The 43,944-nt window shown below is 70.4% G+C and carries 39 protein-coding genes and 1 pseudogene; 28 read left to right on the top strand and 12 right to left on the bottom strand.

Features of this window, described 5'->3' with window-relative positions:
- The 4 genes from qcrB to ctaE all read right to left on the bottom strand — a co-directional run.
- The coding region (gene qcrB / locus LI92_RS04795) for a cytochrome bc1 complex cytochrome b subunit (RefSeq protein ID WP_046316506.1) at nucleotides 1-1,493 on the bottom strand (1,493 nt) is incomplete at its 3' end.
- On the bottom strand, nucleotides 1,490-2,659 hold the full coding sequence (gene qcrA / locus LI92_RS04790) for a cytochrome bc1 complex Rieske iron-sulfur subunit (protein ID WP_046316528.1): 1,170 nt from the start codon (nucleotides 2,657-2,659) through the stop codon (nucleotides 1,490-1,492). The genes qcrB and qcrA, both read right to left, overlap by 4 nt.
- Nucleotides 2,656-3,531 carry a cytochrome bc1 complex diheme cytochrome c subunit gene (qcrC, locus tag LI92_RS04785; RefSeq protein WP_286134858.1) on the bottom strand — a complete coding sequence of 292 codons (876 nt, stop codon included), beginning with the start codon at nucleotides 3,529-3,531 and terminating at the stop codon, nucleotides 2,656-2,658. The genes qcrA and qcrC overlap by 4 nt, the downstream gene beginning before the upstream one ends.
- Nucleotides 3,528-4,139: an aa3-type cytochrome oxidase subunit III gene (gene ctaE / locus LI92_RS04780; RefSeq protein WP_046316503.1), complete on the bottom strand. Its 612-nt coding sequence runs from the start codon at nucleotides 4,137-4,139 to the stop codon at nucleotides 3,528-3,530. The genes qcrC and ctaE overlap by 4 nt, the downstream gene beginning before the upstream one ends.
- Before the next feature lie 139 nt (nucleotides 4,140-4,278).
- On the opposite strand from ctaE, the gene trpD reads away from it, so the two are divergent.
- Nucleotides 4,279-5,361, top strand: coding sequence for an anthranilate phosphoribosyltransferase (trpD, locus tag LI92_RS04775; RefSeq protein ID WP_046316501.1), 1,083 nt, complete (start codon nucleotides 4,279-4,281; stop codon nucleotides 5,359-5,361).
- Nucleotides 5,362-5,400: 39 nt separating this feature from the next.
- Here the strand turns inward: trpD and LI92_RS22175 are convergent.
- A pseudogene (locus LI92_RS22175) lies at nucleotides 5,401-7,116 on the bottom strand (DEDD exonuclease domain-containing protein); the annotation flags it as partial.
- 86 nt (nucleotides 7,117-7,202) lie between these two features.
- Here LI92_RS22175 and LI92_RS04765 point away from each other — a divergent pair.
- The 4 genes from LI92_RS04765 to LI92_RS04750 all read left to right on the top strand — a co-directional run bounded on the left by LI92_RS04765 (nucleotide 7,203) and on the right by LI92_RS04750 (nucleotide 10,764).
- Entirely contained in the window at nucleotides 7,203-7,466 is a 264-nt protein-coding gene (locus tag LI92_RS04765; RefSeq protein WP_046316500.1) for a hypothetical protein, read from the top strand.
- A 172-nt stretch (nucleotides 7,467-7,638) separates the two neighbouring features.
- On the top strand, nucleotides 7,639-8,781 hold the full coding sequence (ripC, locus tag LI92_RS04760; protein WP_046316498.1) for a peptidoglycan hydrolase RipC: 1,143 nt from the start codon (nucleotides 7,639-7,641) through the stop codon (nucleotides 8,779-8,781).
- A 22-nt stretch (nucleotides 8,782-8,803) separates the two neighbouring features.
- On the top strand, nucleotides 8,804-9,601 hold the full coding sequence (locus LI92_RS04755) for a DUF4157 domain-containing protein (protein WP_046316496.1): 798 nt from the start codon (nucleotides 8,804-8,806) through the stop codon (nucleotides 9,599-9,601).
- A gap of 20 nt (nucleotides 9,602-9,621) precedes the next feature.
- Nucleotides 9,622-10,764: a glycosyltransferase family 4 protein gene (locus LI92_RS04750; RefSeq protein WP_046316494.1), complete on the top strand. Its 1,143-nt coding sequence runs from the start codon at nucleotides 9,622-9,624 to the stop codon at nucleotides 10,762-10,764.
- Between the two features lie 30 nt (nucleotides 10,765-10,794).
- Here the strand turns inward: LI92_RS04750 and LI92_RS04745 are convergent, their stop codons facing one another.
- Nucleotides 10,795-12,597 carry an AMP-dependent synthetase/ligase gene (locus LI92_RS04745; RefSeq protein ID WP_046316492.1) on the bottom strand — a complete coding sequence of 601 codons (1,803 nt, stop codon included), beginning with the start codon at nucleotides 12,595-12,597 and terminating at the stop codon, nucleotides 10,795-10,797.
- Between the two features lie 176 nt (nucleotides 12,598-12,773).
- Between LI92_RS04745 and LI92_RS04740 the strand changes: the two genes are divergently transcribed.
- From LI92_RS04740 to LI92_RS04720, 5 genes are all read left to right on the top strand, one after another.
- The gene (locus LI92_RS04740; protein ID WP_046316491.1) at nucleotides 12,774-13,169 is read left to right on the top strand and encodes a hypothetical protein; all 396 of its coding nucleotides are present in this window, start codon (nucleotides 12,774-12,776) and stop codon (nucleotides 13,167-13,169) included.
- Between the two features lie 79 nt (nucleotides 13,170-13,248).
- Nucleotides 13,249-13,686 (top strand): SRPBCC family protein, encoded by a 438-nt coding sequence (locus LI92_RS04735; protein WP_046316489.1) that lies wholly within the window; start codon nucleotides 13,249-13,251, stop codon nucleotides 13,684-13,686.
- A complete protein-coding gene (locus LI92_RS04730; protein WP_082109556.1) occupies nucleotides 13,683-14,966 on the top strand; it encodes an ArsA family ATPase in 1,284 nt (427 codons plus the stop codon). Before LI92_RS04735 ends, LI92_RS04730 begins: the two co-directional genes overlap by 4 nt.
- The gene (locus tag LI92_RS04725; protein WP_046316484.1) at nucleotides 14,963-15,370 is read left to right on the top strand and encodes a hypothetical protein; all 408 of its coding nucleotides are present in this window, start codon (nucleotides 14,963-14,965) and stop codon (nucleotides 15,368-15,370) included. Before LI92_RS04730 ends, LI92_RS04725 begins: the two co-directional genes overlap by 4 nt.
- A 97-nt stretch (nucleotides 15,371-15,467) precedes the next feature.
- On the top strand, nucleotides 15,468-16,202 hold the full coding sequence (locus LI92_RS04720) for a lysophospholipid acyltransferase family protein (RefSeq protein ID WP_046316482.1): 735 nt from the start codon (nucleotides 15,468-15,470) through the stop codon (nucleotides 16,200-16,202).
- On the opposite strand, the gene LI92_RS04715 is transcribed toward LI92_RS04720, so the two are convergent.
- A complete protein-coding gene (locus LI92_RS04715; RefSeq protein ID WP_046316479.1) occupies nucleotides 16,163-17,458 on the bottom strand; it encodes a glycosyltransferase 87 family protein in 1,296 nt (431 codons plus the stop codon). The genes LI92_RS04720 and LI92_RS04715 overlap by 40 nt on opposite strands.
- A gap of 93 nt (nucleotides 17,459-17,551) precedes the next feature.
- Here LI92_RS04715 and LI92_RS04710 point away from each other — a divergent pair, with 93 nt between their 5' ends.
- From LI92_RS04710 to LI92_RS04700, 3 genes are all read left to right on the top strand, one after another.
- Nucleotides 17,552-18,568: a hypothetical protein gene (locus LI92_RS04710; RefSeq protein ID WP_046316478.1), complete on the top strand. Its 1,017-nt coding sequence runs from the start codon at nucleotides 17,552-17,554 to the stop codon at nucleotides 18,566-18,568.
- Nucleotides 18,565-19,077: a polyadenylate-specific 3'-exoribonuclease AS gene (locus tag LI92_RS04705; protein WP_046316522.1), complete on the top strand. Its 513-nt coding sequence runs from the start codon at nucleotides 18,565-18,567 to the stop codon at nucleotides 19,075-19,077. Before LI92_RS04710 ends, LI92_RS04705 begins: the two co-directional genes overlap by 4 nt.
- Before the next feature lie 72 nt (nucleotides 19,078-19,149).
- Nucleotides 19,150-20,547: a class II 3-deoxy-7-phosphoheptulonate synthase gene (locus tag LI92_RS04700; RefSeq protein WP_046316476.1), complete on the top strand. Its 1,398-nt coding sequence runs from the start codon at nucleotides 19,150-19,152 to the stop codon at nucleotides 20,545-20,547.
- A 19-nt stretch (nucleotides 20,548-20,566) separates the two neighbouring features.
- Here the strand turns inward: LI92_RS04700 and LI92_RS04695 are convergent, their stop codons facing one another.
- Nucleotides 20,567-21,739, bottom strand: coding sequence for a protein kinase domain-containing protein (locus LI92_RS04695; RefSeq protein ID WP_502691396.1), 1,173 nt, complete (start codon nucleotides 21,737-21,739; stop codon nucleotides 20,567-20,569).
- A 54-nt stretch (nucleotides 21,740-21,793) separates the two neighbouring features.
- Here LI92_RS04695 and LI92_RS04690 point away from each other — a divergent pair, with 54 nt between their 5' ends.
- Nucleotides 21,794-22,198, top strand: coding sequence for an Rv2175c family DNA-binding protein (locus LI92_RS04690; RefSeq protein WP_046316474.1), 405 nt, complete (start codon nucleotides 21,794-21,796; stop codon nucleotides 22,196-22,198).
- Between the two features lie 12 nt (nucleotides 22,199-22,210).
- On the opposite strand, the gene LI92_RS04685 is transcribed toward LI92_RS04690, so the two are convergent.
- Nucleotides 22,211-23,734, bottom strand: a complete 1,524-nt coding sequence (locus tag LI92_RS04685; RefSeq protein ID WP_046316472.1) for an alpha-(1->6)-mannopyranosyltransferase A — start codon at nucleotides 23,732-23,734, stop codon at nucleotides 22,211-22,213.
- Between the two features lie 16 nt (nucleotides 23,735-23,750).
- Nucleotides 23,751-24,800: a bifunctional (2E,6E)-farnesyl/geranyl diphosphate synthase gene (idsA2, locus tag LI92_RS04680; RefSeq protein WP_192829978.1), complete on the bottom strand. Its 1,050-nt coding sequence runs from the start codon at nucleotides 24,798-24,800 to the stop codon at nucleotides 23,751-23,753.
- Nucleotides 24,801-25,018: 218 nt separating this feature from the next.
- On the opposite strand from idsA2, the gene LI92_RS04675 reads away from it, so the two are divergent.
- On the top strand, nucleotides 25,019-25,912 hold the full coding sequence (locus tag LI92_RS04675; RefSeq protein WP_046316467.1) for a mycobacterial-type methylenetetrahydrofolate reductase: 894 nt from the start codon (nucleotides 25,019-25,021) through the stop codon (nucleotides 25,910-25,912).
- Nucleotides 25,913-25,923: 11 nt separating this feature from the next.
- Here LI92_RS04675 and LI92_RS04670 read toward each other — a convergent pair whose 3' ends face one another.
- Both LI92_RS04670 and LI92_RS04665 read right to left on the bottom strand, forming a co-directional pair.
- Nucleotides 25,924-26,580: an LppM family (lipo)protein gene (locus tag LI92_RS04670; protein ID WP_163787298.1), complete on the bottom strand. Its 657-nt coding sequence runs from the start codon at nucleotides 26,578-26,580 to the stop codon at nucleotides 25,924-25,926.
- 129 nt (nucleotides 26,581-26,709) lie between these two features.
- Nucleotides 26,710-27,273, bottom strand: coding sequence for a GNAT family N-acetyltransferase (locus tag LI92_RS04665; protein WP_046316465.1), 564 nt, complete (start codon nucleotides 27,271-27,273; stop codon nucleotides 26,710-26,712).
- 212 nt (nucleotides 27,274-27,485) lie between these two features.
- On the opposite strand from LI92_RS04665, the gene LI92_RS04660 reads away from it, so the two are divergent.
- The 13 genes from LI92_RS04660 (at nucleotide 27,486) to LI92_RS04600 (ending at nucleotide 43,863) form a co-directional block, all read left to right on the top strand.
- The gene (locus tag LI92_RS04660; protein ID WP_046316463.1) at nucleotides 27,486-27,887 is read left to right on the top strand and encodes an SCO2097 family morphological protein; all 402 of its coding nucleotides are present in this window, start codon (nucleotides 27,486-27,488) and stop codon (nucleotides 27,885-27,887) included.
- Between the two features lie 308 nt (nucleotides 27,888-28,195).
- Complete coding sequence (gene mraZ / locus LI92_RS04655) at nucleotides 28,196-28,627, top strand: division/cell wall cluster transcriptional repressor MraZ (RefSeq protein WP_046316461.1); 432 nt, start codon at nucleotides 28,196-28,198, stop codon at nucleotides 28,625-28,627.
- On the top strand, nucleotides 28,602-29,777 hold the full coding sequence (rsmH, locus tag LI92_RS04650) for a 16S rRNA (cytosine(1402)-N(4))-methyltransferase RsmH (protein ID WP_082109554.1): 1,176 nt from the start codon (nucleotides 28,602-28,604) through the stop codon (nucleotides 29,775-29,777). The genes mraZ and rsmH overlap by 26 nt, the downstream gene beginning before the upstream one ends.
- Complete coding sequence (gene ftsL, locus LI92_RS22905; RefSeq protein WP_046316459.1) at nucleotides 29,777-30,889, top strand: cell division protein FtsL; 1,113 nt, start codon at nucleotides 29,777-29,779, stop codon at nucleotides 30,887-30,889. Before rsmH ends, ftsL begins: the two co-directional genes overlap by 1 nt.
- Nucleotides 30,886-32,886, top strand: a complete 2,001-nt coding sequence (locus LI92_RS04640) for a peptidoglycan D,D-transpeptidase FtsI family protein (protein WP_082109553.1) — start codon at nucleotides 30,886-30,888, stop codon at nucleotides 32,884-32,886. The genes ftsL and LI92_RS04640 overlap by 4 nt, the downstream gene beginning before the upstream one ends.
- A 128-nt stretch (nucleotides 32,887-33,014) precedes the next feature.
- Nucleotides 33,015-34,562 (top strand): UDP-N-acetylmuramoyl-L-alanyl-D-glutamate--2,6-diaminopimelate ligase, encoded by a 1,548-nt coding sequence (locus LI92_RS04635; protein ID WP_152665333.1) that lies wholly within the window; start codon nucleotides 33,015-33,017, stop codon nucleotides 34,560-34,562.
- Complete coding sequence (locus LI92_RS04630) at nucleotides 34,559-36,091, top strand: UDP-N-acetylmuramoyl-tripeptide--D-alanyl-D-alanine ligase (RefSeq protein ID WP_046316453.1); 1,533 nt, start codon at nucleotides 34,559-34,561, stop codon at nucleotides 36,089-36,091. Before LI92_RS04635 ends, LI92_RS04630 begins: the two co-directional genes overlap by 4 nt.
- Entirely contained in the window at nucleotides 36,088-37,167 is a 1,080-nt protein-coding gene (gene mraY, locus LI92_RS04625; RefSeq protein WP_046316451.1) for a phospho-N-acetylmuramoyl-pentapeptide-transferase, read from the top strand. Before LI92_RS04630 ends, mraY begins: the two co-directional genes overlap by 4 nt.
- 1 nt (nucleotide 37,168) lies before the next feature.
- Nucleotides 37,169-38,659, top strand: coding sequence for a UDP-N-acetylmuramoyl-L-alanine--D-glutamate ligase (murD, locus tag LI92_RS04620; RefSeq protein WP_286134856.1), 1,491 nt, complete (start codon nucleotides 37,169-37,171; stop codon nucleotides 38,657-38,659).
- A 5-nt stretch (nucleotides 38,660-38,664) separates the two neighbouring features.
- Nucleotides 38,665-40,173, top strand: coding sequence for a putative lipid II flippase FtsW (gene ftsW / locus LI92_RS04615; RefSeq protein WP_502691398.1), 1,509 nt, complete (start codon nucleotides 38,665-38,667; stop codon nucleotides 40,171-40,173).
- A 93-nt stretch (nucleotides 40,174-40,266) separates the two neighbouring features.
- Nucleotides 40,267-41,334 carry an undecaprenyldiphospho-muramoylpentapeptide beta-N-acetylglucosaminyltransferase gene (gene murG, locus LI92_RS04610; RefSeq protein ID WP_502691397.1) on the top strand — a complete coding sequence of 356 codons (1,068 nt, stop codon included), beginning with the start codon at nucleotides 40,267-40,269 and terminating at the stop codon, nucleotides 41,332-41,334.
- Nucleotides 41,324-42,802 (top strand): UDP-N-acetylmuramate--L-alanine ligase, encoded by a 1,479-nt coding sequence (murC, locus tag LI92_RS04605; RefSeq protein WP_082109552.1) that lies wholly within the window; start codon nucleotides 41,324-41,326, stop codon nucleotides 42,800-42,802. The genes murG and murC overlap by 11 nt, the downstream gene beginning before the upstream one ends.
- Before the next feature lie 62 nt (nucleotides 42,803-42,864).
- Nucleotides 42,865-43,863, top strand: a complete 999-nt coding sequence (locus LI92_RS04600) for a cell division protein FtsQ/DivIB (RefSeq protein WP_046316508.1) — start codon at nucleotides 42,865-42,867, stop codon at nucleotides 43,861-43,863.
- The last annotated feature ends 81 nt before the right edge of the window (nucleotides 43,864-43,944 follow it).

Raw genomic sequence — 43,944 nt, 5'->3', positions numbered from 1 at the left:
CCGGTGGCGCCACCGGAACCGAGCTTGTTCATCTTCTTGGGCAGCGGGGCACCGGCGTATTCCAGCGGAATCGGGTGGCCGTGCTCGTCGACCGGGCCCAAGGGCTGGTGCAGCTCGATGTAGGCGCCCTGCGGCAGCCGCTTGATGATGCCGGTCTCGATGCCGTGCTCGAGCACCGCGCGGTCGCTGCGCTGCAGACCGATGCACCACCGGTAGGTGACGAAGAAGATCAGCGGCGGCAGCACCACCATTCCGATGCGGCCGATCCAGGTGGTCGCATTCAGGGAGATGTGGAACTTCCACGCGATGATGTCGTTCATCGCGGCCAGGGTCAGCACCATGTAGAAGGTGATCGCCATGGCGCCGATGGCGGTGCGGACCGGAACGTCCCGGGGCCGCTGGAGAAGGTTGTGGTGCGCGGTGTCACCGGTGAACTTCTTCTCCAGGAAGGGGTAGATGATCAGCAGGATGAACACCGCGCCCATGATCAGCGCCACGCCGACTGCTCCCGGAATGGTGTGGCCGAACGGGTAGAACTCCCACGCCGGCCACAGACGGGCCATGCCTTCGGTCCACATCATGTAGAAGTCCGGCTGGCTACCGGCCGACACCTGAGAAGGCCGGTAGGGGCCCAGGTTCCAGATCGCATTGATCTGCAGCAGCCCGCCCATCAGGCCGAGGATGCCGGTGATCATCGCGAAGAACGCGCCCGACTTGATCGCGAAGACCGGCAGCACCCGCACGCCCACGACGTTGGTCTCGGTGCGGCCCGGGCCGGGGAACTGGGTGTGCTTCTGGAACCACACCAGCGCCATGTGCACGCCGATGAGGGCCAGGATGATGCCCGGGATCAGCAGGATGTGCAGCGCGTAGAGCCGGGGGATCAAGATGGTGCCCGGGAAGTCGCCGCCGAACAGCGCCCAGTGCAGCCAGGTGCCGATCACCGGCATGCCCAGCGTGATCGAGGACAGCGCGGCACGCAGACCGATACCGGAGAGCAGGTCGTCGGGCAGGGAGTAGCCGAAGTAGCCCTCGAACATGGCCAGGATCAGCAGCAGCGACCCGATCACCCAGTTGGCTTCACGCGGTCGGCGGAACGCGCCGGTGAAGAAGATGCGCGCCAGGTGCACCATGATCGACGCCGCGAACATCAGCGCCGCCCAGTGGTGGAGCTGGCGGACGAACAGGCCGCCGCGGACCTCGAAGGAGATGTCAAGCGCCGACTCGTAGGCCCGGGACATCTGCACGCCGTTGAGTGGCTGGTAGACGCCCTGGTAGATGACCTCGGCCATCGACGGGTCGAAGAACAACGTCAGGTAGACGCCGGACAGCAGCAAGATGATGAAGCTGTACAGCGCGATCTCACCGAGCAGGAACGACCAGTGCGTCGGGAAGACCTTGTTGAACTGCCGGCGCAGGGCGGCCGACGGGTGGTAACGGGTGTCGATCTCGTCAGCTTGGCGGGCGAGCAGGTCGCCGATTGCAGGACTCATGAGGTGCGCTCCCAGAAAGCCGGTCCGACAGGTTCGACGAAGTCGCCGTTGGCGACCAGATATCCATTGGTGTCAATGGTGATCGGCAGCTGTGCCAGCGCGCGCGCCGCCGGGCCGAAGACCGGCTTGGCGTAGTGCAGCGCGTCGAACTGCGACTGGTGGCACGGGCACAGGATCCGGTAGGTCTGCTGCTCGAACAGCGATGACGGGCAGCCCAGGTGCGAGCAGATCTTCGTGTAGGCGAAGAAGTCGCCGTAGTTGAAGCTCTCCTGGCCCTGGCGCTTGACCACCTTGTCCCGGTCGTCGGGCCGGATGCGGATCAGCATGACCGGGTTGCGGACGCCCATCATGATGTGGTTGAGCTTCTCCCGCGACTCTTCGGTGGTGCCGTCACCGTCGGACTCCCGCCAGGGGAACACCGTCTCCATACCGCCGGCGTCGAGATCCTCGGGCCGCATCTTGATGAACGGCGAGTTGGTGCTCTGGCCGGTGGAGCGGGCCAGGTAGATGGTTTCGCCGTGGTAGCGCGGCGTCCAGCCGGACGTCCACAGTTCGGCCTTCTTGCCCTCGGCGGTCTCGACGACCGGCTTCCACGGGTTCTTGATCAGCCCGCCGGCGCCGGCGACCACGGTGCCCAGCCCGAACGCTCCGAATCCGACGCCCAGGGAGGCACCGAGCAGCTTGCGCCGCCGGATGGTGGAGCCTTCGAAGGCGTCGGTGAGCTGCGCGCCCACGGTCTTGCGGTCGAGCTCGCTGGAGCTGCCGTCGTGACGCTCCTGGATGGTGATCTCTTCGGGAATGAACTTCTTGACGAACAGCACGGCGCCGATGGCGATGCAGAGCACCGACATCCCGAACGTCAAGCCGTACAACGGCGTTGCCAGCGAGTAGGCCAGGCCGTCGGGGGACTCCAGCGGCGCGTACTCCCAGGGCCAGAACAAGAAGACCAGCAGCAGCGCCAAGCCGAAGCCGCCGCCGGCCAGGAACCAGGCGGCAACCCGGCGCTCGGCGCGCTGCTCCGCCCGGGTGCCCTCGACGGGCCAGCGGGTCTCCTTGAAGACGGTCTCGACTCCGTCGATCTTGCCGCCGAGAGCCAACAGCTCGTCGGTGGTCATCGTCGCCAGTGCGGCGTCGTCGGGGAGTTCGGTCTTGTCGTAGCTGCTCATGAGCGTGCCCCGATCCACATTGCCGCGGCGATGGCGGCGACCATGCCGATAATCCACATCACCATGCCCTCAGGAGCCGGGCCGAACCCGCCGAGCCCGTAGCCGCCCGGATCACGTTCCTCGGTAACGGATTTGACGTAGGCGATGATGTCCTTCTTCTCCTCCATGGAGATCTGCCGGTCGGAGAAGCGCGGCATGTTCTGCGGGCCGGTCAGCATCGCGGTCAGGATCTGCTGCTCGCTGGCCGGTGCCAGGTCGGGCGCGTACTTACCGGAGGACAGTGCGCCGCCGCGGCCGGTGAAGTTGTGGCACGACGCGCAGTTCAGGCGGAACAGGTCGCCGCCGCGGCCGAGGTCGTCGCCGCGCAGCGACGCCTGGGCGATGCTGCCGTCGGCGTTGCGGACCACGGTGGGGCCGCCGCCGTTGGCCTGCACATAGGCACCGATGGCGTCGATCTGGGCGGCGTCGAACATCGGGTACTTGCGGGGCGCCTGGGCCTCACCGCGGGCCGCGGGCATCCGTCCGCTGGAGACCTGGAAGTAGACGGCGGCCTCGCCGACACCGATCAGGCTCGGTCCACGGCCGGGCTCACCTTGCAGGTTCACGCCGTGGCAGCTCACGCACGAGGTGTCGAAGAGTTGCTTACCGGTCCGCAGCAGGGCGGAGGTGGACTCGTCGGCGACCGCGACCTGTGGGGTCGGGGTCAGCAGTGCGGCGGTGCCGCCGGCCAGGGCCAAAGCGACCAGCAGCAGCAGCCCGCCGGAGAGCCGGCGGCGCAGGCGGCGCCGGGCGACGGTGTCGTTGCTGCCAGGCCGGGCCCACTTCTTCAGTGTCTTCAACCGGACACTCCTGTTCATCGGGCGGTTGCTCATCGGATGAAGTAGATCGTGGCGAACAGTGCGATCCACACGATGTCGACGAAGTGCCAGTAGTAGGACACGACAATCGATGCGGTGGCCTGAGCCGGGGTGAACTTGCTCATCGTGGTGCGCAGCATCAGGAAAACGAATGCGACCAATCCGCCGATGACGTGCAGGCCGTGGAACCCGGTGGTCAGGTAGAACACCGTGCCGTAGGCGCTCGAGGGAATGGTGGTGCCGTGCGCGACCAGGTGTGAGTACTCGTAGGCCTGACCGCAGACGAAGAACAGCCCCATGAGGAAGGTCAGCAGGTACCACCGGCGCAGCCCGAACACGTCACCGCGCTCGGCGGCGAACACGCCCATCTGGCAGGTGAACGAGGACGCGATCAGCACCAGCGTCACCGGGACCGCCAGCGCGAGGTTCAACTCGGTTGGTGGCGGCGGCCAGGCGCCTCCGGACTGCGCTCGCGCGGTGAAGTACATCGCGAACAGACCGGCAAAGAACATCAATTCACTGGACAGCCACACGATGGTGCCGACGCTGACCATATTCGGACGGTTCAGCGAATGCACACGCGAAGTAATGGCAGTACCCGAGGACCCCACAGCGCTCGTCACATCCGCAAGTATGACGCTATGTAGTTGTAGAACTCCACCCGGGGCTGGCATTTGGTGTGAACCAGTCTTGTCCTGGTCGTTACCGGCCCGTTTCCCCTTGGCTTTGGCGTCACGAACCCCGCGTGCGACGATCGGGCACGTGGTCGAGCCAGGGAGTGCGGCGCAGCCGAAGGCGCAGATAGGGCAGTGGCGACAGGTACTGGGCGCACTGACGTCCGGTGCGGATCTGCCGCCGGGCGAAGCGGCCTGGGCGATGGAGCAGATCATGGACGGCAGCGCCACCTCCGCGCAGATCGCGGCGTTCGGGGTGGCGATGCAGATGAAGGGCCCGACCGCAGCCGAGGTCGGCGCGCTGGCCGAGGTCATGCTCGCGCACGGCCGCAAGGTGCCCACCGACAAGATCGGCACCGACACCGTCGACGTCGTCGGTACCGGCGGTGACGGCGCCAACACGGTGAACCTGTCCACGATGGCGGCGATCGTGGTGGCCGCCGCGGGGGTGCCGGTGGTCAAGCACGGCAACCGATCCGCGAGCTCGCTGTCCGGCGGCGCCGACACCCTGGAGGCGCTGGGGGTGCGCATCGACATGGGGCCCGACGACGTGGCCCGCAGCGTCGCCGAGGTCGGCATCGGTTTCTGCTTTGCGCCGCAGTTCCAGCCGTCGTATCGCAACGCGTCGGCGGCTCGCCGCGAGATCGGTGTGCCGACGGTGTTCAACCTGCTCGGGCCGCTGACCAACCCGGCACGCCCGCGGGCCGGGCTGATCGGGTGCGCCTTCGGCAATCTGGCCGAGGTGATGGCCGGGGTGTTCGCGGCGCGCAACTCCAGCGTGCTGGTGGTGCACGGCGACGACGGCCTCGATGAGCTGACCACCACCACCACGAGCACGATCTGGCGGGTGCAGGCCGGCACCGTCGATCGGCTGACCTTCGACCCGGCCGCGTTCGGGTTTCCGCGCGCCGAGGTGCACGAACTGCTCGGCGGTGACGCGCAGGCCAACGCCGAGGAGGCGCGCTCGGTGCTCGGCGGAGCCAAAGGCGCGGTGCGCGACGCCGTGGTGCTCAACGCCGCCGGGGCACTGGTCGCCCATGCCGGGCTATCCAGCAGCGCTGAGTGGCTGCCGGCCTGGGAAGACGGGCTGGCGCGTGCCGTCGAGGCGATTGACAGCGGCGCGGCGGAACGGTTGCTCGCCCGCTGGGTCCGCTTCGGCGCCCAGCGCTGACGCCAGCCGCGCCGAGCGGGCCAGAGCCGCCCACGACGCCCACGGCCCGCCTGAGGCCAGCGGCTCGGACCAGCCGTTCGACGCGTCGTCCGCGGATTGCACCCGCACGATGCGCACCCCGGGAGCGGCCAGCCACCGGGCGATCAGGGTGGTCTCCTCGACCAGAGCGCCGGCCAGCGGCGCCGGCTCCGGCAGCACCGCCTCGGCGCCCAGCGTGATCGCATCGACGACGGGCATCGGGGGCACCCCGCGGGCCGCACACCCGGCGGCAGCCAGCCGACCGTGGCGGATCACCGCCAGGTGCCACCCGCCGGTGCCGTCCGGCGAGGCGGCCACCAGCTCGGGCAGCGACGCCAGGGCGCGAGCGCGCTGACTGCGCCACAGCACGTCGATGGCGGCTGCGACCCTGTCCCGCAACCGGGCCGCGCTCTCGTAATGGCCGCGATCGGCCACCGCCCGCACCTGGTCCACCGCCGCGGCCAGGGCGGTGTTGTCGGCGCCGTCGATCAGATCGGCCACCCGGCGGACCGTGTCGGCGTAGTCGCCGGCGGTGATGTTCGCCGCGGCCGGACACGGGCCCACCTGCTGCGGCGGGCAGCCGTGCCGGGCGGTTGCCGAAAGCCGGGTGGTGCAGGTGCGCAGCCCGGAAAAACGCGCCAGCAGAACCGCGGTGTCGACGGCGTCGGCCCGTGACCGGAACGGGCCGACAACCCGGTCGTGCCCGGGGCTGCGCACCACGACTAGACGGGGAAACGGCTCCTTGGACAGCGTGATCCACCACCACCGGCGGGGAAACTTCGACCGACGGTTGTAGGGGGGCGCGTGGGCGGCCAGCAGGCGCAGTTCGCGCACCCCGGCTTCGAGGGCATGCGCGCATTCGACGTGATCGACCCGCGTCGCCAGGGCGACCATCTCGGCGATCCGGCGACGACGCTCCGAGCCGTTGAAGTACTGCGAGACCCGGCGGCGCAGGTCGGTGGAGGTGCCGATGTAGAGCACCTCGTCGGAGGGGCCGCGGAACAGATACACCCCGGGCCGATGCGGCAGGCCCACTGCCAGGCCGCGCTTGCCGCGTTGGGCCGGAGTCGCATGCGAAAGGTAGGCGCGCAGATCCACGAAGGTGTTCACCCGCTGGTTGCCCAGCCGCTCGAGCAGGGCATGCAGGACGTCGACGGTGGCGCGGGCGTCGTCGAGCGCCCGGTGGCTGGGCGTGGTGCTGACCGCGAACAGCCGGGCCAACTCGGCGAGCCGGACGCTGGGCGCCTCTTCGCGGCTGAGCGCCCGGCGGGCCAGCCGCACCGTGCACAGCACCGGCGGACGCGGCCAGGCCAGATCGCAGCGTCGCGCGGCGGCGGTCAGGAACCCGACGTCGAAGCCGGCGTTATGGGCGACCAGCACCGAGCCCCGGTCGAAGCCGGCGAACTCGAGAAACGACGGCAGCACGGAGTCGATGGTGGGCGCCTCGTACACCATGGCGGTGGTGATACCGGTCAGCCGAACGATCTGCGGGGGGATGCCGCGCTGCGGGTTGATCAAGGTGGCGAACTCGCCCTCGACGACGCCACCGCGCACCTTGACCGCGCCGATCTCGGTGATGGCGTCCGGTTCGCCGTCCCCCCGGGGCGCCGCCCGGGCGCCGGTGGTCTCCAGGTCCACCACCACGAACGTGGTCTCGCGCAGGGTGGCCGGGGAGGCGCCGAGTTCGGCTTCGAGATCTGCCAAGCTCAGCTGGCCTGCGTCCGTACCGGAGATCATGGACCGCACCCTAGGCGGCCGCACCGACACCCGCCCTTGTCGGTGGCCGGCGTTAGCGTGCGGGCAACCGATCGAGAGGAAGCCTCATGGGACAGATCGAACCCTCGGATGACGGCGGCACGCGCCGGCCGGAAGCCGATCCGATGGTGATCGACTGCGACGCCTGCGCCGTGCGCGGACCGGCCTGCCGGGACTGTGTTGTCAGTGTGCTGCTGGGAGTGCCCAACGACCTGCTCGACGACGAGCGGGCGGCACTCGACGTGCTTGCCGAGGCCGGGATGGCTCCCCGGTTGCGGTTGGTCCCGATTCGCGGTGGGCGGGCACCCGCGAGCCGATCCGGCGTGGCCTGAACGGCGGCCGGCCCCCGCGAGTCGCCCGGGTCGGGCCGATGGCGGGGCTGTAGAGTGAGCCACTCGACATAGACAACGCCGTTGCCGTTCCGTAACCTAATCGAGACCTTACGTACTTTCGGCGGAGACACGTCCCCCTCGTGTCTTCCTGGGCAGTGTTAAGGATGCAATCTTGGAGCTCGAACGTGTGCAGGGGAACCTGCGTGCTTTGACGCGCCCCATTCTCGGCGCCGCAGCCGGCCTGGTGGCCGGTGTCATGGTTCTGAGCAGCGTTGTTGCCGGAAATGTGAACGCCGATCCCGCCGACGACGCCCTGGCCAAGCTCAGCGAACTGTCCCGGCAGGCCGAGCAGACCACCGAGGCCATGCACACCGCGCAGCTCAATCTCGACGAGAAGCTCGCCGCGCAGCAGGCCGCAGAGGCCGCGCATGCCGCCGATCAGGCCGCCGTGGATGAGGCCGCCGAGAAGCTCACCACCTACCGGTCGGCCATCAACCGCTTCGCCGCCACCACCTACATGGGTGGCCGGGTCGGCGGCGCGGACGCGATCTTGACCGCCGAGTCTCCGCAGCAACTCATCGACAAGCTCGGTGTGCAGCGGGTGGTGGCCGGCGACATGGCAGTGCAGTTGGACCGTTTCCGGGCCGCCAGCGATCAGGCCGCCCAGGCCGAGGAGGCCTCGGCCAGGTCGGCTGAGGAGGCGCGGACCGCCGCCGAGCAGGCCGCCGCCGTGCGGGCCGACTTGCAGGCGCGCCAGAGTCGGTTGCAGCTGCAGATCTCGTTGGTCAAGTCCCAGTACTACGCGCTCAGTCCCGAGCAGCGCACCGCGATGGCCCAGCCCGGACCGGTGCCCGAGGCCGCCCCCGCGGAGCCGGCCCCCGAGGGAGCGCCGCCGGCGCCCGGCTTCCAGTTGCCCGGCTTCGACGCGCCGTCTCCGCTGGGTGCGGTCCCCGGCGGGGCCGGCAGCGGAGCCGCCGCGACCGCCGTGCAGGCCGCGTTGACACAGGTCGGCACGCCGTATGTCTGGGGTGGCGCCGCACCGGGCGGCTTCGACTGCTCCGGGCTGGTGATGTGGGCCTTCAACCAGGCCGGGATCAACCTGCCGCATTCCAGCCAGGCGCAGGCCAACGGCGGGCAGCCGGTGGCGTTGTCGGATCTGCAGCCCGGTGACGTGCTGACCTTCTATTCCGACGCCTCGCACTCGGGTATCTACGTGGGCGACGGCATGATGGTTCACTCGCCCACTTTCGGTCAGCCGGTACGGGTGGTGCCGATGACGTCGTCGGGCCCGATCCACAACGCCCGCCGTTACTGAGCGTCGCGGAGTCCGCCGCGTCCTGTCGCTGCTGCTGGCCGCCGAGCTGGTCGGCGCGGTAGCGCTCCTGATCGCCGCGCCCCGCGAGTCGGCGGCGGTGCCGCTGATCGTGGGGGACGGCCGGACCGTCGTGCTGGACAATCAGGGCGGCGGCCCGGCCGGCGCGGCGTTGCTGAGCCGGGTGGCCGAGAACATCGCGGACGCGGTCGAGGCGGTCGAGGACTTCTGGGGCACCGACTGGTCCCATCGAATCCCGGTGACCGCCACCGGCTCGGATCGCCAGTTCGCCGAGCTGGCCGGCCACGACAACGCCGATGTGGCGCAATGGGCCGACATCGCCGCGGTCGCGGTCGCCGACCGGGTGGATCCGGAGCGCCGGACAGCGCAGGGGCAGCGGATCGTCTTCGCGCCCGGTGCGGTCGCGATGAGCACCCCCGCGTTGCGAATCGTATTGACCCATGAGCTGTTTCACTTCGCCGCGCGCATCGACACCGCGCTGGACGCGCCGCGCTGGCTCATCGAGGGCGTGGCGGACTTCGTCGCTCGGCCTGCCTGGGATCGATCCGGAGCTTCGCCGGGGCCGGTGACGCTGCCCTCGGACACCGAGCTGGATGCCGGCGGTGCGGGCCGTGCCCAGGCCTACGAGCGGGCGTGGCAGTTCGCGCGGTACGTCGCCGACCGCTTCGGGGCGGCAAAACTGCGCGAGCTCTACCTGTCCGCATGCGGTCCCGGGCATGTCCCATTCGCCGTGGCGGTGCCACTGGTGCTCGGGGTCGACCTGCCCGAACTGCTCGCCGGGTGGCAGCAGTGGCGCGGTTGACCACGCGCTAGCATCCACGGGTGAGCCGGGTCCTGCTGGTAACCAACGATTTTCCGCCGCGTCCCGGCGGCATCCAGTGCTATCTGGAAGAACTGGTGCGCCGCATCGCCGCGGCAGGGCGCCACGAGATCACGGTGTATGCGCCCAAGTGGAAGGGCGCGCAGGCCTTCGATGAATCCGCGAAAGCCGCCGGCTATCAGGTGGTACGGCATCCCGGCACGCTGATGTTGCCGGGCCCGGCGGTCGATGCCCGGATGCGTCGGCTCGTCGCCGACTCGGGCGCCGAGACGGTGTGGTTCGGCGCGGCCGCCCCGCTGGCGCTGCTGGCGCAGCGGGCGCGCGGTGCCGGCGCCGTTCGGGTGCTGGCCAGCACGCACGGCCATGAGGTCGGCTGGTCGATGCTGCCGGGGGCCCGCTCGGTGCTGCGCCGGATCGGCGACACCTGCGACACCGTCACCTTCGTCAGCAACTACACCCGCGGCCGGTTCGCCTCGGCGTTCGGTCCCGACGCCGCACTGGAGCACCTGCCTCCCGGCGTGGACACCGACCGGTTCCGCCCCGACCCCGCGGCCCGCGCCGAGCTGCGCGCCCGGCACGGGCTGGGTGAGCGTCCCACCGTGGTGTGCGTTTCGCGGCTCGTGCCCCGCAAGGGGCAGGACATGCTGATCCGGGCGCTTCCGGCCATCCGGCAACGGGTGGACGGGGCCGCGCTGGTCATCGTCGGCGGGGGACCGTACGCCGAGCGGCTGCACACGTTGGCCCGCGAGTGCGGGGTCGCCGACGCGGTGACATTCACCGGCGGCGTACCGGCCGCCGAGCTGCCGGCCTACTACGTGCTGGGGGACGTGTTCGCGATGCCCTGCCGCACCCGCGGCGCCGGACTGGACGTCGAGGGGCTGGGCATCGTGTTCCTGGAGGCCTCGGCCGCCGGGGTGCCGGTGGTCGCCGGCGACTCCGGCGGTGCCCCCGAGACCGTGGTGCACAACAGAACCGGCCTGGTGGTCGACGGCCGGGCGGTGGACCAGATCACCGACGCGGTCGCCGGCCTGCTCGCCGACCCCGCCCGCGCCGCGGCGATGGGTGCCGCCGGGCGGGAATGGGCCACCGGCCATTGGCGCTGGGACTCCCTGGCCGGGCGCATGGCCGAGCTGTTGCAGGCCTGAGCTGGGCTCAGCCCCGGCCCGGAGGGTGCCTCAGCCCTTGGCGTAGATCGCCTCGATCGCGTGGGCGAACTTCTCCGCGACGATGTTGCGCTTGACCTTCATCGTCGGGGTCAGCTCGCCGGTGGCCTCGGTGAAGTCGACCGGCAGGATGTGGAACTTGCGGATCGACTCGGCGTGGGAGACCGACAGATTGGCCTGTTTGACCGCCCCGTCGACCTCGGCGAGCAGATCCGGGTCGGTCGCAAGGTCGCCGGGCGTGTCGGTGCTGGACTTGCCGTTGCGCTGCTTCCAGCCGTCGAAGGCTTCCGGGTCGATGGTGATCAGCGCGCCGATGAACGGCTTGGCGTCTCCGACGACCATCGCCTGACTGATCAGCGGGTGCGAGCGAAGCTGGTCTTCCAGGACCGCCGGGGCGACATTCTTGCCGCCGGCGGTGACGATGATCTCCTTCTTGCGGCCGGTGATCTTCAGGTAGCCGTCGGCGTCGATGGAGGCCAGGTCCCCGGTGCGGAACCAGCCGTCGACGAACGCGTCGGCGGTGGCCGCCTCATTGCGCCAGTAGCCGTTGAACACCACCCCGCCGCGCACCAGCAGCTCGCCGTCCTCGGCGACCCGCATGCTGTTGCCGGGCACCAGCTTTCCGACGGTCCCCACCTTCATTCCGCCGACCGGGTTGACGGTGATGGCAGCCGTGGTCTCGGTCAGGCCGTAGCCCTCGTAGATGGACAGGCCGACGCCACGGTAGAAGTGGCCCAGCCGTTCGCCCAGCGGGGCCCCGCCGGAGACCGACGCGCGGCAGTTGCCGCCCAGCGCCGCGCGCAGCTTGTGATAGACCAGCTTGTCGAACAGGGCGTGCTTGGCACGCAGCAACAGGCCCGGACCGCCGCGGTCGAGAGACTCGCTCCAGTCCACCGCGGTCTGGGCGGCGATCTCGAAGATGCGGCCCTTGCCGTCGTTGGCGGCGTTCTGCGCCGCGGTGTTGTACACCTTCTCGAAGACCCGCGGCACCGAAACCACCACGGTCGGCTTGAACACCCCGAACATCGGTACCAGGTTCTTGATGTCGCTGGTGAAGCCCACGGTGACCTTGTTGGCGAAACCGGCGATGCTCAGCGCACGGGCCAGCACGTGGGCCAGCGGCAGAAAGACCAGCAGGCGCTGTCCGGCGGTCAGCAGGGTCGGCAGCGCAGCCTGGGTGCCGCGCACCTCGTGGATCAGGTTGGAGTGGGTGAGCTCGCAGCCCTTGGGGCGACCCGTGGTGCCCGAGGTGTAGATCAGCGTCGCCGGGTCGGTGGCCCGCAGCGCACCAAGGCGTGCGGTGAGCTGCGCCGGGTCCTGACCGGCACCGGCTTCGGCGAGCTCGTCTAGCGCGGCCGGGCCGGAACCGTCGATGGTGTGCACCCGCCGCAGTGCGGGCAGGTCGCCGGCGAGTTCCTTGATGATCTGGGCGTGCTCGTCGGTCTCGGCGAACGCCAGCACCGCGCCGGAGTCCTGCATCACCCACCGGACCTGCTCGGCCGAGGAGGTTTCGTAGATCGGCACGGTGACCGCGCCGATGGACAGGATCGCGTAGTCGAGCAGGGCCCACTCGTAACGGGTTGCCGAGAAGATGACCACCCGGTCGCCGGGGGCCACGCCCTGACCGATCAGTCCCAATGCGGCCGACCGGATCTGCGCGGCGGCTTCTGCACACGTGACATCGGTCCAGGCCCCGTCTACCAACCGCTGGTAGATCACGAAATCGGGACTGTTGCGCTCGTGCTCGAAAACGACCGCGGCGACGTTGTCGTGCTCCTCGACGGTGAACGACGCGGGAACACTGAACTCACGCATTGCGATGACCTCTCTTGCCAGCCAGGGTAGACCCGCTCAGCCTAGTCGGCGCCGGTGCGCCAGCGTGACGGTGTTCACTATTGCGGTCGGGAGGGCGCACCGCCGGAGCGTTGGGTGCGCGGCATCGGCGGGCAGGGAGGTTCGCTGCGCAAACGTCTTCGTTACGCTTGCGGGCCATGAACAGTATCCAGGTCGCCGACGAGACTTTCGTCGCCGCATCCGGCGAGCAGGTCGGCGCGGCGGTCGCCGATCGCTCGAGTTGGCAGCGGTGGTGGCCCGACCTGCAACTCCAGGTGGTTGAGGACCGGGCCGACAAGGGCATCCGGTGGACGGTGAGCGGGCCGCTGACCGGCACCATGGAGATCTGGCTGGAGCCGATGCTCGACGGTGTGCTGCTGCACTACTTCCTGCATGCCGAGCCGACCGGGGTGACCGGCCGGCAGTTGGCCAAGCTGAACCTGGCGAAGCTGAACCACCGCCGCCGGGTGGCCGGCAAGCGGATGGCTTTCGAGATCAAGGACCGCCTGGAGAGTTCCCGGCCGGTGGGGGTCTCTCCGAACGCCGTACGTTGAACCGCCCCGGCCCTCGACGGCGGGGTACCGTCTGTGCCGTGGGGTCGTGCCAGGCGCGAGCGAGTTAGGGAAGTAGTACGTGGCCGATAAGACAGCTCAGACGATCTACATCGCGGCGGATCCGGACACGGTGATGAAGGTGATCGCCGACATCGGCTCCTATCCCGACTGGGTCTCGGAGTACACCGAGGCCGAGGTGCTCGAAACCGACGCCGACGGGTACCCGAAGGTGGCCCGGCTGGTGCTCGACGCGGCCGTGCTCAAAGACACCATGGTGCTCGACTACGACTGGTCGCCCGATCGCCGCTCGGTGCGCTGGTCGCTGGCGTCGAGTTCGCTGCTGAAAGCCCTCGACGGCGAATATCGGCTGACGTCCAAGGGATCTGGCACCGAGGTCGTCTACGAGTTGTCGGTGGATCTGATGATCCCGATGATCGGCCTGCTCAAGCGCAAGGCGGAACGGCGACTGACCGACACCGCTCTGAAGGACCTGAAGAAGCGAGCAGAGGCTGAGTGAGGCCGCCGCAGGCAGCGACGCCGGCTGCAGCCCAGCTGAGTCTGTTCGTCGGTAAGGGCGGCGTGGGCAAGTCCACGTGTGCGGCGGCGACCGCTGTCACGCAGGCATGCGCCGGCGACCGGGTGCTGCTGGTCTCCACCGATCAGGCCCATTCGGTGGGCGATGTGCTCGGCGTGCAGCTGGCTCCCAGCGGTGCCCGGGATCCCAGCCCGGTGGCCCTCGACGGCGCCGGCTCGGGCCGGCTGGACGTGCTGGCGCTGGACACCCTGGCCGTACTTGAACGGCACTGGGCCGGCGTGGTCGGGGTGCTCGCTGAGCGGTTCCCGGAATCGGATCTGGGTAGCCTTGCCCCCGAAGAACTTTCGGCTTTCCCGGGGGTTCAGGAGGTGTTGGGCCTGCACGAGGTCGGCGAGCTCGCGGACAGCGGGCAGTGGGACCGCGTCATCGTGGACTGCGCGTCGACCGCCGATGCGATGCGGATGCTGACCCTGCCGGCGACCGTGGCGCTGTATGCCGAAAGGTCCTGGCCGCGGCACCGCCGGCTCAGCGGCACCGAGGACCCGCGGTCGAGTGCACTGGTGGAGGCGATCGAGCGGATCAGCCGCGCCGCCGAGCGGCTTGCCGAGCGCCTCGCAGATGAGACGACGGTGGCCGCCCATCTGGTGTTGACCGCCGAGCGCGTGGTGGCCGCCGAGGCCGTCCGGACCCTGGGGGCGCTGTCGCTGACCGGGGTGCGGGTGGCGGAACTGATCGTCAATCAGATTTTGGTGCAGGACGATTCGTACGTCTACACCGATCTGCCGGCTCATCCGGCGTTCGACTGGTACGCCGAGCGGATCGCTGAACAGCGCACCGTCCTGGCCGAGATCGACCGCGCGATCGGCGACGTGGCGATGGTGCTGGTTCCGCATCTGTCGGGTGAGCCGATCGGCCCCAAGGCTCTGGGCGACCTGCTCGCCGGCAGCCGTCGCCGGGACGGATCGGCACCGCCCGGTCCGGTGCGGCCGGTGGTCGACCGGGAGTCCGGTTCCGGGCTGGGGGCGGTGTATCGCCTGCGGCTAGAGTTACCCCAGGTCGATTCCGGTGTCCTGAGTCTGGGGCGGTCCGGAGACGATCTGATCATCGGTGCAGGCGCCACCAGACGCCGCGTGCGGCTGGCGTCGGTGCTGCGACGGTGCACGGTTGTCGACGCAACGTTGCGTGGCAGTGAACTGACGGTGCGCTTCCGGCCGGACCCGGACGTGTGGCCGACGACTGGCGATGAGGAGGGGCGACGGTGACCGCTGGTGCGCACCCCGACCTCGGTGAGCTCGGACCCGAGCTGCGCAAGCTCGCCCAGGCGATTCTGGATCGGCTGGATCCGGCGGTGCGTGCCGCGGCGCTGCTGGCGGCCGCCGGCGACGGACCGGGCAAGTGTCAACAGGTGTGGTGCCCGGTGTGCGCGCTGGCGGCACTGGTGACCGGCGAAGAGCATCCGCTGCTGACAATGGTGGCCGAGCACAGCGTTGCGCTCTACGAGGTGGTCCGCGCCGTGGTCGGCGAGACCGCCGGCGCCGGCGGGCCGCCGGAGCCGCCCGAACCGGGCCCGGCCGCGCCCGGCGGCGACGGTGACGCGCCGGTCCGGCCCAGTTACCGACACATTCCGGTAAACATCGAAACCGAATCCTCAGACGGTGAAAGCTGAGGAATTCCAGCGAATTCGCGCTGTGACGAATCACCGTGTGGCCCCAGCCACGGCCGCTCGGTAAAGTTAGCGCGAACACGACCAGGAGGGAGGGGCCATGTGGTATTGGCTGGGCAAGTACGTGTTCTTCGGTCCGCTGCTGGCCGTGATCGGCCGGCCGAAAGTTGAGGGACTGGAAAACATCCCCGACGGCGGAGCGGCGATTCTGGCCAGCAATCATTTGGCCGTCATGGACAGTTTTTTCCTGCCCCTGGTGGTGCGCCGTCGGATCACTTTCCTGGCCAAGGCGGAATACTTCACCGGAACCGGCGTCAAAGGCTGGTTGACCCGTTCTTTCTACACCGCCGTCGGGCAGGTCCCCATCGACCGCAACGACGCGGACGCCGCGCAGGCCGCCCTCAACACCGCCCGGCGGATCCTGGATCAGGGCAAGCTGCTCGGGATCTACCCCGAGGGCACCCGCTCACCGGACGGCCGGCTCTACAAGGGCAAGACCGGGCTGGCCCGGCTGGCGCTGCACACCGGTGTCCCGGTGATCCCCGTCGCGATGGTCGGCACCGACGTCGTCAACCCGCCGGGCACCTCGATGCTGCGGTTCGGCCGTGTCCCCGTCCGCTTCGGCAAGCCGATGGACTTCTCGCGCTTCGACGGGATGGCCGACAACCGCTTTATCGAGCGCGCCGTCACCGACGAGGTGATGTATGAGTTGATGCGGCTGTCCGGGCAGGAGTACGTCGACGTCTACGCGGCAAACCTCAAAAACGGTGCGGCGCAGTCGGAAGGGGAAACGGCTCAGCCGGTCGCCCGGTTTCCGGAGACCGCGGCGGGCTGATCCGGATTCTCCCGGGGGGACGGCCGCAGCGTCGCGCCGGCCGTGACGACCATCGCCAGCGCCCACCACACGTAGGACGTGCCGGCCAATTGGCGCCACCACGCTGCGCCGGTCTCATGATGTTCGGGCAGCAACTCGATCGGACTGCGCATCATCAGCGCCACCCCGATCACGCTGAGCGCTCCCAGCATCAGCGCCCGGTGCCGGGAAGCCACCACCGCGGTCACCACCACCGCGGGAAGCATCCACACCCAGTGATGCGACCAGGACACCGGTGACACCACCAGGCCGAACAGTGCCACGCAGACCAGCGCCAAGATCGGTTCACCCGCGCTGAGCACGCGGCGGGCCGCCCACACGGTCACCGCAAGCACCACCAGGCACCCGGCCAGCCACAGCAGCGAGCGCAGTTGTTCGCCCAGCGGCAGCCGCGCCAGCGCCCCGGCCAGGTTCTGGTTGGTGTTCAGCGTCGCTCCGCCGATGCGGTCGGTGTCGGTGACGGTGCGCGTCCAGTACTGCCAGGAGTCGCTCCAGGCCATCGCGAAGCCCAGCAGGGTCGCGGCCAGAAACGACACCACCGTGGTGACCGCGGCGCGCCGGTCGCCGCGCAACAGGAAATAGAGCACGAACACGGCCGGGGTCAGCTTGAGCGCCACCGCCACACCCAGCAGGGTCCCGCGCGGCCAGTAGGTGCGCCGCGGCACACAGTCGGCGATCACCAGGGTCATCAACACCGCATTGACCTGGCCGAAGTCGAAGTTGGCCCAGATGGGTTCGGCCTCCAACCAGATGGCCGCCGCCACGATCGCCGCGGCCACCACAGCGCGGCGCCACCAGGCCGGGCCGCAACCCGGGCTCGTCTCGACACTCACCCCCAGGCCGGTCAGCACGATCGTGATCGACACCACCAGCAGCAATGTCGAGACGATGGTCAACACGACGGTGGCGGTGCCCAGCGAAACCCAGGTGAGCGGGGCGAACAACACCGCGGCGATCGGGGGATAGGTGAAAGGCAGGACGGTGCCGTCGATCTGGGTTTGGAACCAGTTCTGGCCGTAGAGCGGCTGGCCGTCACGCCAGGCCTGAGCCGCCATCCGGTAGACGTCGATGTCGATGTGATACGGCGTGCTGCCCAATGCCCGCCACGTCATGTAGCCCAGGGCTGCCATCGTCAGCGCCGCGAAGATCCACCAAACGGCCCTACCGTTGATGCCCCCGTGCCGACGGCCCGGCTCGGCCGGCCGCGATGTAGTCATGTCGCAGCACAGCCTATCCGGTGGCTACCTCAGACTGCGCCATACCGGTGGCGATCCGGGCGTGGTGTGCGGTGAGGGCGTACGTTTCATTAGATGCTCGAATGGTTCCGCGACGACATTGTGGGGCGTGGCCGACTGCCGCTGCTGTGCTGTCTGCTGGCCTTTTTGGCGACGTTCCTGGTGACTCGTGCCGTGGTGCGCTACATCCGCAGCCAGGCCGACAACCCCCGGCCGCCGCGGTGGTGGCAGCCGCGCAACGTCCACATCGGGACCAAACACATCCACCACGTGGTGTTCGGGGTGGTGCTGGTGATGGTGTCCGGGGTGACGCTGGTGACCGTCGGATCCAGCGGGCATGAGCCGGCGTTCAGCCTGGCCGCGATCGCGTTCGGGATCGGGGCGGCGCTGGTGCTCGACGAGTACGCGCTGATCCTGCACCTGTCCGACGTGTACTGGGAGGAGGACGGCCGCGCGTCGGTCGACGCGGTGTTCGCCGCCACGGCGGTCGCCGGGCTGCTGGTGCTGGGCTTTCACCCGCTGACGTTTCTGGCCGGAACATGGCACGATACGTCGTCGCCGTTGATTCGCACCGGGGTGTTCATCGGTTTGGTGACGGCATTGCCGCTGGGCGTGATGGTGTTGTTGAAGGGCAAGGTGTGGACCGGGTTGATCGGGATGTTTTTCTTTCCCCTGCTGGTGATCGGCGCGGTGCGGCTGTCTCGGCCGCACGCGCCCTGGGCCCGTTGGCGTTATCTGAACAGCCGTGAGCGAATGCACCGCGCGCTGGAGCGCGAGCGCCGGCTGCGCCGTCCGGTGATCGCCGCCAAGCTCTGGTTGCAGGATGCGATCGCCGGCCGGCCCCAGGTGCCCGACGAGCGTGAGGTCGACGCCGAGCTCGACCGCGAGGTGCGCGCCGCGTCGGCGCCGACGGTGAAATTCATGGCTCCCCGGCCGCCGGCTGCCCGGCCGCCGGCCCCCGCCGCCCGCCCGCCCGCCCGCCCGGCTCCGCCCCCGTGGCCGCCGAGCCGGCCCGGTCCGGCGTCGGAGGCGTCGGCGCCCACCCGGCCATTCGTGGTCCCGCGGATGCCCCGGCAGGGCGGACCGTGGTGACGAGGTTTTTCTACGACACTGAGTTCATCGAGGACGGCCGCACCATCGAGTTGATCTCCATCGGCGTGGTCGCCGAGGACGGGCGCGAGTACTACGCGGTGTCCACCGAGTTCGATCCGGAGCGTGCGGGGCCCTGGGTGCGCTCGCACGTGTTGCCGAAGCTGCCGTCGCCGGCCTCGAAGGCGTGGCGCTCGCGCAGCCGGATCCGCGCGGACTTGGAGGAGTTCCTGGGCGTGGAGCGGGGGGACCCGATCGAGTTGTGGGCCTGGGTCGGCGCCTATGACCATGTGGTGCTCTGCCAGTTGTGGGGCACCATGCCTGAGCTGCCGGCGCCGATTCCGCGTTTCACCCACGAGCTGCGCCAGCTGTGGGAGGACCGGGGCCGGCCGCGGCTGCCACCGCGGTCGGCGGGCAGTCACGACGCGCTGGTGGACGCCCGCGATCAGCTGCGCCGCTTCCAGGTGATCATGGCGGCCGACGACGATGCGGGCCGCGCAGCGGACCGTTGAGGAGTTGGCCAGTCAGCACGGCCGACGAACTGGCCTGATCAGGGCGGTTCGGCGCCCCGCTACCATGGTCGGGTGAACTGGACTGTTGACGTACCCATCGACCAGCTGCCGGCGTTGCCGCCGCTGCCCGCGGATCTGCGCGAGCGCCTCGACGCCGCACTGGCCCGGCCGGCCGTCCAACAACCGAGCTGGCCCGCCGACCAGGCCAAGGCCATGCGCACGGTGTTGGAGAGCGTTCCGCCCATCACGGTGGCGTCCGAGATCGAGCGCCTCAAGGCGTTGCTGGCCCAGGTCGCCCGCGGGGAGGCCTTCCTGCTGCAGGGCGGCGACTGCGCCGAGACCTTCACCGACAACACCGAGCCGCACATCAAGGCGAACATCCGCACCCTGCTGCAGATGGCCGTGGTGCTGACCTACGGGGCCAGCATGCCGGTGGTCAAGGTGGCCCGGATCGCCGGTCAGTACGCCAAGCCGCGGTCGGCCGACATCGACGCGCTGGGCCTGAAGTCCTACCGCGGCGACATGGTCAACGGACTGGCCGCCGATGCCGAGGTACGTGAGCACGACCCGTCTCGGCTGGTGCGGGCCTACGCCAATGCCAGCGCCGCGATGAACCTGGTGCGGGCGCTGACGTCGTCGGGCCTGGCGTCGCTGGAGTTGGTGCACGACTGGAACCGCGAGTTCGTCCGCACGTCGCCGGCGGGTGCTCGTTACGAGGCGCTGGCGGGCGAGATCGACCGCGGGCTGAAGTTCATGTCGGCGTGCGGGGTGGCCGACCGGGAGCTGCAGACCGCGGAGATCTACGCCAGCCACGAGGCCCTGGTGCTCGACTACGAGCGGGCCATGCTGCGGATGGGTCCGGGCGGCGCTGACGGCTCCGGTACTCCCAAGCTCTACGACCTGTCGGCGCACTACCTGTGGATCGGGGAGCGGACTCGTCAGCTCGACGGCGCGCACGTCGGTCTGGCCGAGGTGATCGCCAACCCGATCGGCATCAAGCTGGGGCCGACGACATCGCCGGAACTGGCGGTGGAGTACGTCGAGCGGCTCGACCCGCACAACGAGCCGGGCCGCCTGACCCTGGTCAGCCGGATGGGCAACAGCAAGGTGCGTGATCTGCTTCCTGGCATCATCGAAAAGGTCCAGGCCACCGGTCACCAGGTGATCTGGCAGTGCGACCCGATGCACGGCAACACCCATGAGGCGTCGACCGGCCACAAGACCCGCCACTTCGACCGGATCGTCGACGAGGTGCAGGGCTTCTTCGAGGTGCATCATGCGCTGGGCACGCACCCGGGCGGCATCCACCTGGAGTTCACCGGGGAGGACGTCACGGAGTGCCTCGGTGGCGCCCAAGACATTTCGGACTCGGATCTGGGCGGCCGCTACGAGACGGCGTGTGACCCGCGGCTCAACACCCAGCAGTCGCTGGAGTTGTCCTTCCTGGTCGCGGAGATGCTGCGGGGCTGAGCCGTCGGCAGGCCGGGGTTCACAGCAGCGCGCCGACGTTGTTGCCCAGCGTCCACGCCACCGCCGCGACCACGGCGTCCAGCGCGAACACCACGGCCAGCCAGATCAGCACCATCCGGCGTGCGTGCTGGCGCTCCAGCACGAATCGGCTCAGTTCGACGCCACCGAATTGCCCTGTCACGAGCTGAGATTGACCGATTTCCTCCGGCCAGTCCTGCGGACCGCGGGTCATGTGCAGGGTGGCGTGGCGTGGCGGCTGGGGCGGCGTGCGCCCGGGTGCGGCGATGTGCTGGGCGGAGTTGCGGGGGGCGGGCACCCGAAACGCCGGCAGCGCCAGCGCTACGGTGAGCAGATCCACCGCGCGAGCCATCTGCAGACCATCGGGGTAGCGGTCCTCCGGCGCCCGGGCGGTGGCCCGGGCGACCAGGTCGTCGAATTCGCCGGGAACGCCGTCGATGGCCGAACTGGGCAGCGGGACATTGTGATCCAGCCGCTGGTAGGCCACCGTCAACGCGGAGTCGCCGGCGAACGGCGTGTGGCCGGTCAACAGCTCATAGGTGAGTACGCCGGCGCTGTAGACGTCGCTGGCGGGGCCGGCGTTCCCGTCCCGCACCTGCTCGGGGGACAGATAGGCCGCGGTACCCAGAATCACGTTGGTGGAGGTGATTCCCGCCGCTGCGATGGCGCGCACCAGGCCGAAGTCGACGATCTTCACCTCGCCGTCATCGGAGATCAGAATGTTCTCCGGCTTGACGTCACGGTGCACCAGCCCGGCCTGGTGGGCGATCCCCAGTGCCGAAAGCACCGGGCGCAGTACCGCGGCGACGGCGTGCGGCGGCATCGGGCCGCGTTCGTTGAGCAGTTCGCGCAGCGTGCCGCCCTCGACGAGCTCCATCACCAGAAACGGCTGGCCGGGATCGTGAATCGTGCCGAAGCCCTGGTCGTAGACCGCCACCAGCCCCGGATCCTTGAGCCGGGCGACCGCCCGGGCCTCGAGCTGGAACCGGGCCAGGAACTGCTGGTCGCCGGCGTAGCGCAGATCCATCACCTTCACCGCGACCGGGCGGTCGAGGCGTTCGTCCATGCCGCGGTACACCGTGGAGGTGCCGCCGGTGGCGATCCGGGCGCCCACTCGGTACCGCCCGTCGAGCAGGGTGCCCTCCAAGCTGTCGCCGCCCCAGGTGGAAGTCACCCGGCAATGGTATGTGTGCGTCGGCGGCCGGTCCGGCGGTTCTAAACTCGTGTCGTGAGCAGCATTCCGGCCTCCGATGACGTCCTCGATCCCGACGAACCGACTTTCGACCTGCCGACGGTGGCCGAGATGCTCGGGGTGCCGGTCACCAAAGTGCACCAGTACCTGCGCGACAACCATCTGGCCGCGGTGCGGCGAAACGGTGTGCTGCTGGTTCCGCAGGTGTTCTTCACCGCCGACGGCGACGTGGTCAAGAGCCTGCCCGGGCTGCTGGCGCTGCTGCACGACGGCGGCTACCAGCAGACCGAGATCGTGCGGTGGCTGTTCACCCCGGATGCGTCGTTGTCGTTGACCCGCGACGGCGTGCGGGAACCGGTGGCAAACGCCCGCCCCATCGATGCGCTGCACGCCCACCAGGCCCGCGAGGTGATGCGGCGGGCCCAGGCCATGGCGTACTGAGCCCAGCCGCCCTCAGGCGGTTTCGGCCGGCGCTTTGGACAGCCGGTACCAGGCGTAGACGGCGCAGCCCGTCGCGCCGATCACGTGCAGCCAGGTGTACATGCCATGGGAGCCGTCGGGTTTGAAGATCACCATGATCCAGGTCGAGGCCGCCGCGATCGCGGCGATGGCGGTCGGGGAACGCACCAGGGTGGCGGCCACCGCGAGCGGCCAGGTGTAGTACCAGGGCAGAGCGGCCGGCACGAACAACACGACGACCAGCATGGCCCAGGCGATGCCGGCGATCGCGCTGCGATCGTCGCGCCGCGCTCGCCACCACAGCACCGGCAGGACCAGCGCGATCACCACGACCCCGCTGATCCGGGTGATGTGCAGGACGGCGTAGAAGTTGACCGGGGCGACCAGTCCGCCGACGGCGTGGATCAGGTTGGCGGCCGCCGTGGGCACGGTGAGCCAGTTGATGATCTTGACGTTGCCGGCCAGCAGTGCGGTCAGCCAGCCCAAACCGACTCCGGCCAGGGCCGACAGCATGGTGAACACGGCGACAACGCTGACCGTCGAGGCTGCCGCTGCGGCGGCGAATGCGGGGACCGTCGGGTACCCGCGGCGCTCACCGCGGGGCTCGCGCAGGTGGCGCATCCAGACCCACCCCAGAAATGGCAGGGCGATCGCGGCGGTGGCCTTCACCGCCGCGGCCAGCGCCACCACCGTTATCCCGGCCAGGTGTCGGCGTTCCAGTGTCAGCGCGATGCCCGCCATCACCAGGCCGACCATCAGCATCTCGTTGTGCACCCCACCCATCAGGTGGATGATCACCAGCGGGTTGAGCACGGCCAGATACAGCGCCGCGGGGGCGCTGCCGCCGACCCGGGCGGCCACCCGGGGCGCGGCCCAGATCAGCAGCGCCAGCCCGGGCAGCATGCACAGTCGCAGCACCATGGTGCCGGCCACCACGTTGTTGCCCACCAGCATCGTGACGAGCTTCGCGATCAAGATGAACGCGGGCCCATACGGCGCCGTCGTCGCCGCCCAGATCGGGCTGACATCGTCGAGCAGCGGGTTGGGATTTTCCACCGGCCCGACTAGGTACGGGTCGAAGCCATCGCGCAGCAGGGCGCCTTGGGCCAGGTAGGAGTAGGTGTCGCGGCTGAACACCGGCACCGACAGCAGCAGGGGAGCCAGCCAGAAGCCGGTGGTGGCGATCAATGTGTAGGTGCTGACGGCGCCGTCGATCACCCGCCGGCCCAAGCCGAGCCAGGCCGCGAGCATCACCGCGACCCCGGTCCACAACAGCACCGACGACAGCACCAGGCCGTGCCCGAACCGCAGCCACGACAGGTGCAGTGAGTCGAGCAGGGGGTCCTGGATCCGGGTGCTGCCGGCGCCCAGCCCACCCAGGGTGATCAGCAGTGCACCCAGGAATCCGGTCCACGCGGCGCCTGCCTGCCGGCCGGCGGCGAACTGCCGCAGGCCGGCAAGACCGTGCGCGGTGTCGCTGGGCGCGCTGGGGACCGGTGAGGTGGTGGGATTGGGCATCGGTGCTCCGGGATCTTCAGGCGGACCGGTCGGCTACCCGGCGAGCCAGGTCGGTGAGTCCGGCTTTGGCGACCTCGTCGATGGGTGCTGCCGCCAGCGCGGTCAGGGCACGGCGGATCAGCAGGTCGATGCGGTCTTCGACGGCGGCAAGGGCGCCCACCGCCTCGATGGTGTCGCACAGTTCGCGGACCTGCGCCTCGGTCAGTGCGGTGCCGATCGCGCTGCGCAACCGGTTGGCCGCCGCCGGGTCCGACTTGTCGGCCAGTTCCACCGCCTCGGCCAGCAGGACGGTGCGCTTGCCCGAGCGCAGGTCGTCGCCGGAGGGCTTGCCGGTCACCGCCGGATCGCCGAACACCCCCAGCACGTCGTCGCGCAGCTGGAACGCCACGCCCAGGTCGGTGCCGATCTCGCCGAACAGTGCCTGGATTTCGGGCCGGTCGGCTGCCGCGGCGGCGCCCAGTTGCAGGGGGCGCACCACCGTGTAGGAGGCGGTCTTGTACGTGTTGACGCGCATCGCCGAGGCGATCGAGTCCACGCCACTGGATTCGGCGGCGATGTCGAGGTACTGGCCGCCCAGCACCTCGGTGCGGATGTCCGACCAGACCCGCCGCACGCGGCGCCGGGCATCGTCGGGCAGATCGGCGTCGGCGACGATGTCGTCGGCCCACACCAGGGCCAGGTCGCCGAGCAGGATGGCCGCCGATATCCCGAACTGGTCGGCCGAGCCGCGCCAGCCGCGGGCGCGATGCAACTCGGCGAACTTGCGGTGCGTGGTCGGATTGCCCCGGCGGGTAGCTGAGGCGTCGATCACGTCGTCGTGCACCAGCGCGCAGGCGTGCAGCAGTTCCAGTGCCGAGAACAGCAGCAGTTCGCGGTCGCCGGCGTCGTGGCCGGTGATGGCGCGCCAGCCCCAGTAGGCGAAGGCCGGACGCAGCCGTTTGCCACCGTCGAGCACGAAGTCCTCGAGGCCGGTGATCAGATCCTGGTAGTCGTCACCGATATAGGCTGTCTCGGTACGCCGCGTGCGCAGGTGGGAGCGCAGCGCTTCGGTCACGGCGCCGGCCAGCGCTGCGGCCGACGGTGTAGTCGTTGCCTTGGATGTCAGCTCGGCGTCCCTTTCTGCGCTGCCCCGGGCGGGAACCCCCAGCCTGGGTCCAGCGTAGAGTGTGCCACCACGCCCGGGGGGGACTCAGGCCGGTGGCGGCCGACGGCGGCCAGGGCCGTCGGCCCGCGCCCTGTGGCACTGTTGACGTCTGCGGACCGTCTTTCATGAGGAGCTACCACGTGACCTTGAACACCGTCGCACTCGAGCTTGTCCCACCGAACGTGGAACGGGGTCCCGAGCAGACGATCGAGGAGGCGCACAAGGTCGTGCGGTTCGCCGCCGAAACCGGCCTGCAGGGCAAGATCCGCCACATCCTGATGCCGGGGATGATCGCCGAGGAGGACGACCGCCCCATCGAGATGAAGCCCAAGCTCGACGTGCTGGACTTCTGGCAGGCGATCCGCCCCGAGCTGCCGGGCATGGCCGGGTTGTGCACCCAGGTCACCTCGTTTTCCGACGAGGCCGGCCTACGCAGCCGGCTGCGTGAGCTCACCACGGCGGGGATCGAGGGCGTGGTGTTCGTGGGCGTGCCCCGCACCATGGCCGACGGCGAGGGCTCGGGCGTGCCGCCGACCGATGCGCTGGCGATGTTTCGTGACGACGTGTCCAACCGCGGCGCGATCCTGATTCCGACCCGGGCCGAGGAGCTCGGCCGGTTCCGTTTCAAGTGCGAACGCGGGGCGACCTTCGCGCTGACTCAGCTGTTGTACTCCGACGCGATCGTGTCGTTCCTCACCGAGTTCGCCAAGCACAGCGATGCCCGGCCGGAGATCCTGCTGTCGTTCGGCTTTGTCCCCACGGTCGAGAACCGGGTCGGTCTGATCAACTGGCTGATTCAAGATCCGGGCAACCCGGCGGTGGCCGCCGAACAGGCGTTCGTCAAGACGCTGGCCGACAGCGAACCCGAACAGCGGCGCAAGCTGATGCTGGACCTCTACAAGCGGGTGATCGACGGCGTCGCGGATCTGGGCTTCCCGTTGAGCATTCATCTGGAGGCGACGTACGGGGTGTCGGCGGCGGCGTTTCGGACCTTTGCGCAGATGCTCGACTACTGGTCGCCCGGGCCGAGCTGAGCGGCGCGGCCTCAGACGCCGGCGTCGTCGGGCGAACGGAACCGCGGTGAGCGGTCCCGGCCCTGCCACGCCATCAGCGCGACCAGGCCTGCCGCGGCGAACGTCGACAGGGTCAGCCACAGGGCGGCGTGGGCGAACGAGCGCGTGCTGGGGTCGGTGTAGCGGGCCTGGGCGCTCATGGTGCTCACCACACCGGGCTTGAGTTTCCAGCGCACCATGTCGCCGCCGAGGCGGTCGCCGTTGGTGGAGGTCACCTCGCCGGGGAACGCCACGCTCAGCTCGACGTCGGCCTCGGGGTCTTCGAGGGTGGTCAGATCGACGCGGCCCTCGAGGATCACCAGATTGCCGGCGCGCCGCAGCGACAGGTCCACCCCGGCGGCGTCGCGGTGCATACCGGCCAGCTGCGGCAGTTCGGCGAAGGTCAGATCGGAGAACACCGCCTGGGAGCCGACGTAGCCGTCCCGGTTGTAGTTGGAGATCGCGACTTTCTGGGGGAACGGCACGTCGGCGCTGAGCTTGGGACCGGTGTCGTTGTCGTTGCGTGGCTTGGCCGCCACGATCAGCTGGCCGGAGACCTGGTCGTCGGGCGAGACGGTGATGCTGGCGCGGATGCGGACGCATCCGGCCAGTGGGACCGTGATCAGCAGCAGCGCCACCAGGGCTGTCAGCCGGCGGTGGGCGCCGAACCGTCGGGCCCGGCCTGGAACGCGGACCCGCCAAAGCGATCGCCGAAGATGCACGAGGTCATCGTGCCAGACCGGGACCCCGGTGCGGTGATGACGCGGCAGGTGGGGCCGCTATAACGGCAGCGGCCGGCCCAGGATGGCGAAGGGCCGCGGATCGCCGGCGAAGTGGTGCCCGCGCATGATGTCGGTGAAACCCAGCCGGCGGTACAACCGCCAGGCGCGATTGCTCTCACCGCTTGTTTCCGGGGTGGACAGCAGCACGCTGGCCTCGGGACGTCCGGTCAGCAGGCGCCGCAGCAGGGCCTCGCCCAGACCGCCACCCTGCGCCCGCGGCGTCACGTGCAGTTCGGTCAGCTCGAAGTAACTGGTCATCAGGCGGATGATCTCCGACCGGGGCAGGCCGCGGCGCTGCAGACCCAGCACCACCTGCTGCTGCCACCACTGGTCGGGGGCGCCGCAGTAGCCATACGCCACCCCCAGCAGTTCGCCCTGGTCGCCGTCGTCGAAGGCCGCCACCGCACGCCATCCCGTGCGGCGCGTGTGGTCGAGCCACATGGCGGCCCGTTGCCCCTCGGTGCCCGGCGGGTAGCCCATCGCGGTGACATAGACGTGCAGTGCCTCGCCGAGGTGATCTGCCATCTCTCGCGGCGACATGTCGACCAGGAAGGTGACCACAGGGCAGGTTCCTTTCCCGTGTCGGCGAGGTTTCGTCCCTATTATCCGGATTCGTCCTGCGGCGACGGCGGTTGTGGATCGACAACTTCGGACCGGGGCTACAATCGGCTGGTGAAGCCTGTGGTACGGCACAGGCACACCTCGTATCATCAGTGTTATGCCCGCAGCAGGCGTGGGCAGTGATGTGAGCGGCCGTCGGCAAGGAGGGACGAATGCCACTCTCCGACCATGAGCAGCGCATGCTCGATGAGATCGAGAGCGCGCTCTACGCCGAGGACCCCAAATTCGCGTCCAGTGTTCGCGGCGGCGCCCTGCGTACCCCCACCACCCGTCGGCGGGTGCAGGGTATGGCGCTGTTCGTGATCGGTCTGGTGCTGCTGGTCTCCGGCGTTCCGATTTACGCGACCACGGTCAATCCCGGATTCCTGATCCTGAGCGTGCTGGGATTCGTGGTCATGTTCGGCGGGGTGGTGTTCGCCATCACCGGCAACCACGCGGGCCCGGGGCTGGACACCGCCAAGACTGGCGGCGCCGCACAGCGGCGGGTCAAGGGCTCCAGCGGCACGTTCACCAGCCGGATGGAAGACCGTTTCCGTCGCCGGTTCGAACCCTAAGCAGGGTTTTCAGACAGACCGAAGAACTCAAAGGGCAGCCGATCGGCTGCCCTTTCTTCGTTGGGTCGTACGCGCCCTGTCGGCGCCTCGGTGGGGCGCCGTGGGGAGCGCACCCCACCATGCCCCACTTTGTCTCCAGCGCTGTGAGCTGGACTTTTCCTGCCTGTTTGGGTCCTGAGTGGGCCGGTGTGGGCGGTCTGGGGGGTCGACGGTGGGGCAGAGGGGGGAATCCGACCCCTGAAATGGTGCATAGTGGGGGAATGTGGGGTATCGTGGGCTGACGACGACGACCGGGCGGGAGGTAGCCGATGTTCCTCGGCACCTACACGCCCAAGCTCGACGACAAGGGGCGGCTGACACTGCCCGCGAAGTTTCGTGATGCGCTGGCAGGAGGGTTGATGGTCACCAAGAGTCAGGACCACAGCCTGGCCGTGTATCCCCGTGCGGAGTTCGAGCAGTTGGCCCGCCGGGCAGCGAAGGCTTCGCGCAGCAACCCGGACGCGCGGGCCTTCCTGCGCAACCTGGCTGCCGCCACCGACGAGCAGCACCCCGACGCCCAGGGCCGGATCACCTTGTCGCCCGACCACCGCCGCTACGCGAACCTTTCCAAGGAGTGTGTGGTCATCGGCTCGGTCGACTACCTGGAGATCTGGGACGCGCAGGCCTGGAGCGACTACCAGCAGTTGCACGAAGAGAACTTCTCCGCGGCCAGCGATGAAGCACTCAGCGACATCATCTGAGGCGCACGCCCGTGCCTCGTGGCCTCTGTCCGAACCGACCCTGACGTACTTCCCCAACGTCAGGTTCGCACCGTCGGGCAGGGACCTCGAGGCAAGGGCTGCCGACCGCGCATTTCACGGGGCGCAACGGGGAGGTGCTGCTGTGGCCGAGCAGGGCGAATTCGGACACGTGCCGGTTCTGCTGGAGCGCAGCGTGCAGCTGCTGGCGCCGGCCTTGACCAGGCGGTCGGCCGACGGCGACGGCGCCACCCTGGTCGACGCCACGCTGGGAGCCGGCGGCCACACCGAGCGCTTTCTCACCGAGTTCCCCGGCCTGCGCGTCATCGGGCTCGACCGTGACACCACCGCACTGGCAATCGCGGGCGCGCGGCTGGCCAGGTTCTCCGATCGCCTCACCATGGTGCACACCCGCTACGACGGAATCGCCGCCGCGCTGACCGAATCGGGACTGGCCCCCACCGGCTCGGTGGACGCGGTGTTGTTCGACCTCGGGGTGTCCTCGATGCAGCTCGACCGGGCGGAACGCGGATTCTCCTACGCCCAGGACGCGCCGTTGGACATGCGGATGGACCCGGACGGCGAACTGACCGCCGCCGACATCGTGAACACCTACGACGCCGCGGCGCTCACCGACATTCTGCGCCGCTACGGCGAGGAGCGGTTTGCCGCGCGGATCGCCTCCCACATCGTGCGTCGCCGGGCCCACACACCGTTCACCTCGACCGGGCAGCTGACGGAGCTGCTCTACGAGGCGATCCCGGCAGCGGCGCGGCGAACCGGCGGGCATCCGGCCAAGCGCACGTTTCAGGCGTTGCGGATCGCGGTCAACGGCGAGCTGGACTCGCTGCGGGCCGCGCTGCCGGCGGCGCTGGACGCGCTGACGGTGGGGGGACGGGTGGCGGTGATGGCCTACCAGTCGTTGGAGGACCGCATCGTCAAACAGCTGTTCGCCGCGGCGACGGCGTCGCGCACGCCGGTCGGTCTGCCGGTCGAATTGCCGGGTGACGAACCGAAATTCATCAGTCTGACCAGGGGCGCCGAGCGGGCCGAGGCCGATGAGGTCGAGCGCAACCCGCGAGCGGGGTCGGTGCGGCTACGTGCCGTCGAGCGCGTGCAGGCCGGGCCGATCGTGGCATCGAGGGGGAAGTGATGGCGACCAAGCGCACCGCGGGGGCACGGCAGGCCGACCGCGGTCCCGGTCCCGAGGGCATGCCCCGCACCGGCGCACGCCGGGGTGGCGACGCTGCACAGTCCCGGGGCCCGCGCCGGCAGCGCGGGACCGCGCCCGCACCGGGCCGGGAGTCGCGACCGCGCACCGGACCGCAGCGGGCGGCATCGCCTCGCCCCGACGCCCGGCCGGTTCCGCCGAAGAGCACCAAGCAGGCGAAGGCCCGCGCCAAGGCGCGAAAGGCCAAAGCCCCCAAGGTGGTCCGCGTACCGCTGCGGGAACGGCTGATCGCCCGGCTGGCCTCGGTCGACCTGCGGCCACGCACCCTGGCGGCCAAGGTTCCGTTCGTGGTGCTGGTCATCGGTGCGCTGGGCATCGGGCTGGGAATCACGCTGTGGCTCTCGACAGACGCCGCCGAGCGCTCCTACGAGTTGGGTAACATCCGGGAGCGCAACCGGGTGCTGTTGCAGCAGAAGGAAGCACTCGAACGCGACGTCCTCACGGCCGAGTCGGCGCCCGCGCTGGCCGAGGCCGCGCGCGAACTGGGCATGATCCCCAGCCGCGACACCGCGCACCTGGTTCAGGACCCGGTCGGCAACTGGGTGGTCGTCGGCGTGCCGAAACCTGCCGAGGGGGCACCGCCGCCGCCGCTGAACATCAAGTTGCCCGACGACACGGCGCCGCCGGCCGAGGTGCCGGTGCGGCTGCCGTTCACCGAGCCCAAGCCGGACAGTCGCCATCTGCGCGGCGGTTTCCCGCCTGCTGCGGTGACACCCGGTGCGCCGCTGACCATTCCGGGCCTGCCCGGCGCGCCCGGTACGCCGGTCCGCGGACCGTTGCCCGGGCCCAGCGCACAGGAGATTCCGCACCTGTCGACACCGGCCGTCCCGGCCGCCGGTGTCCCGCCTGTGCTGCTGCCCCCTGGCACGGCGGTCCCGCCCGAGACGGTGGTACCGCTGCAGCGCCCGGTTGCGCAGCCAGGCGTACCGCCGGCCGGGGCAGTCCTACCGCCGACCGGGGCGGGGCTGGCGCCGCTGCCCGCGCCGGCGGCGGAACGCGTAACGGCGCCGGTGAGCACCGGAGTCGTGCGATGAGACGGGCCGCGCGGGGGAGCGGCCCGGCACGTCGTGACCATGGTCCGGCCGCGGCCGGCAGGCGAAAGGCCCGCCGCGCGGCCACTGCCAAAACAGGCAAGGCCGCCAAGGCCGCCAAGGAGACGAAAGTGGCTCCGGCGACTGAGCATTCGGCTCGCGAACGCCGGACCCGCCCGGCCGCCGAACTGGGCGTGCGCAGTGCGTCGTTCGTCTTCCGGCACCGCGTCGGCAACGCGGTCATCTTCCTGGTGCTGGCGTTGTCGGCGGCCCAGCTGTTCTCCCTGCAGGTTCCTCGTGCGTCCGGGCTGCGGGCCGAGGCCGCCGGGCAACTCAAGGTCACCGACGTTCAGCAGGCGTTGCGCGGCGACATCATCGACCGCACCGGGGACAAGCTCGCGTTCACCATCGAGGCCCGCGCGTTGTCCTTCCAGCCGGCGAAGATCCGCAAGCAACTCGCCGAAGCCCGGAAGCTGGACCCGTCGGCCCCCGATCCCGAGCTGCGGCTGCAGGAGATCGCCAAAGAGGTCTCGCAGCGACTCGGCAACAAGCCCGACGCCGCCGCGTTGCTCAAGAAGCTGCGCAGCGACGAGACCTTCGTGTACCTGGCTCGGGCCGTCGACCCCGCGGTGGCCGAGGTGATCACCGAGAAATGCCCCGAGGTCGGCAGCGAGCGCCAGGATCTGCGGCAATACCCGGGCGGTTCGCTGGCGGCCAACATCATCGGCGGTATCGACTGGGACGGCCACGGCCTGCTGGGCCTGGAGGACTCGATGGACGCCGTGCTGGCCGGCACCGACGGGTCGATCACCTACGACCGGGGTTCGGACGGTGTGGTGATCCCGGGCAGTTACCGCAACCGCCATAAGGCGGTCAACGGGTCGACGGTCCAGCTCACCATCGACGACGACATCCAGTTCTACGTCCAGCAGCAGGTGCAGCAGGCCAAGAACCTCTCCGGCGCCCACGACGTCACGGCGGTGGTGCTCGACGCGCACTCCGGTGAGGTGCTGGCCATGGCCGGCGACAACACCTTCGACCCGTCCCAAGACATCGGGCGCCAGGAGGACCGCGAACTCGGCAATCGGGCGGTGTCGTCGCCGTTTGAGCCGGGCTCGGTCAACAAGGTCGTCACGGCCGCCTCGGTCATCGAATACGGGCTCGGTCACCCCGACGAGGTGCTGCAGGTGCCCGGCTCGATCAACATCGCCGACGTCACCGTCCGGGATGCCTGGGAACACGGCGTCGTGCCCTACACCATGACCGGAATCTTCGGAAAGTCCTCCAACGTCGGCACTCTGATGCTGGCGCAACGGGTGGGCCCCGAGCGCTGGTTCGACATGGTGGAGAAGTTCGGCCTGGGTCAGCGCACCGGGGTGGCCCTGCCCGGTGAGAGCGCCGGTCTGGTCCCGCCGGTGGACCAATGGTCGGGCAGCTCCTTTGCCAACCTGCCGATCGGCCAGGGTCTGTCGATGACGCTGCTGCAGATGACCGGGATGTACCAGGCGATCGCCAACGACGGCCTGCGCATCCCGCCGCGCATCATCAAGGCCACCATCGGCCCCGACGGCACGCGCGCCGAGGAGCCGCGGCCCGAGGGCATCCGGGTGGTCTCGGAGCAGACCGCGGCGACGGTGCGCAACATGCTGCGCTCGGTGGTGCAGCGCGATCCCACCGGCGTGCAGCAGGGCACCGGTTGGCAGGCCGCGGTCGACGGCTATCAGATCGCCGGAAAGACCGGTACCGCACAGCAGATCAACCCGGCCTGCGGCTGCTACTACGACGACGTCTACTGGATCACCTTTGCCGGGATAGCCCCGGCGGACAACCCGCGCTACGTCATCGGGCTGATGATGAACAACCCCCACCGCGCCGCGGACGGCTCGCCCGGCACCTCGGCGGCGCCGCTGTTCCACAACATCGCCGGCTGGCTGCTGCAGCGCCACAACGTGCCCTTGTCGCCCGACCCCGGTCCGCCGCTGGTCCTGCAGGCGATGTAGTCCACCGGGCTCTGCAAAAGACCGCCCCGAGCGCCCCAAGCCCGATCGCCTGCGCTGCGGACACCGCCCGCCTAGGTAGTCTCAGGGCCGATCCGGACGACCCGGCCGGCAGCACAGGGAGGTGATGGCTGGTGCCTGCTCTGCGCCCCGATGCCGATGCCGGCTCATCGCTGCGCGCACTCGCCGCCCAGATCGGGGCGGTCGCGGTCACCGGCGACGTGGTGCCGGAGCTGCCGATCACCGGGCTGACCCTGCGCGCCCAGGACGTGCGGCCCGGCGACCTGTTCGCCGCGCTTCCGGGCGCGAGCACCCACGGTGCGCGGTTTGCGCCCGACGCGCTCGCGCGGGGTGCGGTGGCGGTGCTCTCCGACGGGGCCGGGGCCGCCATGATCGCCGAGGACGCTGTTGCGTCCGGGGCCCCGGTCCTGGTGCATCCGGCGCCCCGCGCCGTGCTGGGCGAGCTGGCGGCGCAGGTCTACGGGCATCCCTGCGAGCGGGTCACCGTCATCGGCATCACCGGGACATCGGGCAAGACCACCACCACCTATCTGGTGGAAGCCGGACTGCGGGCCGCGGGCCGCATCGCCGGGCTGATCGGCACGGTCGGCGTCCGCATCGACGGCGCCGACCTGCCCAGCGCCCTGACCACCCCCGAGGCGCCCGCGCTGCAGGCCCTGCTGGCCGCGATGGCCCAGCGCGGCGTGGACACCGCCGTCATGGAGGTCTCCAGCCATGCCCTGACGCTGGGCCGGGTCGACGGCACCCGCTTCGCGGTGGGCGCCTTCACCAATCTGTCGCGTGATCATCTGGACTTCCACCCGAGCATGGCGGACTACTTCGAGGCCAAGGCCCGGCTGTTCGACCCGGCGTCGCCCCTGCATGCCGCCCGGTCGGTGGTCTGCGTGGACGACGACGCCGGCGCGGCGATGGCGGCCCGCGCGAACGCGCCGGTCACCGTCAGCACCACGGGCCGCCCGGCGGACTGGAGTGTGGAGCAGGTGCGTTCCGGCGGATCGCGCGGGCGCGAGTTCGTGGCCGTCGATCCCGCCGGGGTGCACCATCGGATCGGCATCGGCTTGCCCGGCGACTACAACATCGCCAACACCCTTGTGGCACTGGCTGTTCTCGACGCGGTGGGGGTGTCGCCGGAACAGGCCGCGCCCGGTCTGCGGGCCGCGCGGGTGCCGGGACGCATGGAGCCCATCGACCGGGGCCAGGACTTTTTGGCGCTGGTCGACTACGCGCACAAGCCCGGGGCGCTGGCGGCGGTGCTGGCGACGCTGCGACACGAGCTGCGCGACACCTCCGGACGGCTGGCCGTGGTGTTCGGCGCGGGCGGTGACCGCGACGCCGGCAAACGAGCGCCGATGGGACGTATCGCCGCAGACACCGCCGATCTGGTGGTCGTCACCGACGACAATCCGCGCGGGGAGGATCCCGGCGAGATCCGGCGCGCGGTTCTGGCCGGGGCCGCGCAGGGCAGCGCCGAGGTGGTCGAGATCGGTGACCGGCGGGCCGCGATCGAGCACGCGGTGGCGTGGGCGCGGCCCGGCGACGTGGTGCTGGTCGCGGGCAAGGGACACGAGACCGGGCAGACCGCCGGCGGGCACACCGCACCGTTCGACGACCGCGTGGAGCTGGCCCACGCGCTGGAAGCCCTGGGGCAGCACCGATGATCGCGCTGACCGTCGCGCAGGTCGCCGAGATCGTCGGCGGCCGGCTGGCCGACATCACCCCCGAGCAGGCGCAGCGCACCGTCGTCACCGGCACGGTGGAGTTCGATTCCCGCCGGATCAGCCCGGGCGCGCTGTTCCTGGCCCTGCCCGGTGCCCGCTCCGACGGTCACGACCACGCGGCGGCGGCGGTCGAGGCCGGCGCGGTGGCGGTGCTGGCGGCGCGCCCGGTCGGCGTGCCGGCGATCGTGGTCAGTCCCGGAGATTCGGCCTCCGACAGCCGATCCGGTGCCCTCGAACACGACGACGCGGCGGGATCCGGCGCCGCGGTGCTGGCCGCGCTGGCCAGACTGGCCGCCGCGGTCTCGGCCACCCTGGTCGCCGGCGGGCTGAAGATCATCGGCGTGACCGGCTCCTCGGGCAAGACCTCCACCAAGGATCTGATCGCCGCGGTGCTCGCGCCGCTGGGCGAGGTGGTCGCGCCGCCCGGGTCGTTCAACAACGAGCTGGGGCATCCCTGGACGGTGCTGCGGGCCGACGAGAACACCGATTTCCTGGTGCTGGAGCTCTCGGCGCGTCATCGCGGCAACATCGCGGCGCTCGCGGCGATCGCCCCGCCGCAGATCGCGGTGGTACTCAACGTCGGGACCGCGCACCTGGGTGAGTTCGGTTCGCGCGAAGCGATAGCCGAGACCAAAGCCGAACTGGTCCAAGCTGTTCCAGAGTCCGGTGTGGCGATCCTCAACGTCGACGACTCCGCGGTGGCGGCGATGGCCGAGTCGACCGTGGCCCGGGTGGTGCGGGTCAGCCGGTCGGCTCCGGCCGACGTCTGGGCCGGACCGGTGGTGCTCGACGAGCTGGCTCGGCCGCGGTTCACCCTGCACTACGGGCCCCAGGGTGTAGGCGGCGTCGAAGTTGCGCTCGGGGTCTCCGGCGATCACCAGGTGAGCAACGCGCTGTGTGCCGCGGCGGTCGCGCGCGAATGCGGCGCCACGGCGCAACAGGTGGCCGACGCCCTGGCCGGGGCCGGACCGGCCTCGCGGCACCGGATGCAGGTCAGCACCCGCGCGGACGGCGTGATCGTGATCGACGACTCCTACAACGCCAACCCGGATTCCATGCGGGCGGCGCTGCAGGCGCTGGCCTGGATCGCCCGCACGGAGCCGGCGCCCGGTTCACCCACGCCCGCCGGCCGGCGGCGCAGCTGGGCGGTGCTCGGCGAGATGGCCGAGCTGGGCGAGGACGCGATATCTGAGCATGACCGCATCGGACGGCTCGCGGTGCGCTTAGATGTGTCTCGTCTCATTGTCGTCGGAGTTGGGAGATCGATGGGCGCGATGCTGCACGGCGCGGTCATGGAGGGTTCGTGGGGCGCCGAGGCCACTGCGGTCCCCGACGTCGATGCCGCCCTGGCCCTGTTGCGCGCCGAACTCCAGGCCGGAGACGTGGTGCTGGTCAAGGCGTCGAACTCCGCCGGGCTGACCGCGCTGGCGCAGGCACTGGCCGCCGATGACGCGGGAGAGCGTCGATGATCATGATTCTGATCGCGGCCGGTGTCGCGCTGCTGGTCGCGATCCTGCTGACCCCGGTGCTGATCCGGGTGTTCACCAAGCAGGGATTCGGCCAGGAGATCCGCGAGGACGGCCCGGCCAGCCACCACAGCAAGCGCGGCACTCCGTCGATGGGCGGTGTGGCCATCGTGGCGGGGATCTGGGCGGGCTACCTGACCGCCGAACTGGCCGGCCTGGTGTTCTACGGCACCGGGCCGACGGCCTCGGGGCTGCTGGTGCTCGGGCTGGCGACCGCGCTGGGCGGGGTCGGCTTCGTCGACGACATGATCAAGATCCGCCGCTCCCGCAACCTCGGGTTGAACAAGACCGCCAAGACCGTCGGGCAGGTCACCGCGGCCACGCTGTTCGGTCTGCTGGTGCTGTGCTTCCGCAACAGCTCCGGGCTGACCCCGGGCAGTCTGCAGCTGTCCTATGTCCGCGACATCGCCACGGTCACATTGCCGCCGGCGTTGTTCGTGCTGTTCGTCATCGTGATCGTCAGCGCCTGGTCGAACGCGGTCAACTTCACCGACGGCCTGGACGGGCTGGCCGCCGGATCGATGGCGATGGTCAGCGCCGCCTATGTGCTGATCACCGTCATGCAGCACCGCAACGCCTGCGCGATCGCCCCCGGCCTGGGCTGCTACAACGTGCGCGACCCGCTGGACCTGGCGCTGATCGCCGCCGCCACTGCGGGCGCCTGTATCGGCTTCCTGTGGTGGAACGCCGCGCCGGCGAAGATCTTCATGGGCGACACCGGGTCGCTGGCGCTGGGCGGGGTGATCGCCGGCATGTCGATCACCACCCGCACCGAGATCCTGGCGGTGGGGCTCGGCGGGCTGTTCGTCGCCGAGATCACCTCGGTGGTCATCCAGATCGTGGCGTTTCGCAGCACCGGCCGCCGGGTGTTCCGGATGGCCCCGTTCCATCACCACTTCGAGCTGGCCGGCTGGGCCGAGACCACCGTGATCATCCGGTTCTGGCTGCTCACCGCCATCGCCTGCGGCTTGGGCGTCTCCATGTTCTACGGCGAGTGGTTCACCGTCGTAGGTGGCTGAGGTGTCACCCGAACCGGGCCCGGACGGGCTGAGCGTGCTGTCTCCCGGCGCGCGGGTACTGGTCGCCGGGGCCGGGGTGACCGGCCGGGCTGTCCTGACCGCGTTGGCGCCGTTGGGTCTGGAGCTGACCCTGTGCGACGACAACGTCGCCGCGCTGGGCGAGCACCGGGTCAGCGGCTGCAGCCCGGCGGCGGCTGCGGCGCGGATCGGCGACTATGCGCTGGTGGTCACCAGCCCCGGATTCGACCCGGCCACTCCGCTGCTGGCCGCCGCCGCGGCAGCCGGGGTGCCGATCTGGGGGGACGTGGAGCTGGCGTGGCGACTCGACGCCGCCGGCCGTTACGGGCCGCCGCGGCGCTGGCTGGTGGTCACGGGCACCAACGGCAAAACCACCACCACCTCGATGCTGTACGCCATGCTGACTGCCGCGGGCCTGCCTGCTCAGTTGTGCGGCAACATCGGCAACCCGGTCCTGGACGTCTTGTCGTCGGCACCCGAGCGCGCGGAGGAGGTGCTGGCTGTCGAGCTGTCCAGTTTCCAGCTGCACTGGGCCCCGTCGCTGCGTCCAGAGGCGGGTGTGGTGCTCAACATCGCCGAGGACCACCTGGACTGGCACGGCAGCATGGCCGCCTACACCGCTGCCAAGGCGCGTGCGCTCAGTGGCCGGGTGGCGGTGGCCGGGATGGACGACGCCCGTGCCGCGGCCGTGCTGCAGGCGTCGGAGGCACCGGTCAAGGTGGGCTTTCGGCTCGGCGAACCCGGGCGCGGGGAGCTCGGGGGCGTCGACGGCATGCTGGTCGACCGGGCCTTCGCCGCCGGGGACGTGGTGCTGGCGCCGGTGGCGACGCTGCCGGTGGCAGGGCCGGTGGGTATTCTCGATGCGCTGGCGGCCGCGGCGCTGGCGCGCAGTGTCGGCGTGCCGCCGCAGGCGATCGCCGACGCGCTGGCGTCCTTCCAGGTCGGTCGGCATCGCGCCGAACTCGTCGTCGTCGACGGCGGGGTTCGCTACGTCGACGACTCCAAGGCCACCAATCCGCACGCCGCCGAGGCCTCGGTGCGGGCTCATCCCCGGGTGGTCTGGGTCGCCGGTGGGCTGCTCAAAGGTGCCGCGATCGAGCCGACGGTCGCCCGGATCGCCGATCGCCTGGCCGGGGCCGTCCTGATCGGCCGGGATCGCGCCGAGGTTGCCAAGGCGTTATCACGACACGCACCGGATGTTCCGGTCGTCCACGTTGTGACAGGCGAGGATGGTGGTATGGCTGATGCTGCTGTGTCTCCAGTTACTCGTGTGGTTCAAGTGGCGGATGGGCCCCAGGAGTCGCTGGGCTCCCGGGTGATGACAGCGGTGGTGGCCGCCGCCCGCGGCCTGGCCCGCCCCGGCGACACGGTGCTGCTGGCACCGGCGGGGGCATCCTTCGACCAGTTCGCCGGCTACGGCGCCCGGGGCGACGCCTTCGCGGCCGCCGCCCGCGCAGCGGCGGGATCGGTGTGATCGGGCTGCTGGCCCGGCTGCGGCGCGGTGCCGGGTCCGCAGACGCAGCTTCGACGGACGCGGCGACCGAACACAGCGCGCCGGCAGAGGCCCGCACCCGCTTCGGCGCCTGGCTGGGCCGGCCGATGACATCGTTTCACCTGATCGTGGCCATCGCCGCGCTGCTGACCACCCTCGGGCTGATCATGGTGCTGTCGGCCTCGGGGGTGGAGTCCTACGGCGTCGACGGGTCGGCGTGGCTGATCTTCGCCAAGCAGGTGCTGTGGACGGTGATCGGGCTCTTCGGCTGCTACGTGGCGTTGCGCATGCCGGTCCGCTTCATGCGCCGGATGGCCTTTCCCGGCTTCGCCTTCACCATCGTGCTGCTGGTGCTGGTGCTGATCCCGGGCATCGGGACGCTGTCCAACGGCTCTCGCGGCTGGTTCGTCATCGCAGGCTTCTCGATGCAGCCCTCCGAGCTGGCCAAGATCGCCTTCGCCATCTGGGGTGCGCACCTGCTGGCCAGCCGCCGCATGGAGCGCGCGACGCTGCGCGAAATGCTGGTCCCGCTGGTGCCGGCCGCGGTGGTGGCGCTGGTGCTCATCGTCGCCCAGCCCGACCTGGGGCAGACGGTCTCGCTGGGCATCATCCTGCTGGCGCTGCTGTGGTACGCCGGTCTGCCGCTGAAGGTGTTCACCAGCTCGCTGCTGTCGGTGGTGTCCGCCGCCGTGATCCTGGCCCTCTCGGAGGGCTACCGCTCCGACCGGGTGCGGTCCTGGCTAGACCCCGACGCGGACCCGCAGAACGCCGGCTACCAGGCACGTCAGGCGAAATTCGCCCTGGCCAACGGTGGCATCTTCGGCGACGGCCTGGGCCAGGGCACCGCGAAGTGGAATTACCTGCCCAACGCCCACAACGACTTCATCTTCGCCATCATCGGCGAGGAACTCGGCTTCATCGGCGGTTTCGGGCTGCTGGCGCTGTTCGGGCTGTTCGCCTACACCGGCATGCGGATCGCCAAACGTTCCGCCGATCCCTTCCTGCGGCTGTTGACCGCCGCCACCACCATGTGGGTGATCGGTCAGTCGTTCATCAACGTCGGCTACGTGATCGGCCTGCTGCCCGTGACCGGGATTCAGCTGCCCCTGATTTCCGCGGGCGGAACCTCCACGGCGACAACCCTGTTCATGATCGGAATCATGGCCAACGCGGCGCGCCACGAACCGGAGGCGGTGGCCGCGCTGCGCGCCGGCGCCGACGACCGGATGAACCGGATACTGCGCCTGCCGCTGCCGGAGCCGTACGCGCCGACCCGCATCGAGGCCCTGCGCGACCGGCTGCGGTCACGCCCGCAGCAGCCGGCCCGGCCGCGGGCGGCGGCACGGCCCTCGGCCCGCCAGCGTCCCGCCCCGCAGGCGCAGGCCCGGGCGGCGAGCCGGGGCACTCGGCGCACAGGGCAAAATGGAGGCGGCCGGCGTCACGCCGGGCCGCGTCCGACCGGCGGACGCGCACGAGCATTGGAAGGTCAGCGATAGGCGGTGAACGACTCGGTCAGCAAGCCGGACCGCGGCGCCCCGTTATCGGTGGTCCTGGCCGGCGGCGGCACCGCCGGCCATGTCGAGCCCGCGATGGCCGTCGCCGACGCGCTGCGCGCCCTGGATGCCGACGTCCGGATCACCGCACTGGGCACCGCCCGCGGCCTGGAGACCCGGCTGGTGCCCGCCCGCGGCTACGACCTGCAGTTGATCACCCCGGTGCCGTTGCCCCGCAAACTCAACGCCGACCTGGCCCGGCTGCCGCTGCGGGTGCTGCGTGCGGTGCGGGAGACCCGGGCGGTGCTGCGTGCCGTGCAGGCCGACGTGGTGATCGGTTTCGGCGGCTATGTGGCGCTGCCGGCGTACCTGGCCGCCGGCGGCCGGGGCTCCAGGCGGGTGCCGGTGGTGATCCACGAGGCCAACGCCCGCGCCGGCCTGGCCAACCGGGTCGGGGCCCGCGGGGCGCAGCGCGTGCTGTCGGCGGTCGCCGACTGCGGGCTGGCCCACTGCGAGGTGGTCGGGGTTCCGGTGCGCCCGGCGATCACCACTTTGGACCGGGCCGGGTTGCGCGCGGCGGCCCGCGCCGAGTTCGGCTTCGCCGACGACGCCAAGGTGCTGCTGGTCTTCGGCGGCTCGCAGGGCGCCCGCTCGATTAACCAGGCAGTGGCAGGGGCGGCCAAACATCTTGCTGCTGAGGGCATTTCGGTGTTGCACGCACACGGGCCGAAGAACACCCTGGACCTGCCGGAACCCGCGCCGGGCGACCCGCCGTATGTCGCGGTGCCCTATCTGGACCGGATGGACTTGGCTTATGCCGCCGCCGACCTGGCGATCTGCCGTTCCGGGGCGATGACGGTCGCCGAGGTCTCGGCGGTCGGCCTGCCGGCCATCTATGTGCCGCTGCCCATCGGCAACGGCGAACAGCGTCTCAACGCCCTCCCGGTGGTCGATGCCGGCGGCGGGATGCTGGTCGACGACGCCGAGCTGACGCCGGAGTTCGTGGCCGACACCGTCGCCGCCCTGCTCACCGACGACGCGCGGCTGGCCACGATGACCAGCGCCGCGGTTCTGGCCGGGCACCCCGAGGCGGCGCAACGGGTGGCTTCCCTCGCACTCGAGGTCGCCGCGGACCGGCGGTCGGGGAGTCGGCGTGGGCGCTGAGCAACTGCCTGCGGAACTGAGCCGCGTGCACATGGTCGGTATCGGGGGAGCCGGGATGTCCGGCATCGCCCGGATCCTGTTGGACCGCGGGGGACTGGTCTCGGGCTCGGACGCCAAGGAGTCCCGCGGACTTCATGCGCTGCGCGCCCGCGGCGCCCAGGTGCGGATCGGTCACGATGCGTCGGCGCTGGATCTGCTGCCCGGCGGGGTGACCGCGGTGGTCACCACGCACGCGGCCATTCCCAAGACCAATCCCGAACTGGTCGAAGCCCGCCGCCGGGGCATTCCGGTGGTGCTGCGACCGGCGGTGCTGGCAAAGCTGATGGCCGGGCGCACCACCCTGATGGTCACCGGCACCCACGGCAAGACGACGACGACGTCGATGCTCGTGGTCGCGTTGCAGCGCTGCGGGCTGGATCCGTCGTTCGCGGTGGGCGGCGAATTGGGTTCGGCCGGTTCGGAAGCCGGAACCAACGCCCATCACGGCAGCGGACCGCTGTTCGTCGCCGAGGCCGACGAGAGCGACGGCTCGCTGCTGGAGTACGCGCCCAACGTCGCGGTGGTCACCAACATCGAGGCCGACCACCTGGACTTCTTCGGCAGCGCCCAGGCCTACACCGAAGTCTTCGATGCATTCGTCGAGCGGATCGCCCCGGGCGGGGCGGCGGTGGTGTGCGTCGATGACCCCGGCGCCGCCGAGTTGGCCGATCGCACTGCGGCGCAGGGCATCCGGGTGCTGCGGTACGGCAGTCACGGCACGGGTTCGGTGCCGCTCGACGGCACGTTGCTGCGCTGGGAGCAGCAGGGCACCGGTGCGGTCGCCGAGGTCGCGCTGGCCGGGACCGGGCAGCGCGCGACGATGCGGCTGTCGGTGCCCGGCCGCCACATGGCCCTCAACGCGCTGGGCGCCCTGCTGGCCGCGGTGGAGGTCGGCGCGCCGCTGGACGGGGTGCTCGAGGGCCTGGCCGGGTTCGACGGGGTGCGCCGCCGGTTCGAGCTGGTGGGTTCCGCCGGAACCGTCGGCGCGGTGCGGGTCTTCGACGACTACGCGCACCATCCCACCGAGATCGCCGCGACGCTGACCGCGGTGCGGGCGTTGCTCGACGAGCAGGGTTTTGGGCGCAGCCTGGTGGTGTTCCAACCGCATCTGTACTCGCGCACCAAGGAGTTCGCCACCGAGTTCGGCCAGTCGCTGGACGGCGCGGACGAGGTGTTCGTCCTCGACGTCTACGGGGCGCGCGAGACGCCGCTGCCCGGGGTGAGTGGGGCCACTGTCGCCGAACACGTCGGCGTCGACGTGCACTACCTGCCGGACTTCTCGGCGGTGCCCCAGGCGGTCGCGGCGGCGGCCGGTCCCGGTGACGTCATCCTCACCATGGGCGCCGGTGATGTGACCATGCTGGGTCCCGAGATCGTGACCGCGCTGCGGGCGCGGGCCGAGCAGACTCCACCGCCGGGTGTGGGGTGAGCGTGCCGCCCGAGACGCCGGCCGGTCCCCCCGACGAGCCGGACTTCGCCGACGAGCAGGGGATCGCACCGGCCGCCGCCGGGCACGCCGACGAGCCTGCCCAGCGGGCCGCCCAGGGCGAGCCCGTCGCGGGTGACCCGGGCCGGGACGACCCTGCTCAGGGGGCTACCACCCAGGACGAGACCGTCCAGGACGAGGCCGCCCAGGGCGATCAGGAGGCCGGCGGTGCCGAGGAACCCGCGGAGGTGGAGGGCCCGCGGCGCCGGGCCCGGCGGGAGCGCGCGGAGCGCCGTGCCGCCCAGGCGCGCGCCGAGGCGATCGAAGCGGCCCGCCGGGAGGCCAAGCGGCGTGCCCGCGCCGGTTCCGCCGAACCCGACAGGGGCCTGCCCCGCGGCACCATCCGGGGCCTGAAGATGGTGCTGGCGGCCCTGCTGACCGCGGTGCTGGTGGCCGGGCTCGGCCTCATCCTGTATTTCACGCCGCTGATGTCCGTGCGCGAGATCGAGATCACCGGCATCACCGCGGTGACCCGTGAGGAAGTGCTGGACATGGCCCGCGTGCGCCCCGGTACGCCGCTGCTGCAGGTCGACACCGGCCGGGTGGCCGATCGGGTCGCGACCATCCGGCGGGTGGCAAGCACGCGGGTGCAGCGGCAGTACCCGTCGGTGCTGGGGATCTCGGTGGTCGAACGAGTCCCTGTGGTGTACAAGGACTTTCCGGACGGCCCGCATCTGTTCGACCGGGACGGGGTGGATTTCGCGACGGCGCCCCCACCGACGATGCTGCCGTTCTTCGACGTGGAGAACCCCGGCCCGGCCGATCCGTCGACGCTGGCCGCCTTGCAGGTGATGACCTCGCTGGCACCTGAGGTGGCCGGCCAGATCGCCCGGGTTGCCGCCCCGTCGGTGGCCTCGATCACGCTGACGCTCGGCGATGGCCGGGTGGTGGTCTGGGGCAACACCGACCGCACCGCGGAGAAGGCGCAGAAACTCGCGGCGCTGCTGACCCAGCCCGGGCAGACCTATGACGTGTCGAGCCCGGATCTGCCCACCGTGCGCTAGGTGTACTGCCCAGACAGGTTGGTTGAGGAAGTGTGACGACTCGCTGTAGCGGTCGTTGAACGGGGAAGGTCTCCCGTCGTG

The sequence above is a fragment of the Mycobacterium sp. UM_Kg1 genome (assembly GCF_000972925.1).
In the GTDB taxonomy this organism is placed as follows: domain Bacteria; phylum Actinomycetota; class Actinomycetes; order Mycobacteriales; family Mycobacteriaceae; genus Mycobacterium; species Mycobacterium hiberniae.
Note: the sequence above shows the minus strand (reverse complement) of the source record. Positions and strands in the feature narration are given on the sequence as shown.

What these genes read in the sequence shown, in the direction of transcription:
- murG (WP_502691397.1), top strand. Translation starts at nt 40,267, where the DNA reads ATGGCCGTCGCCGACGCGCTGCGCGCCCTGGATGCCGACGTCCGGATC.
- rsmH (WP_082109554.1), top strand. Translation starts at nt 28,602, where the DNA reads ATGAAGCACTCAGCGACATCATCTGAGGCGCACGCCCGTGCCTCGTGG.
- LI92_RS04765 (WP_046316500.1), top strand. Translation starts at nt 7,203, where the DNA reads ATGGGACAGATCGAACCCTCGGATGACGGCGGCACGCGCCGGCCGGAA.
- mraY (WP_046316451.1), top strand. Translation starts at nt 36,088, where the DNA reads ATGATCATGATTCTGATCGCGGCCGGTGTCGCGCTGCTGGTCGCGATC.
- LI92_RS04745 (WP_046316492.1), bottom strand. Translation starts at nt 12,597, where the DNA reads ATGCGTGAGTTCAGTGTTCCCGCGTCGTTCACCGTCGAGGAGCACGAC.
- LI92_RS04660 (WP_046316463.1), top strand. Translation starts at nt 27,486, where the DNA reads ATGCCACTCTCCGACCATGAGCAGCGCATGCTCGATGAGATCGAGAGC.
- LI92_RS04640 (WP_082109553.1), top strand. Translation starts at nt 30,886, where the DNA reads ATGAGACGGGCCGCGCGGGGGAGCGGCCCGGCACGTCGTGACCATGGT.
- LI92_RS04710 (WP_046316478.1), top strand. Translation starts at nt 17,552, where the DNA reads ATGCTCGAATGGTTCCGCGACGACATTGTGGGGCGTGGCCGACTGCCG.
- qcrC (WP_286134858.1), bottom strand. Translation starts at nt 3,531, where the DNA reads ATGAGCAACCGCCCGATGAACAGGAGTGTCCGGTTGAAGACACTGAAG.
- mraZ (WP_046316461.1), top strand. Translation starts at nt 28,196, where the DNA reads ATGTTCCTCGGCACCTACACGCCCAAGCTCGACGACAAGGGGCGGCTG.
- qcrA (WP_046316528.1), bottom strand. Translation starts at nt 2,659, where the DNA reads ATGAGCAGCTACGACAAGACCGAACTCCCCGACGACGCCGCACTGGCG.
- LI92_RS04740 (WP_046316491.1), top strand. Translation starts at nt 12,774, where the DNA reads ATGAACAGTATCCAGGTCGCCGACGAGACTTTCGTCGCCGCATCCGGC.
- LI92_RS04685 (WP_046316472.1), bottom strand. Translation starts at nt 23,734, where the DNA reads ATGCCCAATCCCACCACCTCACCGGTCCCCAGCGCGCCCAGCGACACC.
- LI92_RS04715 (WP_046316479.1), bottom strand. Translation starts at nt 17,458, where the DNA reads ATGACTACATCGCGGCCGGCCGAGCCGGGCCGTCGGCACGGGGGCATC.
- LI92_RS04630 (WP_046316453.1), top strand. Translation starts at nt 34,559, where the DNA reads ATGATCGCGCTGACCGTCGCGCAGGTCGCCGAGATCGTCGGCGGCCGG.
- LI92_RS04720 (WP_046316482.1), top strand. Translation starts at nt 15,468, where the DNA reads ATGTGGTATTGGCTGGGCAAGTACGTGTTCTTCGGTCCGCTGCTGGCC.
- ftsL (WP_046316459.1), top strand. Translation starts at nt 29,777, where the DNA reads ATGGCGACCAAGCGCACCGCGGGGGCACGGCAGGCCGACCGCGGTCCC.